The organism is Streptomyces sp. NPDC102514 (assembly GCF_055584525.1).
In genome coordinates this window covers 1-54,550 of the sequence record NZ_JBVJLW010000031.1, presented here as the reverse complement: position 1 = coordinate 54,550, position 54,550 = coordinate 1, and the positions used below count along the sequence as shown (strand labels likewise).

Here is a 54,550-nt window from a genome sequence, read left to right as displayed (position 1 = left end):
TTGAGCTGCTGGCCGGGCCTGATCGGCCGCCGGCCATCTTCTGTTCCACGGACGACCAGGCGATCGGGTTGTTGCGGGCGGCTCGTGAGCTGCGGATCGATGTGCCGGGGGAGTTGGCTGTCGCGGGGTTCGACGACATCAAGGAAGCGGCGTTGACTGATCCGCCGCTCACCACTATCGCGAGCGATCGGTCCGCGATGGCTCGCGCTGCCGTTGATCTTGTGCTTGATGACGGGCTTCGGGTTGCCGGGGCTCGGCGGGAGCGGTTGAAGTTGTTCCCGTCTTCTCTGGTCGTGCGGCGGTCGTGCGGCTGCGGGTAGCTCCGCTGGGTGGGTCGTTCTTCGGGTGCGGGTGCGTCGTGGCTGGTCGCGCAGTTCCCCGCGCCCCTAAAAGATTGCGCCGTTCCCCGTGCCCCCAAAGACAAAAGATTGCGCCGTTCCCCGCGCCCCTAGAAGCAGAGGACTGCGCCGTTCCCGCGCTCCTGAAAGCAGGCGGCCCCCGCCGGGTGGCGAGGGCCGGCCCGTGTGGGTGGTGGTCTAGAACAGCAGGTTGTACTGGTTGAAGCCTGTGCCCAGGCTTGTGCGGGTGGCGAAGAGGTCCGACGAGGCCTTGTTCGTGCCCTTGTAGAGCCAGAGCTTGCCCGTCGAGTCACGGGTGATGACGTCGGCGATGCCGTCGCCGCTCACGTCGCCGCTGGAGACGTACGACGTGAAGTTCCAGCCGGTACGGGCCTTGATGCGGGCCGACCAGGGGGTCTTCTCCTTGCCCGTGCCGCGGTAGAGCCACAGCGTGCCGTCCGTGGAGCGGACGAGCAGGTCGGGCTTGCCGTCGCCGGAGAGGTCGCCGTGGCCGAGGACCTTGACGTTCTTCCAGGCGCCGCTGACGACCTTGACCTTGCCGTAGAACTGGCCGTTGCCGCGCCCCGGGTAGAGGTAGACCGAGCCGTCGGCGTCCACCGCGACCAGGTCCGGGCGGGCGTCGCCCGTCATGTCACCGGGGATCGCGTACGACGTGTAGCCGCCCCAGACCGAACTGATCTGCATCCAGGCCCAGTCACCGACGGAGTGGTCCATGTAGCTGCGGTACAGCTTGCCGTCGGTCTTGTCGCGGATGATCAGGTCCTGGTAGAAGTCCCGGTCCAGGTCCGCCTGCAGGCCCCAGCCGGCGCTCTGCCAGTTGGCACCCTGGTAGGCGCGCTGCGCGAGCCCGGTGCCCGTGCTGTTCTGCTGGAAGAGACCGCCGGACGGCGTGCGCGCGAGCAGGTCGGCGCGGCCGTCGTACGACAGGTCCGCGTCGTCGATGCGCGGCTGGGCCGCCCAGATGTACGAGCTGACCTTGGTGAAGACCGGGTAGGCACCCTTGGCGGTGCAGCCCGCGACACCCCAGGAGACGATGCCGGCGATCTTGCCGCCGACGACCAGCGGGCCGCCGGAGTCACCGTTGCAGGGGCTGTTCGTGCCCTCATCGGCGCCGCTCGCGGGAGTGCCCGCGCAGGCCATCGAGCCGGCGATGAAGTAGTCCCCGTCGAGGACGGACGCCATCGCGCTCTTGCAGGTCGCGTCGGCGACGAGCGGCAGGTTCGCCTTCTTCAGCTTCGTCGAGAGGGTGGCGTCGTCGGCGCCGGAGGTCAGACCCCAGCCGTAGACGGTGCCGGTGGTGCCGCTCTTGTAGAGCGCGCTGTCGTCGGACGCGGCCAGCCGCAGGGTCGGCCGGTCCAGCAGCGGGGTGTCCAGGGTGAGGACCGCGATGTCGTTCTGGGTGGTGTCGGCGTTGTAGCGGGGGTGCGTCCACTGGCGGAAGACGCCGGTGGCGGTGCCGTTCGTGTAGTCGTCGAGGTCGGTCGTGCCGGCCAGGACCGCGCCGTTGCCCACCCAGTCCAGACCCGCGACGCAGTGGGCCGCGGTGAGGACCTTGTTCGGGGCGACGAGCGTGCCGCCGCAGAAGTAGCCGTCGCCGGTGGCCGGGTCGTAATAGCCGAGCTGGACCATCCACGGGGCACTGGCGATGGTGGTCTCGCCGCCGCCGATGATGAACGGGGACTTCGCGGGCGAGGCGTCGTCCGGGGTCTCGCCGGTCGCCTTCGCGGCGTCGACGATCCGGTCGCGCAGTTCCTTCGTGGAGGCGGCCGGCTTCGCGGGCTGCGCCAGGCTCGTGTCGGGCAGTCCCCCGGTGGGGCCGTCCGCGGCGGTGGCCGGCTGGGCCGCGAGAACGCCGGCGCAACTCAGCGCCAGCGCGAGGGCGGCCGCCGGGAACGCCGTGGCCTGGCGTCTCCAGCGGCTGCGCAGAGCAGGTATCACTCAGGGCTCCTGAGATGGTGGAGTGTGGACGCCCATGGCGGTGGTGTGTCCTGAACCCGCCAAGCCTGCGGCTCGCAAACCCCTCTGCACACGCACTTCACAGCAGGCCGACAAGTGTTCGTCCGCCGCTTCCTTCACATCACTGTGCGGCAACCCGCCGTTTCCCCGGTATCACTGGGCTCCGGCGTCTTTATATCGGGCATACGAGGTTCTGTCGGGCTTCTCAGGGAGCACTCAGGGAGCTCTCATGGTCGGGCGACAGAGTCTTACTCATGACCGAGAGCTTCCGCCGCAGCGGCGAGTACCCCCAGGGCGACCAGCAGCAGTCCGCGTACTCAGGACAGCCGTACGAGCAGTCGCACGAGCAGCCGTACGCCTCCTCCTCCCCCTCCTCCTCACACCCCGCCTCCTCCCCCGTGAACCCGGAGTGGCCGCCCCCGCCGGCGTACCAGCCGGCCGCGGCCGGAGGCGCACCCGGAGCGGGAGGTGCACCCGGAGCCGGAGGTGCGCAGGGCGACGCCCCCACCGCCCTCCTCACGGAGCCGGTGTCCGCGGCGCCCGCCGCGCCCCGCAAGCGCGCCAAGGGCCCGCTGGCCCTGCTCGCCGCCGTGGCGATAGCCGCCGCGGCCGTGGGCGGCGGTACCGCGTACGCCTTCCAGGAGCTGACCGGCAACGACACCGCGGCCGGCAGCGCGAGCAGCACCAGCGTCGTGGCCACGAGCAAGAAGGGCACGGTCGCCGGGGTCGCCGAGGCGGTCAGCCCGAGCATCGTCGAGATCAGCGCGACCTCGAACGCGGGCTCCTCCACCGGTTCCGGCGTGGTCATCACGACCGGCGGCGAGATCATCACCAACAACCACGTGATCTCGGGTGCCTCCCAGATCAAGGTGCAGTTGAGCAACGGCAAGTCGTACACCGCGAGCGTCGTCGGCACCGACAGCAAGAAGGACCTCGCGCTGATCAAGCTGGAGAACGCGCCGTCGGGTCTCACCCCCGCGACGCTCGGTGACTCCGACGCCGTCAAGGTCGGTGACGAGGTCGTGGCGATCGGCTCCCCCGAGGGCCTGACCGGCACCGTCACCAGCGGCATCGTCTCCGCGCTCGACCGGGACGTCACCGTCTCCACGGACGAGAGCCAGGGCCAGCAGCAGCAACAGCAGGGCGGCGGAAACGGCAGCGGCAGCGAGCAGTGGCCGTTCGAGTTCGGCGGCCAGGAGTTCAACGGCGACACCGGTTCGTCCACGACGACGTACAAGGCCCTGCAGACCGACGCGTCCCTCAACCCGGGCAACTCCGGCGGCGCGCTCATCGACATGAACGGCAACATCATCGGCATCAACTCCGCGATGTACTCGGCCGCCACGGACTCCTCGTCCTCCTCGACCGCCGGCAGCGTCGGCCTCGGCTTCGCCATCCCGGTCAACACCGTCAAGGCCGACCTGGCCTCACTGCGGTCCGGCGGCTCCGACAGCTGAGCCACGCCCCCTCCCGACCGACCCGCCCCAGACCCCGGAGGTCGTCATGCAGAGCAAGCAGGCCACGCGGATCAAGACCGTGCCCCACACCCTCACCGGCGGCGACCCGTCCGGACTCGCCCTGGCCCTCGCGGTGGCCCACGAACTGCACGCGCCGGCGCCCCGCGCACCCGAGATGGCCACCGCGCGGGCCCCGCGCGCCGCCGCCCGCCGCAGCGGCGCCGCGGCCCGCGCCCGCCGTACCGTACGAGGCTGATCCCGGCCGCTGGGGCATGTCGGGCTCAGCGCCCGGCGGCTCTACGAGAACAGCCCCGAAACGTGCGAGGCTGAAAGCGCCCCGACCACGTCCCACCGCACCCGAGGAACTGACCGCGATGAGCCCCGCCGAAGGCGACCGTGAACCCCAGCGCATCCTGATCGTCGACGACGAGCCGGCCGTGCGCGAAGCACTCCAGCGCAGTCTCGCCTTCGAGGGGTACGGCACGGAGGTGGCCGTCGACGGCGCGGACGCGCTGGAGAAGTCCATCGCCTACCAGCCGGACCTGGTCGTCCTCGACATCCAGATGCCGCGCATGGACGGCCTGACCGCCGCCCGCCGGATGCGCGGCGCGGGCACGACGACGCCGATCCTCATGCTCACCGCCCGCGACACGGTCGGCGACCGGGTCACCGGACTCGACGCGGGCGCCGACGACTACCTGGTGAAGCCGTTCGAACTGGACGAGCTGTTCGCGCGGGTACGGGCCTTGCTGCGGCGCAGTTCGTACGCCGCCGCCGCGGTCGGCGCCCCGGCGGACGACGCGCTCACCTTCGGTGACCTGCGCATGGATCTCGCGACCCGTGAGGTCACGCGGGCCGGGCGGCCCGTCGAGCTGACCCGCACGGAGTTCACCCTGCTGGAGATGTTCCTGGCCCATCCGCGCCAGGTCCTCACGCGGGAGCAGATCCTGAAGGCGGTCTGGGGCTTCGACTTCGAGCCGTCGTCCAACTCGCTGGACGTGTACGTGATGTACCTCCGCCGCAAGACGGAAGCGGGCGGCGAGCCGCGTCTTGTGCACACGGTGCGGGGTGTGGGGTATGTCCTGCGGTCGGGCGGGGCGGAGTGAGCAGGGTCCTCCGCCGGTTCACCGCGCTGCCGATCCGCTCGCGCCTGGCGCTGCTCGTCGCGGCCGCGGTGGCGTTCGCGGTGGCGGCGGTGTCGGTGACGGCGTGGTTCATCGTGCAGGGGAAGCTGTACGACGAGGTGGACAGCGACCTGCGCGGCGTCAACAGCCCGGTCGAGATCGGCACCATCAACTCGGTGCTGGGCGACTGCGACTCCTCCCCCTCCCGCCAGAACACCTTCGGCCCGCCGTCCGACTACTACCTCCAGCTGGTCAAGGCGGACGGCACGCCGTGCGCCCTGGACAGGTCGGCGGGCGTGGTGCGGGTCACCGACGACGACACGAAGGTGGCCGAGAACCCCACCTCCGACACCGCGGTGTACCGCAACGGCACCGACAGCGAGGGGAAGCCCGTCCGCGTGCTGACCGTGCCCGTGGTCGTCGCCGGTCCCGGACGGTCGCTGGTCGACAACACCGCGCTGGTCATCGCGTATCCGCTGGAGAGCACCAAGTCCACCCTCGACGAACTGGCTCTGCTGCTCCTCGTCGTCTCCGGCATCGGTGTGGTCGGTGCCGGCGTCGCCGGACTCGGCGTGGCCCGCGCCGGCCTGCGCCCCGTCGACAAGCTCACCGAGGCGGTCGAGCACGTGGCCCGTACGGAGGACCTCTCCGTCCGCATCCCCGTCGAGGACGAGAGCGAGGACGAGATCGCCCGCCTCTCCCGGTCCTTCAACTCGATGACCGCCTCCCTCGCCAACTCCCGTGAGTTGCAGCAGCAGCTCATCGCCGATGCCGGGCACGAGCTGCGCACCCCGCTCACCTCCCTCCGTACGAACATCGAGCTGCTCACCCGCAGCGAGGAGACGGGCCGGCCCATCCCCCCGGCGGACCGCAAGGCGCTGCTCGCCTCGGTGAAGGCGCAGATGACCGAACTGGCCGCGCTCATCGGCGACCTGCAGACGCTGTCGCGGTCGGACGCGGGTACGCCGGCCGACCGTGTGCAGGTGGTCGCGCTGCAGGACACCGTGGAGTCGGCCCTGCGCAGGGCCCGGCTGCGCGGCCCGGAGCTGACGATCACGGCGGACGTGCACCCGTGGTTCGTCCGGGCGGAGCCCACCGCGCTGGAGCGGGCCATCGTCAACATCCTCGACAACGCGGTGAAGTTCAGCCCCGAGGGCGGCGCGATCGACGTCACACTCAGGGGCGGCGAACTGACCGTACGGGACCACGGTCCGGGTGTGCCCGCCGACGAACTCCCGCACGTCTTCGACCGCTTCTGGCGTTCCCCGAGCGCCCGCGCGCTCCCCGGCTCGGGCCTCGGCCTGTCGATCGTGGCGCGTACGGTCCAGCAGTCGGGCGGGGACGTGGCGTTGAGCCCGGCCCCGGGCGGCGGCACGATCGCGACGATCCGCCTGCCCGGGGCGCCGACTCCGCCGCCCGCGCTGGACGGGGACTGACCGGGGACCGACCGGGACCGACCGGGCGGCCTCAGCCCTCCCGTGCCGGGGTCGACGGGGTCTGCTTCATACCGTCGACGACGGCGCGGTTCTTGATGGCCATGGTGAAGTTCACCGTGCCGGACTTGATCAGGATGCCCTCTTCCTTGACCGGCTTCACCTGGACATTGCGCGCGCCGAGGTAGACATGGCTCTTCTTGTCGAAGATCCATTCCTCGCGCTGGCCGCTGGTCTCGTCCAGCCGGGCCACCGCCACGCCGTGCCGGCCGACCGCGTCCACCGCGTCGTCGACGACGACCACGCCCGGGATCTTCGCGGCGGTCTCGAAGAGCGCCGCGTAGAGCTCCGGCGGCGGGTAGCTCTCGGAGAGCAGGTCGCCGATGGTGGAGAAGGCCTGCTGGTCGGGGGTGTTCCCCTGCCCCTCGGTCTCCTTGTAGATCTTGGCAAGCAGTGCGTCGGGGTCGGTGGTCAGCCTGGCCAGGTAGTCGTACGACGGGCTGCCCATGTGCGCCTTGGGGGTGTTGCCCTGCTCGTCGGGCAGGGTCAGGGTCTCGCCCTCGGAGCTGTCGTTGACGGCGGGGTCGATGAGCCAGCCCTCGACGCCGTCCGCGGACTCCCACATCTGCCGCTTGTGCAGTTCCTGGCTGACCAGGCTGCTCTTGTCGTCGACGGTCCTCACGTGGGTGTCGGCGAGCACGGACTCGATGTAGATGTACTGGCCGGCCTTCACGGTCGGGTGGTCGCCCTCGGCCGCCGCCAGGGAGATCTGGTCCAGCAGCTGGGGCACGCCCTTCGTGGTCGCGGTACCGAGGTCGGTGGTCAGGGCGGGTCCGGTGGCGACTCCGCTCTCCCGCACGCCGTCACCGCCGCCGAGGGTCACGACCCCGGCGACGATCACCGCGGACAGGCCGAACGCCATCGCGGGCAGCGTGATCGCGGGGCGCGGCAGCCGCAACCGCCGTGTCTTCGCCGGTGCGGCCGGGGCCGCCGTGCGCTCTTCGCGCTGGACCTGCTCGTGGATCTGGGCCATCAGACGCTCCTTGTGGAACTGGTGACGGCCCGACGGCAGGTCGCGCGCCGTACGGGACAGGAGCTGTGCGTCCTGCTCCCACTCGGACCCGGGACCGGACTCGGAAGAGTCCTGCCGGGGCGTGTTCGCGTTCATCGGTTTCCCTCCTGTGCGGGCCGGATCGCTTTTGCGTGATCGCCTCTTGTCTGTCGGGCGGGGCGGCGGCCTTCCCGATTTCCGCGAACTTTCTCGGCCGCGCCGCCGGCAGCGGTACGCGTCAACTCGCTTCCTTTCCGGCCGAGTTGGGCCTCGGCGACCGCCCGCAGCTTCTTACGGGCCCGGGAGAGGCGGGAGGCGACCGTGCCGACGGGGATGCCGAGCGCCTCCGCCGCGGCCTCGTAGTCCAGGCCCTCCCCCAGACAGAGCGTGATGACCTCGCGCTCGGGTCTGCGCAGGGCGACGAGGGCGGTCAGGACGGTGGCGAGCCGCTGCCGGTCGTCGATCCGGCCCGCGACCTCGTCGGCGTGATCGGGCACGGCCGTCTCGGCCGCGGCGGCGGCGCTCGCGGCGCGACGGTAACGCCGGTTGCTGCGGAACTGGTTGCGCGCGGTGTTCGTGGCGATGCCCAGCAGCCAGGGCCGCAGGGAGCCGCCCTCGGGATCGACCCTGTCCCTCAGCCGCCAGGCCTCCATGAAGGTCGACGCCATCACGTCCTCGGCGGTCGACCAGTCCGCGGTCAGCCGGTAGGCGTGGTTGTACACGGCACGGGCGTACGCGTCGAAGAGCTCACCGAAGGCACCCTGATCCCCGGCCCGCACCCGGGTTCGCATATGAGTGGTCACACCCATGAGCTGTACGGCACAGGGGGGCGCCTTCCCGTGAGGTGTGTCACACCGGCCCCCCCGGCCGAAAGTTCACTGCCAGAAGATCTCCAGCACCACGATCTGCGGATCCTCGACGCGTCGCTTGAAGACGTAGACCAGCCAGCCTTTGTGGTTGTCGAAGTACAGAATGCGGGATCCCTTGGGATCGGTGGACTCGACCGGCTCGACGCCGATCGTCTCCGGCAGGCCGGCATCGGCGTCGATCCCTCGGAAGTACGGGTCCTGCGCGGTGACCAGCTCCGCGCGGGCCTCGTCGACCATCTTTCGCACGTGCTCGGGCAATGCGTCACGGCTGGCGAGGGCATCGAGCCGCCAGTCCATCTGCCAGGGCGGCCCCATGAACCCGCCGGTCACTCGCCAGGCTCCAGTTCACGCGTCCTGTAGCGGATCTTCGCCACCTCTTCGAGGAGGTCCTGGGCCTTAGAGAAGTCGTCGGTTTCATCCGCACGGCGGTACAGATCCCGCACGTGGGCATTGAGCGCCGGGTCACGGACGATCGCGTACTCACACCACCAGCGGGCAACAAAAGCAGGCACAGGCCCCAGGTCGTACGTGTCCGCGATCGCCCGCTTCCAGTGCCTGTCGAAGTCGGGGAGAAGGTGGGGAGCGTCCTCGGCGAGCGCCCTGCGCAGCGCTTTCGGGGTCCGCTCGGGCATGGGGGGGATCACCGCATCGGATTCCGCAGCGTGAGCAGCCATGATCGATGTCCTCCTTCGACGCGCCGTGTCCACGACCATAGTCGCGCTCACCGCCCCAGCACGGATGGTGCGCGCACCGGCTCCGCCGAGGGGTCTGTGGTCATGATCTCTGCCATGGCATCACCATGGCCGGACCACACCCCGTCCCGTCCGGGTTTCCCGCCCGCTTCACCCGCCGGGATTCAGCCCCGCCCCTGCTTGACGCCCTGCGTGAACACGGCCCAGGGCTCCGCCCCGAAGACGACCACGGGCCCGTTCGCGACCTTGCTGTCGCGGACGGGGACGAGGCCGGGGTGACCGTCGGCGACCTCGACGCAATTCGTGCCTCCACCGTCGCTGTAGGACGACTTGCGCCATGTAGTGGTGCCGAGGTCGGGGATACGGGTCATGGCCTTCACTCCTCCAGAAGGCGCTTGATGAACGCCCTCGACTCCACCGGCGTCAGCGCCGCGTCTCTCACGCGATCGTAGGACAAGCGGTAGGACAGGACCTTGTCCGGATCGTCGAACGACTGGCCGAACCCGTTGCCTTCCACGTAGGCAACGGGCTCTCCAACGCGCTGCCAGAAGAGCCAGAGGTGACTGTCCATGAGGTCGTGCACCCCAGCCGCATAAGGCAGTACCTGGAGTGCCACCGACGGCAACTCCGCCGCTTCCAGCAGCCGCACCAACTGGTCCGTCCACACCTGCGCGTCAGGAACCCGCCGCCGTAGCGCTCCCTCATCCACGATCACGCGCACGCTCGGGGCCGGTCTGCGGTGCAGCAACTCCTGTCGGCCCATGCGTGCCGCCACCTGTTCCTCGACCTCGTCGCCGTTGCCTACCGTTGTCTGCGCTCCAGGCAACCCGGACAACACCGCGCGGGCGTACTCCTCTGTCTGCAACAACCCAGGCACACGCAGCTGGAACATCCACATGACGCTCGCCGTCGCCTCCAGCTCCATGAACGCCTTGTACTTGTCCTTGATGACGTCCTTGCGTGCGTCCCGCCACAAGCGAACCAGCAGGTCACCGGACCCGTAGTGAGCGTCCAGGTCCTCCATGACCGCCCGCTTCGAGAGCCGCTCCCCGGTCTCCAGGCGGTACAGATAGCTCTTGTCGTACGAGGTCTCCGAGGCCAGTTGCGCCAGCGTCTTACCTGCCTTCTCCCGCAGGAATCGCAGCGTCCGGCCAAGGCCGATGCGACCCGACTCCCCCTCAACGTCAACGCGTTCGTCCACGTCACCCCTCACCGTTGCCTGGGCGCCCAGACAACGGGCGCCCTCTTCCGCAGCGTACGACCACACAGTGACGATGGAGGCACGAACGGTAATCGCCGCTCGTCAAAGCCCCGTCCGTCACGAGGAGTTCCGTCATGAGCCGACTCGGTGCGAAAGCCTGCGAGTTGCTGTTGCGCGTACTGCTGCCCGCGCGGGGCCGCCATCGAGCGGTACCCGCCGTGCACGGCTGCCGGTGCCGACTCGGCACGGCGCAGGCATGACCGCCCCGCTCCGGCTGCTGCCGTGGACGACCCCCGAGGGCAAGCCCTGTTATCTGAGTACGGACAGTACGCAGAGCAGGCTGTCCCGGCTCGCCGACGACGTGGAGGCGGCCCAACTCGGCTCCGGCGAGCAGGTGCTGGCCGGCGCCAGAGCCGTACTCGCCGACCCGAAAGCGGGCGAACGCGCCCTGCGTTTCGCGCTCACCAGGTCGGTCGAGTCCCTGGCGGACGCACTCCGCGTCGCGGCCAGCCGGGGTGCGCGGGTGCCCTGACCACACGAGCCACGGCACCACCGAACCACGGCGACCACGGCGACCACGGCAACCTTTCCCCCGCAGGCGGCGACCAGCAACCGACCGGCTCCCTCCACCCCCACACGAACGGAAGCCGCCCGTGACCGCGAACCGCAGCAAGGCACGCCTCCACAGGCGCAGGACCGCCCTGGCCGTCGGCATCCCGCTGGTCCTGGTCGCCTCCACCGCCAACACGGCGAGTGGCACGACCGCCGTGGACGCCGCGGCCACCACCCTCACCGTCGCCAAGGACGGCAGCGGGATGTACACGACCGTCCAGGCCGCCGTGAACGCCGTGCCCGCGAACAACGCCTCGCGCGTCGTCATCTCCGTCAAGCCGGGCACGTATCGCGAGTTGGTGAAGGTCCCCTCGAACAAGCCGCACGTGACCGTCCAGGGCAGCGGCGGCAGCCGTAAGGACACCGTCATTGTCTACAACAACGCGGCCGGGACCGCGAAGCCCGGCGGCGGCACGTACGGGACCAGCGGCAGCGCCACCGTCGCCGTGGAGGCCGACGACTTCCAGGCCCGTAACCTCACGCTCTCCAACGACTTCGACGAGGGTGCCAACCAAAGCCTCAGCGGACACCAGGCCGTGGCCCTGCGCACCGCCGCCGACCAGGTCTTCCTCGACGGCGTGATCGTCGAGGGCGACCAGGACACCCTGCTGCTCGACACCGCCGCCAAGGAGAAGCTCGGCCGCGTCTACGTCCGCAACTCCTATGTCATCGGGAACGTCGACTTCATCTTCGGCCGCGCGACCGCCGTCATCGACCAGTCCGTGATCACCCTGAAGAAGCGCTGGGACGGCTCCTCGGCCGGGTACATCACCGCTCCCAGCACCGCCGCCGACCGCAAGGGCATCCTCGTCAACCGCTCGGCCGTGAACGGTGACGTGTCCGCCGGGACCTTCTACCTCGGCCGCAACTGGCACGCGGGCGGCGACGCGACCCTCGACCCGCAGACCACCGTCCGCGACTCCACGCTGAGCGCGGCGATCAGGTCGACGCCGTGGGTGGACATGGGCGGCTTCTCCTGGAAGGACGACCGTTTCGCGGAGTACAGGAACACCGGTCCCGGCTCGGGCGCCGCGAGCGGCGACCGCCCGCAGCTGACCGACGCCCAGGCCGGCGGCCAGGAGGTCGCGGACTGGCTGGGCGGCTGGACCCCGACCGCCTCCTGATCCGGGGAGCCCGCTCTACGGGCTCGGCTGGAGCAGCGGCATGGTCGTCTCCGTCGGGAACTCCGTCGGGAGCGGGCCCGCCAGTTGCGCGTACGTGCCCCCGTACGCGAGCAGTTCCTCGTGCGTGCCCTGCTCCACCAGCCGTCCGCCGTCCACGACGAGAATCCGGTCGGCGTCCGGGGCGAGCGTCAGATCGTGGGTGATCATCACGGTCGTCCGGCCGGACACCAGGCGCCGCAGCGGCTGGACGACCCGGCGCGCGGCGAGCGCGTCGAGTCCGGTGGTCGGTTCGTCGAGTACGAGGACGGGGGCGGCCCGGAGCATCGCGCGGGCGATGGCCACCCGCTGGAGCTGCCCGCCGGACAGCGCGGCCGTGCCGGGCGTGATCAGCGTCTCGTACCCGTCGGGCAGGGAGCGGACGAACTCGTGGGCGTCCGCGTCCCGTGCGGCCTGCTCCACGGCCTCGTCCGTCGCGCCCGGTCGGCCGCAGGCGATGTTCTCGCGGATCGTGCCGTGCAGGACCAGGGTCTCCTGGGGCAGCAGGGCCACGTTCTCGCGCAGGAACTCCAGGGTGACGTCCGTGAGCGGGACGCCGTCCAGGCAGATCACCCCCGCGGAGGGGTCGTAGAACCGGGTCAGGAGTTTGGTGAGGGTGGACTTGCCCGCCCCGCTCGGGCCGGTGACCAGCACGAACTCGCCGGGCTGCGCGGTGAACGACACCTCGTGCAGGCTGTCGCGCTCCGCGCCCGGGTAGCGGAAGGAGGTGTGGTGGAAGGAGAGCCGGCCCTGGACGGGCCACCGTCCGACCGGGGCGGCCGGGTCGGTGACGGCGGGCTCGGTGTCCAGGATCTCCTGGAGCCGCTGCGCTCCGGCGGTCGCGGCGGTCAGGGTCAGGCCGAGCTGGCCGAGGTCGCGGACCGGCGGGTAGAGGTAGCCGAGGAACGCGGCGAAGGCGAGCAGTTGGCCCAGGGACATGCGGCCCTGGGCGATCTCCCAGGCGCCGAGCCCGATCACCGTGAGCACGCAGAGCGTCTCGACGACCTCGACGAACTGCTCGTACATCTCGCTCGCGCGGGCCCCGCGCACGCTGGCCCGCAGCCAGGCGCGCGCCTCGCGGTCGAGCCGCTGCTCCTCCGCGCCGCGCCGGTTGTACGCCTGCGTGAGCACGATGGTGCCGAGGGACTCCTCGACGACCGAGGTGATCGCGCCGTCGGCGGTCCGCTCGTCCTTGGCGGCTTTCTGGATGCGGCCGGCGAAGCGGCGGGCCGCGAGGAGGAAGAGGGGCGCGAGGAGGAAGGTGACCAGGGCGAGGTCCCAGCGGAGCCAGAGCGCGGCGGCGGAGTAGAAGACCGCCGAGAAGGCGGCCGAGACCGCTCCGACCGCGCCCGAGACCACCATCTGCTCGATGGCCTCGACGTCACCCGTGAGCCGTTCCACGAGGTCGCCGCGGCGGTACCGCTGGAAGAAGTGCGGGGGCAGGTCCTGGACATGGCGGAAGACGCCCGCGCGCAGCCGCAGGACGAATCTCTCGGCCGTGCGGATCGCGAGGGAGTTGCCGAGATAGCCGACGACCGCGCCGAGCACGGCCACTGCCAGCCAGGCACCGGCCGGGCCCCAGAAGGCGCTGAGCGAACCGGCCTGCAGCGCGTGGTCGGTGAGTTCCGCGAAGAGCAGGATCGACGCCGTCTCCGCCAGCGCGGACACGATCACGCAGGCGATGATCAGCAGCAGCCATCGGCGGTCGCCGCGCGTCAGCGGCCAGAAACGCGCGAATGCCTCCCGTACTTCCCGCATGGCGTTCAATTCCCTTTCCGTGCCCGTGTCCTGCCGTTTTATATCCCATTCCCCGGGTGCGGGAAATGGCCGAGGCGGGGTCCCCGGATCGAATCCGGGGACCCCGCCTCGTGGCGTCGCCTACTTGTTGCCGACCGGGCGGCGGCGCTGCTGCTGCTTGGCGGCACGCTTCGGCGCGGGCTTCGCGGCCTGCTTCTTGGCGGCCGGGGCGGACTTGCGGGACTTGCGGACCGGGGTGACCTTGTGGAAGCTCATGGGATTTCCTCTTTCCTTGGATTCTCTTTGCCGTAAGCCCTGTTCGGCTTCGACATGGAAAACACTACGGGAGCGCCGAGAAGGAAATCGCCATATCCGCTGAGACCTCGATGAATTGCGGCTGAGACGGTTTTCAGACGGAGTCGGGAACCAGATCCCTGTTCACACAGAATTTATTACGCCGCTCACCCGGAATTTATTTACCGGCCGGGGCTCTGTCCGCCGAGGCGCCTACCGCGAGGTCCTGGCCCGTCACGCGCACGCTGATCCCGTCCTTGTGGACGCGTACGTCCCGCAGCCGCAGCTCGCCCTGGGGCGGCTTCGGGAGCCGGAAGCCGATGGAGAGGCGGTCGACGAGGGCCGGACGCGTGAGGCGGGAGAGGCCGTCCAGGAGCGCCGGGTCGAAGCCGAGCCGCTCGATGATCTCGGGGTGGTCCACGGCGAGATCGACGAGGTTGACCTTCATGAGCCCGCGCACGAACTTCGGGGACCCGGTGAACCGGGCGAAGTCGTTGTCGTCGCGCAGCGCCGCCCGCACCGCGCTGTCCGGCACACCGAACCGCCCGGCGATCGCCGGCACGGACAGCAGCTCCTTCGCCCTGCGCTTCTCCTTCGCGAGGCGGTCCGCGGACTTACGCGTCAGATGCAGGCCCTCGGACTCACGGGTGCCGGGGCGGAAGGTCGCCAGGTCGCCGATGTCCAGCCGCATACCGCCGACCTCGGTGGAGATGCCGCGCTCGCCGTCCCGCCGGATCCGCGCGTCGGCCCGCAGCCGCAGATCGTGCCCGGCGACGGGCAGCGTGCCGCGCGCCCGTACCTCGTCGCCGCCATGACCGGTGAACGTGACCTGTGACGCGCCCAGTTCACGGTTCAGGTCGTCGAACGAGAGCAGCACCTCGCCGTCGAGCGAGGGGATGCGCGCGCCGCGCAGCGAGGTCGGGCCGCCGTCGAGCCGGACGCCGGTGGCCTTCGCCGAGACCTTCGCCAGGGAGATCCGGTCCGCCGCCACGTCCGGGACGGTGACCGACACGGAGTCGAGCCGCCGGTCGAGGACCTGGGTGACGAAGGGGAAGCCGTCGATCTCCACCTCGGGTGTGGCCCGCAGGTCGAGCTGGTCCCGGACCTTCTCGGCCGCCGTGCGCTCCGCGTACAGCAGTGCCCAGCGGTCACCCAGGGCGAGGAAGGCGGCAAGGACGAGGACCGCGATGACGGCCTTCGCGGCGAAGGGCAACGCGGCGAGAGAAGTTCGGCCACGGCTACGGCGACGGCCCTTGCGGCGGTGGTTGGGGGGTGCCCACTCGGTTTCCTCGTCGTGGAGGAGGTGATCGAGGGGTCCGTCGTCGAGGGGTCCGTCGTCGAGGGCCCCGTCATCGGGAGGGCCGTCGTCGAGGGCGGCGAGCTCGTCGTACGGGTTGGGCGGGGGACGCGGAGGGGGATGCGCCGCTGCGGGGTGGGGGGTACGCATCGCCTGATTCGACCATGCGTACCAACCCCACCCGCAACTCGTACCGTCGGTATGCGATCTTCCTCACGAACCGACGGACCGCTGAACGGCTGAACGGCTCAACTACTTGACGACGGTGATCCGGTTCGCCGCGGGCGGCGCGATCGGGTTCGTCGCCGAGGAGTTGGCCAGCAGGTACTTCTCCAGGGCCGCGAGGTCGTCGTCGCCCACCAGGTCGTCGGTGCCGAGGCCCAGCGTGGTGAAGCCGTCGCCGCCGCCCGCGAGGAAGCTGTTCGTCGCGACGCGGTAGGTGGCGGCCGGGTCGATCGCGGCACCGTTCAGCAGAATCGAGTCGGTGACGACACGGTCGGCGCCGCTCTTCGTCAGGTCCAGCGTGTAGGTGAGGCCCGACGAGATCTGCAGCACCTTCGGCGAGGCCGCGTTCGTACCGCTGACCTGCTCCTTCAGCACCTGCACGAGCTGAGCGCCGGTGAAGCTCTGCAGGTTCACCGTGTTGGCGAACGGCTGGACGGTGAAGCCCTCGGCGTAGGTCACCACGCCGTCGCCCTCGGTGCCCTTGGCCGCGTAGGTGAGGGGCGCCCGGATACCGCCCGGGTTCATCAGCGCGAGGTCGGTCTCGGCGTCCAGCTCCTTGCCGTACGCGAGCTGCGCGTCGGCGATCAGGTCGCCGATCGGGGACTCGGTGCCGACGTTGGTGATGTCACCGGAGATGTAACCGATGGGCTTGTTGCCGATCGGTGCCGCCAGGGTGTTCCACCTGGTGATCAGGTCGGTCATGTCCGGGGCCTTGGCCACGTCGCGCGTCACCACGTGGTTCGCGGAGGCGACGGCGGTCCGGGCGATGTCACCGGTCCGGCGGTCGTACGTCAGCGTCGTGTCGGTGTAGAGCCGCCCGAAGGACGCCGCCGAGGTGACCGTGCGCGGCTTGCCCGACGGGTCGTCGATCGTGCACGCGTACGCGGCATGGGTGTGGCCGGTGACCAGCGCGTCGACCTTCGAGGTGACGTTCTTCGCGATGTCCACGATGGGGCCGGATATACCGTCGCCGCCACCGGGCGAGTCGCAGTCGTAGTTGTAGGACGCCGAGGCCGGGAGCCCGCCCTCGTGGATCAGCGCGACGACCGACTTGACGCCCTGCTTCTCCAGCTCCTTGGCGTACTTGTTGATCGTCTCGACCTCGTCCTTGAACTTGAGGCCCTTCACGCCCTCCGCGGAGACGACACCGGGGGTGTCCTCCAGGGTGACGCCGATGAAGCCGACCTTCACACCGTTCTTCTTCCACACCCAGTAGGGCTTGAGGATCGGCTTTTTGGTCTTCTCGTCGAGGACGTTCGCGGCGAGGTACGGGAAGTCGGCGCCCTTGAACTTCTTGCCCGCCACGTAACAACCGTCCGTGGGGTGGCAGCCGCCGTTCTGCAGGCGGCCCAGTTCCTTGGCGCCCTCGTCGAACTCGTGGTTGCCGACGCTCGTCACGTCGAGGTCGAGCTTGTTCAGCGCCTCGATGGTGGGCTCGTCGTGGAAGAGCCCGGAGATCAGCGGCGAGGCGCCGACCATGTCACCGCCCGCCGCGGTGACCGAGTACTTGTTGCCCTGGCGGGCCTGGCGCAGATGCGTCGCCAGGTACTCGACACCGCCCGAGTCGATCGTCTTGGTGGTGCCGTCCGGCTGGTTCTCGGTGACCCGGCCCGAGGAGCCCGACGGCGGCTCCAGGTTGCCGTGCAGGTCGTTGAAGGACAGCAGCTGCACGTCCTGGTAGCGGGACGGGCTCTGGTGGCTGTGCTTCTTCGCCGACTCGCCCGCAGACGCAGATGCGGACGCGGACGTGGGAAGCGCCGCGACCAGCGCGCCGACGGTGGCGACACCCGCGACGCCCGCGAGGAGGCGAGTGGTGCGGCGTCTGCGGCGGAACGGCTGAGGTGTGGCTGACATGTGCCCCCCTGTGGGTCGGCTGATATGTGGGCCTCGTCCCGGCGCAGCCTAGAGTCAACGCGCGTAGCGCGACAGGGGGTTCGGGGTTACGGACTGGTTGCCACGAGGGGTGTTTCACCACGAACCGGACAGGTCGCGCACCGGCCACGCACCTGCCGCGCGTCTGCCGCGTACTGGCCGCGCACTCCTCCGGATGCCCCTTGGCGGGCCACTTCGCCATGAACCGGACACGCCGTACCCTCGTACCCATGACCAGCGACGACACCGCACCGGCTGCCCGCAAGCTCTCGGCCTCGCTCGGCCAGGGCGGTACTCCCACGGCCCGCTCCATCGACGTCCTCACCGCGCTGAGCCCCGAGCGGACCGAGGCCGTGCTGGCACTCCTGGCGGAGGCGGCCCGGAACGACGGACAGCAGGCGGTCTCCGAGCAGGGCCGGCTGCACCTGCGCGGAGCCGCACGGGACGGAATCCGCCATCTGCTGCTGAGCTCCGAGGGCGTGCTCGTCGGGTACGCGCAACTGGAGGACACCGATCCCGTCGAGGCACCGGCCGCCGAGCTGGTCGTCCACCCGGCGCACCGCGGTCACGGGCACGGCCGGGCGCTGGGCAACGCGCTGCTCGCCGAGTCCGGCAAGCGGCTGCGGGTGTGGGCCCACGGCGGGCATTCGGCGGCCCGTCATCTCGCCCAGGTCCTCGGTCTCGCCCTCTTCCGCGAACTGCGTCAGATGCGGCGGCCCCTGACCGGCCTCGACCTACCCGAGCCGACGTTCCCCGACGGAGTGCGGGTGCGTGCGTTCGTGCCCGGCGAGGACGACGCGGCCTGGCTCGCCGCGAACTCCGCCGCCTTCGCGCACCATCCCGAGCAGGGCTCGCTCGGGCAGCGGGACCTCGACGCGCGCAAGGCCGAGCCGTGGTTCGATCCGGCCGGGTTCTTCCTCGCCTTCCGCGGCGACGAACTGGTCGGGTTCCACTGGACGAAGGTCCACGAGGCCGAGGGGCTCGGCGAGGTGTACGTGGTCGGGGTGCGGCCCGATGCGCAGGGGGGTGGGCTGGGGAAGGCCCTCACCGCGGTCGGCCTCCGGCATCTGGCGGATGTCGGGGTGCCGAGTGCCATGTTGTACGTCGATGCGGACAACTTGGCCGCGGTGGCTGTTTATGAGCGGCTCGGGTTCGTTGTGCACGAGACGGATCTCATGTATCGGACTGAGTCCTGACGGGGTCCTGGCCGGACGGGGGCGGGGCGGGGTCTCGGGGTTCGTTTTCGGCTGCGGGTCCGGTGGGGGCTTGTCGCGCCGTTCCCCGCGCCCCTATAGGGCGCCCTCCAGGGGCGCCCCTGGAGGGCGGCTCTGAAGGGCGGCCCCTTGTGGGTTCCGGCTAAAAGGGGCGCAGCCTCAGCCTTGCCCGTATTGGCTCCGCGGACGCCCTCGCTCCCGCCAGTGCCGCCACCGTCAGCAGCAGCGCCCAGCGGTCGTGGCTGGCCGACCAGTGGGGGTCGTCCGGGGTCACGAAGAGGGTCCAGTTGGTCGGCAGCAGGAGGAACGCGGTGGCCGCGGTGGCGAGGAGCCAGGTCGCTATCGTCGCTCCCGGCTCGGTGGCCTGGGTGCGGCGCAGGGACAGGGCCGCCGCGGCGAGGGCCAGTACCGCGGTGGCGGCCGCCTCCAGGGTGAGGGCGCCGACCGGCGGGCGGGCCTCCGCCGGGACGAGGAGCAGCGCCGCCGTCCAGCAGAGCGCGGCCCCCGGGGCGACGAGCGCCACCCGCAGAGCGACCCGCACCGGGCGCCGGGCCGGCACCGCCGAGGTGATGTGCCGGGCCGGGTCGTCCAGCAGGAACGCGAGGCCGAGGGCGAGGACGAGCGCGGCGGCCCGCAGCGCGTAGAGCCCGACATACGGGTCGGGCGTGCCCGACTGCATACGCGGGATGCCTGCCAGCAGCAGCCCCGTGGCCGCGGCGGCCACGAGCGCCCGCCGGGGCAGCGCTCGCCACACGGGCGGGAGAAGAGCGCGCGTCATGGCCGTCACTCCTCGCATGCGTCACCGTCCGTCGCCTTGCCCGCGGCCGACACGCCCAGCAGTTCCGCCACCCGCGCCATCGACGTCCTGGGCGAGGTGAGCTCCGTCCACTTCGCCTTCACCTTGCCGGCGACGTCGTAACGCGGCTTCTTGAGCAACTCCACGACGATGCGCGTCTGTTCGGCGCTCATGCTGAGGGATTCGGTGGGCGACAGGACGATGGCGGAGCCCGAGTCGCTGTCGTCGAGGCGGACGTTGCGCAGCGCGGACATCGGGTCGGACTCGCCGCCCAGCGCCAGCCACATGACCGTCACCACGCGGGCGTCGCAGACCTCGGTGCCCGCCTTCTCGTCGCCCGCCACCAGCACGGACGCGGTGGCGACGGCGAACTCGGGGACGCGGTTGCCGCCCCAGTCCGTGCCGACGGTCACGTGGCCGGGCTCGGTGGATGGGGAGAGCAGGGTGTCAGCCTCCAGTCCGTAGCGGGCGTCGATGCGCTGGTCCACGGTCAGGCGCTCACCGCCGGCCCTGCCGCCCGCGAGGTTCTGGACGCGGTCGACCACGGCGGCCCAGTCGGCGGTGCGGCCCGTCCACTCGGGGAAGGCGCAGTAGGAGGACTTCCCGTGCTCGATGCACGTACGGATCTTCTCCGGGGTGACCGACGCCCGTTCGCGGGCCGGTGTCGAACCGGTCGGGGTGCCGCCGGACTGGCCGACCGCGCCCACCAGCGTGAGGGCGAGCGATCCCGCGACGGCCGCCTTGACGACCGTCGTGCGCCCGCCGCTGACCAGCACCGCGGCGAGGGCCACGACCAGGACGAGCCCGACGAGGTACAGGGCGTGCCAGCCGGCGGGGCGGCTCAACAGGTCGGAGGGGAGCGGGTTGGAGCCGCTCTCGGTGACGACCACGCCCAGCCAGCTCGTCCAGTCGCTCCCGGCGGGGGGCGCCACGAAGACCTGTACGAAGAGCAGGAGGACGAGGAATATCGGCGCCGCGAACACGGAACGGAACAGGCGGGCGAAGAGCACGCCCAACACACCGAACAGCAGGACCGTCAGCGGGCCGACGGCGAGTTCGGCGGGCGAACCGTGCCCGGCCGCACCGGGCTTGAGCGCGGCCCAGGTGAACTGGACGGCGACGCACACCGCGGTGAACAGCGCCGCAGGGACGACGGACAGCACATGGGCGGCCGTGCGCCGCCAGGGCTCGACGACCAGTACGTCGAAGTGGCGGTCCGTGTCACGCCGGCGGGAACGCTGGACCGCACGGTTGACGTTGAGCATGACGACCAGCCCGATCAGCATCGGCATGGTCTGCGTGTCGCGGTCGACGTCCTGGAGTATCGGGAAGTCACCCTGGCGCTGCGTGGTCTGCCAGACGATCCAGGCCGCGTACAGGACCGCGAGGGCGAGGACGGCGAGGACCAGACGCAGCTCGCGCGCCTCGAAGCGGGCGAGGGCGAACACGGCTGCCCAGGGGCGTGGCCGGTCCGTCGGCACGGCGGCCCGTGCGGGTGTCTCCACTACGGTGCTCATGCCGCCGCCACCTCCGAGGACTCTCCGTCGAGGGTGAGCAAGTAGCCGTCCTCCAGGGTCGGTTCGACGAGTTCGGCGCCCTCCGGGGGCTCGCCGACGTTGCGGAAGGAGCCTGTGCCGGTGCGCCAGCCCGCCCATGCGCCCGGGTCCCGTTCGGTACTGCTCCACACCCGGCCCGCCGCCCGTGCGGTCAGCTCGGCCGGGCTGCCTACGAATCGGACCCGGCCACGGACCATGACGATCACCCGGTGGCAGAGCATCGCGACGTCCTCGGTCTGGTGGGTGGACAGCAGCACGGTCCGCCCCTCCCCCGCCCGGGCGATCAACTCCCTGAACCGCATGCGCTGTTCGGGGTCGAGACCGACGGTCGGCTCGTCGAGGACCAGGAAACCGGGATCACCCACGAGGGCGGCGGCCAGCGCGACCCGCTGGCGCATCCCGCCGGAGAGCTTCTTGATCCGCTTGCTCCGTACGTCGGACAGCGCGACGGCGTCCAGGACCCGCCGCACCTCGCGGTGCCGGGCGGTGCGGTCCGTCAGCTCCTTCAGGATCGCCACGTAGTCGACGAACTCGAAGGCCGTGAAGTCCGGGTGGAAACCGGGTGCCTGCGGCAGATAGCCCAGTGCGCGCCGCACCTCCTGCCGTCCGGCCGCCGTGGCCGGGTCGTTGCCGAGCACCGAGAACGTTCCCTTGTCCGGGGGCACGGCGGTGGCCAGGACCCGCAACAGGGTGGTCTTCCCCGCCCCGTTGGGCCCGAGCAGCCCGGTGACACCCTCGCCGAGCCGCACCGACACGTCGTCGAGGGCGGCCGTTCCCCCGTAGCGGAGGGTGAGCCCGGCGGCGGACACCGTCGGTACCGAAGCAAGGTCAGACATGCGTGACTCCAGTGGATCCGGTGGAAGAGCGAAGACAGCGGGCGGAGACGACGGCGGCCGGGACACGGCACCGGGCCGGAGCGGGGGCGAAGGCCCTCACCCGTCGCCCCCGTCGGAGGAAGAAGAGGAAGAAGAGGAGAACGAACCCCGCTTGCTGGAGGCGAAGGCCGCGAGGACCTCGGCGGCGAAACGGAGCACCCCGAGGAGGACCATGAGGAGGACCGAAGCCGTCCACAGCAGTGCGGCGCCGACCAGCTTGAACCGCCTGCGCCAGGCAACCGACATCACGCCGTACCCCCGCCCTGGAAGCCCGCGAACGGTGTGTGCGCGGAGGCCGAGTCGAAACGGTCGCGGCGGAGGTAGAAGAACCCGGCGGCGAGCACGGCGACCGCGGCCGCGATGCCCTGCCCGGCCACCGTGTAGAGCGCGAGGGTCCCCTCGGCGGTCGCCTGTCGTGCGATCAGCAGCACGGCGACCCACGCCCCGCCGACCAGGCTCGGCGCGAGGACCGGCCCCAGCCTGGGTGTCAGCGCGAGCCCGGTCGAGGTGAGCGCAAGTGCGGGCAGCAGCCAGGCCATGGCCCGCAGTCCGTACGAGGGAAGCGCGAGCGACGCGAGGCCGTTCAGGACGAGCGCGGCGGCCAGCACCGGAACGGTGCGGATCAGCAGCAGCCGGAACCCGTGCATCGGCGACACCACGGTCATCTCGTACGTCGGGTCGAGCACCGGCCCGTACGACAGCGCGACCCCGGCGAGGGGCAGCAGCGGGGCGAGGGCGAGAAACATCGCCGGGCCCTCCGACGTACGGCCGGAGTTGGTCGCGATCACCGTGATGGCCAGCACGGCGACGACCGCGACCAGCCACGACCGGCGCAGCACCGGCGTCGCGGCCAGCAGTCGCGCGGTGTGGTCGGCCACCCCGAACCGCACGAGCAGCGACTCCAGGAACCCCGGTCGCGGCACGTCCAGCTCGGCGTCGAGCCGCTCCCATCCCTCGTCCAGCGGGACCGGGTCGCTCACCTCGGCGAGCACCGTCCGGCAGCGTGCGCAGGCCATCAGGTGGGTGTCGGCCGACCAGAGCATCGGCGACGCCAGCTCGCCCCGTACATACGCCCGGAGGTCGTCCTCCGCGACGTGCCAGGTCATGCCGCTCGGATCGCGGACCTCGTTCGTGTCACTCATGCCAACTCCTCCCGCAGCTGCTTGCGGGCCCGAAGCGCCCGTGTCTTGACCGTCCCCGGCGGGATGCCGAGCAGGACGGCCGCCTCCCGGGTGGTCAGCCCGTCTATGACCGTGGCCTGCAGGACCGACCGCAGTTCCGGCGACAGCCGGACCAGGGCGCCCGCGAGGTCCCCGTGCTCCACCCCCGCGAGCACGCGCTCCTCCGCGGACGCCTCCTCGCGGTGCCGCAGCCGCGCGAGCGCCTGCCGCATCCGGCCCCGGGCGCCGTCGCCCCGCAGGGCGTCGATGAGCCGCCGCGAGCCGATGCGCCACAGCCAGCCGGCCACGTCGCCCTCCTCGCGGTAGCGGGCACTGCCGCGCCACACCGCGAGGAACGTCTCCTGCACGACGTCGTCGACCGTGCCCGCGTCGGAACAGCGGCCTCGCAGCCTCGCTCCGAGCCATGGCGCGTACCGCCGGTACAGCTCTTCGAAGGCGCGCCGGTCACCGTCCGCCGCGATGGCCCGCAGCAGCTCCCCGTCGCTTCTCGTTTCCCTCACGCCCCCTCATCGCACGAGCCCCTCCGATCGGTTCACGCAGGCGCGAAAAGTTTCCGGAGCAGCGGATTCAAGCGGATTCACCTTGACACGCACCCGGGCTTGCACCACCCTTTCACTACTCAATTAGTGAAAGGGTGGTTGTCGCGTGGTCGAGTACCGCATCGACCGGCGCAGTGGTGTCGCCACATACGTGCAGATCGTCCAGCAGACGAAACAGGCACTGCGCCTGGGCGTCCTCGAACCCGGCGACAAGCTCCCCACGGCCCGCGAGGTCGTGGAGGCCACCGCGATCAATCCGAACACCGTCCTCAAGGCCTACCGCGAGCTGGAACGCGAGGGCCTGGTCGAGGCCAGACGCGGCCTCGGCACCTTCGTGCGGCGCTCCCTGGGCTCCGCACCCGCCGACCACACCGCCCTGCGCTCGAAGCTCACGGCCTGGCTGGACGAGGCACGCAAGGAAGGTCTGGAGCGCGAGGACATCAGCGCGCTCTTCACCTCCGTACTGGACGAGAAGTGCCCTGAAGGGGAGCGATGAACAGGGACGACGAAGGAACCGCGCTGGAAGCGGTCGGGCTGGGCAAGCAGTACCGGCGCAGGCGGGGTCCTGTACTACGGGACTGTTCCTTCCGCCTGCCCGCGGGCCGGATCTGCGCCCTGGTCGGGCCCAACGGCACGGGCAAGTCGACCCTCCTCGCGCTCGCCGCGGGCCTGATACGTCCCACCGAGGGCACGGTGAAGATCTTCGGCACCAGTCCCGCCCGGGCCCGTGAGCGCCTCGCGTACGTCGCCCAGGCCAAGCCGCTGCCGCCCCAGCTCACGGTCGCCGCCACCCTGCGTCTGGGCGCCGAACTGAACCGCGCCCGCTGGGACCGGACGGCCGCGGAACGCATCGCGTACGGGCATGGGCATGGGCATGGGCACGGCAATGGCGCCAGCGCCAGCAACAGCAACGGGCAGGCCGCGCCCGGCCAGGGCCCGGATGTGGTCCGGGAAGGTGCCCTGCACCCCGGCGACAGGATCCGCTCGCTCTCCGGTGGTCAGCGCACCCGCGTCGCCCTCGCCCTGGCCTTCGGGAAACGGCCCGAACTGATGCTGCTGGACGAGCCGATGGCCGATCTCGATCCGCTGGCCCGGCGCGAACTGCTCGGGGCACTGCTGGGTGAGGCCGCCGAACACGGCACGACCATCGTGATGTCCTCGCACGTCGTCGCCGAACTGGAGGGCGTCTGCGACCACCTGCTGCTGATGGGCGGCGGCCGCATCAGGCTCGGCGGCGACCCCGAGCGGCTGCTCGCCGCGCACACCCTGCTCACCGGCCCGGCGCGCGACCTCTCGGGCCACACCGTCGTCGAGTCGCACGGCACGGGCCGCCAGCTCACCGCGCTGATCCGGCGGCCGGGCGGCCCTGCAAGCCCTGCCAGCCCTGCCAGCCCTGGCAGCCCGCCGACCGACGGCTGGGAGACCGCCGCGCCCTCCCTGGAGGAGCTGCTCCTGGCCCACCTGCGCAACCCCGAGGCCCCGGACCTGTTCACCGACGAGACCGATGAGCCCTACGCGCCGGACGAAGCACACGAGGCAGACGAGGCAGACGAGGCAGACGAGGCAGACGAGGAGAACGTGCGCCCGTGACGACTCTCCTCACCTCCACGCGTTCGGCCCCCGCCCCCCGGCCCGGCCTCGGGCTCGTCCGGTCCGTCCTGCGGCTGCACCGGGCGGCCCTGTGGTGCTGGCTGCCGCTGGTGCTGGGCCTCGCGGCAGCGATGCTGTGGGCGTACGGCCCGGGCTACGAGACGGCCGCCGCGGACGTCCGGGAACAGTGCCGAGCCGACATCGAGGCCTGCCACTTCCCCGACGGCCCCTGGCTGAGCCACTACAGCACGGTCGTCGCCCTCACCACCCTCGTCGTCTCCTGCCTCCCGCTCCTGATCGCCGCCTGGGCGGGCGCGGCCCTCATCGGCCGCGAGCTGGAGAACGGCACCGCACACCTCGCCTGGACCCAGTCCGTCTCCCCGGCCCGCTGGCTCGCCGCGAAACTCGCCGTCCCGGCACTGTTCGTCACCGCCGGCGCGGCCCTGCTCGTCCCGCTGCACCGCCTGATGTGGAACGGCGGCGACGAGCTGCTCTGGACGGAATGGTTCGACACGTACGGCTTCCGCTCCAACGGCACCGTCACCCTCGCGTACGCCCTCTGCGGCCTGGCCGTCGGCGTACTCGCGGGCCTGGTCCTCGGCCGTACGCTGCCCGCCCTGGGCGTCGCCTTCGCCGTCATGTTCGCCATCACCCATCTGGGCGACCAGTACCGGCCGAGCATGTGGCCCACGGTCACCGTCACCGGCCTCAAGGCGCTGAACCTGCCGGACGGGGCCCTGCAACTCGACCGGGGCGTGATCACCGACGAGGGCGTCCGCATCGGGAACAACATGGCCTGCACCGACACCGGCAGCGTGGCCGACCTGCGGAGCTGCCTGTCCCACAACGGCCTCGACGAGATCTGGGCCACCTTTCACCCGCGGTCCCACTTCTGGCCCCTGCAACTCGTCGAGACCGGGATCGTCCTCGGCGTCGCCACCCTCGCGGTCATCGCCGCGTTCGTCCTGCTCAACCGTCGTACCGCTGCCACCGGAGCCGCCGTATGAAGGCCGGACCGCCGTTGAATACCGGACTTGCCGGACTGCCGTGGGCCGTGCTGCGGCTGCACCGCGCCGCGCTGATCGTGTGGGGCGCCTTCCTGCTGGCCGCCCTCGGCGCGCTGGTCTGGGAGGTCGAGGTCACCGCGGACTCCGTACGGGAACGGATGTCCGCGTGCGCACGGACCGGCGGCCTCTGCCGGGTCCAGGCCGCCGTGGACTACGGCGGGTCCATCAGCTGGGCCTCCACGCTCGTCTCCTACAGCTTCTTCGCCGTGGCCGCGTTCGCCGGGGGCGCGCTGGTGGGGCGTGAGCTGGAGTCCGGCACCGCCCAGCTGGCCTGGACCCAGTCCGTCTCGCCGACGCGCTGGCTGGCCGCCAAGCTCGCGGTGCCGGCGCTGCTGCTGGTGGCCGGCGGAACCGTGTTCGTCCTCGTGTTCCGCTGGGCCTGGGCGGCCAACCGGGACCTGATGGGCGACGACTGGACCTTCAACGACGTGTTCGCCGCGCGGGGGCCGGCGCTGGTGGCGTACGGGTTGTGCGGGCTGGGGGTGGGTGCGCTCGTCGGGGTCGTGGTGCGGCGGTCGCTGCCCGCGGTGGCCGTCTCCTGTGGGGTGATGTACCTGGTCAACCACCACCTGGAGGCGCACAGGGAGGATCTTTGGCCGACGGTTGCCGCCGGCGGTCCGGCGGGGGCGGGGGTGCCCGGGGATGCGTGGCAGGTCTCCGGGGACGCCTTCCACCCCGAGGACCCACTACTGGCCGATGCATCTGGTCGAGACCTCGATCGTGCTGGGGGTCGCCGCGGTTGCCACGGGGGCTGCCTTCTGGGTTCTTCGGCGCCGTACAGCCTGAGGTACGGGTGTACGTGCCCGTCCGCTGTGGCTGATCGCGCAGTTCCCCGCGCCCCTGACGGGGCGCGGCCCCCTCTGGAAGGCGCGGGTCGACATGCGGGGCAGCCATGACGTGCGGGATACCGGGGAGCCTCCCCCCGATATCCCGCACGTCATGTCTCCGTAACCAGTGATTCAGACTGGCTTGCGACCCTCGGGCAATGAACCCCGGCCCGCCCGAGCCCCCGCCTCCGCCGGAGCGCGAGCCCTCCCAGAAGAGGAGGAACGGAAGCCCGCACCTCCTCGCGGCGCTTCCGCCCGTTCTCTCCGACGCGCCTGTTTCCGGCCCGGCGCGGAAGAATGGGTTCATGAACCAGCCCAATGCCCAGGCGCAGGTCCAGCACCCGCAGCCGTCCGTCGGTTCCATAGCCGCCCACCGCCCGCACACCGTGGCGGCGAACGTCTCCGACCTGGAGCCCGACCTCGACGCCGACCTCGACGAGTACGAGGACCTGGTGCAGGACGGCGTCCAGCTCCCGCAGGGCCGCTTCCTCGACCGGGAGCGCAGTTGGCTCGCGTTCAACGAAAGGGTCCTCGAACTCGCCGAGGACCCGAACACGCCCCTCCTCGAACGGGCGAAATTTCTGGCGATCTTCGCGAGCAACCTGGACGAGTTCTTCATGGTCCGGGTGGCCGGTCTGAAGCGGCGCATCGCCACCGGCGTGGCCACCCGCTCGGCCTCGGGCCTGCAGCCCCGCGAGGTGCTGGAGATGATCTGGGCCCGCTCGCGCGAGCTCATGGCCCGGCACGCCGCCTGCTACCAGGAGGACGTCGCGCCGCAGCTCGCGGAGGAGGGCATCCACCTCGTCCGCTGGAGCGAGCTGTCCGAGAAGGAGCAGGCGCGCCTCTTCACGCTCTTCCGCCACCAGATCTTCCCGGTCCTGACCCCCCTCGCGGTCGACCCGGCGCACCCCTTCCCGTACATCTCGGGTCTCTCCCTGAACCTCGCGGTCGTCGTGCGCAACCCGGTCTCCGGGCACCGCCACTTCGCGCGCGTGAAGGTGCCGCCGCTGCTCTCCCGCTTCCTGGAGGCCTCCCCGAACCGCTTCGTCCCCATCGAGGACGTCATCGCGGCCCATCTGGAGGAGCTGTTCCCGGGCATGGAGGTCCTGGAGCACCACACGTTCCGCCTCACCAGGAACGAGGACCTGGAGGTCGAGGAGGACGACGCCGAGAACCTCCTCCAAGCCCTGGAGAAGGAACTCATGCGGCGCCGCTTCGGCCCGCCGGTGCGCCTGGAGGTCGAGGAGTCCATCGACCGGTACGTACTGGACCTGCTGGTCAGGGAGCTGAAGATCTCCGAGGCGGAGGTCTATCCGCTCCCCGGCCCCCTGGACCTCACCGGCCTCTTCGGCATCGGCGCCCTGGACCGGCCCGAGCTGAAGTTCCCGAAGTTCATCGCGGGCACCCACCGCGACCTCGCCGAGGTCGAGTCGGCGTCCCCGCCCGACATCTTCGCGGCCCTGCGCGAACGCGACGTCCTGCTGCACCACCCGTACGACTCGTTCTCCACCTCCGTCCAGGCGTTCCTGGAGCAGGCGGCGACGGACCCGGACGTGCTGGCCATCAAGCAGACGCTGTACCGCACCTCGGGCGACTCCCCCATCGTGGACGCCCTCATCGACGCCGCCGAGTCCGGCAAGCAGGTCCTCGTCCTCGTCGAGATCAAGGCACGCTTCGACGAGCAGGCCAACATCAAGTGGGCCCGCAAACTGGAGGAGTCGGGCTGCCACGTGGTCTACGGCCTCGTCGGCCTCAAGACCCACTGCAAGCTGTCGCTCGTGGTGCGCCAGGAGGGCGACACCCTGCGCCGCTACAGCCACGTCGGCACGGGCAACTACCACCCCAAGACCGCCCGCCTGTACGAGGACCTGGGGCTCCTGACCGCCGACCCACAGGTCGGCGCGGACCTCTCCGACCTCTTCAACCGGCTCTCCGGCTACTCCCGCCGCGAGACCTACCGCCGTCTGCTCGTCGCGCCCAAATCCCTGCGCGACGGCCTGATAGCGCGCATCAACAAGGAGGTCCAGCACCACCGTGCCGGACGTCCCGCCCATGTCCGCATCAAGGTCAACTCGATGGTGGACGAGGCGCTCATCGACTCGCTCTACCGCGCCTCCCAGGCCGGCGTGCCGGTCGACGTCTGGGTCCGCGGAATCTGCGCGGTACGGCCCGGAGTCACGGGCCTGTCCGAGAACATCCGCGTACGGTCCGTCCTCGGCCGCTTCCTCGAACACTCCCGGGTGTTCGGCTTCGGCAACGGCGGCGAGCCCGAGGTGTGGATAGGCAGCGCCGACATGATGCACCGCAACCTCGACCGGCGTATCGAAGCCCTGGTGAGAATCACCGACCCGGCCCACCGGTCGGCCCTCAACCGGCTGTTCGAGACCGGCATGTCCGACACCACTTCCTCCTGGCACCTCGGCCCCGACGGCGAATGGACCCGGCACGCGACCGATGCCGAGGGCCAGCCCCTGCGCAACGTCCAGGAGATGCTCATAGACGCCCGGAGGCGCCGGCGTGGCACAGCAACACCTTGACCCGACGGCCGGACCCGTGGCCGGGGACGCCCTCGCGGCGTACCTCCGGGCCCAGGCCACGGAGTTCCTCCGCGCGCTGCGCCAGCACCGGGAGACCGGTGGCGCGGCGGCGGTCAACGGCTCGAAGGAGGCCGTGGACGCGGCGCGCGCCCTGCGCCGCTCGGCCCGCCGCATCAGCGGCACCCTGCACACCTTCCGGCCCCTGCTCGACGAGGGCTGGTCGGAGGCCATGCGACCCGAACTGGCCTGGCTCTCGGGGACCCTGGCCCGCGAACACGCGTACGGCGCCCGCCAGGAGCGGCTGCTCGCGGCCCTGCACCGGCTGTCCGGATCGGCGGCGTTCCCCTCGCAGGCCACCTCCGACGTACGGCAGGAGAAGGGCCAGCTGACCGTCGGCGCGGCCAAGGCGGGCGCCCTCCTGGAACGCCAGCTGACCCTCGCCCGGACCCGCGCCCACTCGGCCGCGCTCCAGGCCCTGGGCTCCAGCCGCTTCCACGCCGTCGCCGACAACGTCGCCGTACTGGCCAGCGAGGTCCCGCTCACCGCGGCCGCGACGACGGCCACGACGGCCGGCGCGGCCAACACGGCTTCCGCCGGACTCAAGCCGCTGGCCGCCGCCGCGGAGGACCGCCTCTGCGACGCCGTCACCGGACTGCCCCTGATCACCGCGGGCCACCCCTACAACTCGGAGGCCCTCGTCCACGGCCTCTCCGCCGACACGGCCCCGCAGCCCCAGGACGCCCCCTGGCACCAGGTACGCCTCCTGCTGCGCCTGCACCGCTATGCGCGCGAGGTCCTGTTCGGCGACGAAGTCCTCCTCGACGTACGCCTGTTGAGCGCGGGCAAGGCCCTGGACCGGCATCGCGACGCGGCGGAGGCCGCCGCGGCGGCGGCCTCGGCGGCCCGCACCCCGCGGATCGCACCGGCGACGGCGTACGCGCTCGGGGTGCTCCACGCCGACCAGCGGCACGAAGTGGAAGCGGCCAGGTTCACGTTCCAGCGGGCCTGGATGAGGGAGACCGTCGGCACTCCGTGACGGTGTGACCGACGGATGCCGCAACTCGCGATCGGAGGCCCAGTGCACTCGAACGGAAACCCCGTACTCGCGGCGGGCTGCGTCCTGTGGCGCCGCTCACCGGCCGACGGCGCACTGCAGATCTGCCTGGTCCACCGGCCGAAGTACGACGACTGGTCGCACCCGAAGGGCAAGCTGAAGTCCGGCGAGGACACGCTGGCCGCGGCGCTGCGCGAGGTCGAGGAGGAGACCGGGCACCGGTGTGCGCCCGGTCCGCGCCTGACGACCCTCCACTACGTCGCCAATGACCGGCCCAAGCAGGTCAGTTACTGGGCCGCCGAGGAGACGGGCGGTGCGTTCGTGCCCAACCGTGAGGTGGATCGCGTGCTGTGGCTTTCGCCGGCGGCGGCGCGGGGGCGGCTCACGCAGGCACGGGACCGGGAGCTGGTGGACGAGCTGCTGGCGGTCCTGCGGCGCGTGTAGCACTGCGTGTTGCAGCTGCGTGCGGCTGGTAGGGGTGAGGGTGCGCGGCTGTCGGTGCGTGTTCGGGTGCGGGTGCGTCGTGGCTGGCCGCGCCGTTCCCCGCGCCCCTAAAAAGCGGGCGGTTTCAGCTGGGGTCGGACGTGTGGTTCTCGGCGTCCGTGCGGGCCAGGCTCCGGGCTCTTCTTGCCGGGCCTCGCCAGCCGCAGGTGCATCGAGCCAGGCAGAAAGGGCCTTGCTCGACCGTCGTCGTCCGGTGTTCCAGGGGAGTGATCTCTTCCTGCTGCGCCACGCGCCCCACCGTACCGATGCTTGGTAAACGCTTCCCCATGCCCGGCGCCCGCGTGACAACACCCCTCACCGGTCGTTAAGCGGAACGACAACGAGGCCCGCCCAAGGACGTCCCGGCTGGGGGTAGCAGGCGATGGTGGAGCGGCAGCGAAAACGAGCGGACGGGGCGGTCGCCCTGGCCGCCGCGGCGACGGGGCTACTGCTCTGCGCCACCGGATGCGCGGGCGGCGGGACCGCCTCCGACGACGCCCGGACCGCCGAGGACCCCGTCGAGGTGCTCCACGGAGCCGCCGCGCACCTGGTCAGCGCCGGTACGTCCAAGGCGCGTACGTCCATGGAGATGGCGACCGGCGGCACCCGCGTGACCATCCGCGGCGAGGGTGTCTACGACTTCGCGGGCCAGGTGGGCCGGCTGAAGGTACTCCTCCCGCAGGACCCGGCCGGGGCCGACGGCCACCGCCCCATCACCGAGCTGCTCGCACCGGGCGCGCTCTACATGAAGAACCGCGGCGCGGGCGTGCCCGCCGACAAGTGGGTACGCGTCGACACGGCCACGCTCTCCGACGGGAACCTGGTCACGGGCGGTGCGACCGATCCGTTCGCCGCCGCGGAACTGCTGCGGGGGGCGCGCACGGCGACGTACCTGGGCAGGACGTCGGTGGCGGGCACGGCCGTACGGCACTACCGGGGTACCGCCGACCTCACGGTGGCCGCGCGCGACGCCTCGGCGGGCAACCGGGAGGCACTGCGGGCGGCGGCGAAAGGCTTCGCCACGGCGACGGTCCCCTTCGACGTGTACCTCGACGACCAGGGGCGTATCCGCAAGGTCCGCCACCGGTTCAGCTTCGTGAACGGGCAGCAGAAGGACACGGTGGCGGTGTCCTCCACGACGCTCCTGTACGACTTCGGGGCCGCGGTCGACGTACGGCTGCCGAAGACGAAGGACATCTTCGCCGGACGGATCGCCGAGTGAGGGGACGGTCGTGGGCGGGGCCGGAAATGGTCCGTTGGTGCCATGCGCTGTCCGTGGACCGCTCCCTACTCTAGGAAGTCGGTAACGGCAGGAAGAGGTGATGCACGTGGCTCCGGCGCGCGGTACGGCAGTTCAGGACCACGTGGCCCTGGCCGAGATCGAGCTGTGCGGCGACCTGATCATCGCGGCCTCTGCGGCCCGTGAGGACCGCCTCAGCCCCGACCAGATCGACGAGGTCCTCAAGGTGACCGAAGAACGCTTCCCCCACCAACACCAGGACCCCCCACCCAACTAACAATCCCCGCACCCCCACCAGGGGCGCGGGGAACAGCGCAGGCCTTCGCCCTCGGGGGCGCGGGGAACTGCGCAATCTTTTCGCCTTGACCGCCGCGAGGACCACCGCAGCCCATCGTCGCTCAGAGGCGCGGGGACAGCGCAGGCCTTCGCCCCCAAGGGGCGCGGGGAACGGCGCAATCTTTTCGTCTTGACCGCCGCGAGGACCACCGCAGGCCGCCTTCACCCAGGGGCGCGGGGAACTGCGCAATCTTTTCGCCTTGACCGCCGCGAGGACCACCGCAGCCCATCGTCGCTCAGAGGCGCGGGGACAGCGCAGGCCTTCGCCCCCAAGGGGCGCGGGGAACGGCGCAATCTTTTCGTCTTGACCGCCGCGAGGACCACCGCAGGCCGCCTTCACTCAGGGGCGCGGGGAACTGCGCAATCTTTTCGTCTTGACGGCCGGCGGGACCACAGCAATCGTTTCCGGCCCCCCGCCCGGCCAGGGCTCACGTGCGCAACAGCCGGGCAATCGCCTTGGTCGCCTCCTCCACCTTCGCATCGATCTCGGCACCCCCCTTGACCGCCGCGTCAGCGACACAGTGCCGAAGATGCTCCTCCAGAAGCTGCAGCGCGAACGACTGCAACGCCTTCGTGGAGGCGGAGACCTGCGTGAGTATGTCGATGCAGTAGACGTCCTCGTCGACCATCCGCTGCAGCCCCCGCACCTGCCCCTCGATCCGCCGCAGCCGCTTGAGGTGCTCGTCCTTCTGCTTGTGGTAGCCGTGGATCCCGCGATCGTGGTCGGTCACGATCTCCGCGCCGCCGGCTCCCGCCGCACCGGTCTCCCCGGAGGGCGCCGTGGCGCCGGCCTCGGTGGTCGTCATCGCGTCCTCCTGCTGACTGATACCCCTACCGGGTATATCGTAACGAACTTTGCCGGGTATAGGGCCCTTGGCAGATGCCCTCGCGGGACCCCGTGCTGATCACTGTGCCCGATGGGCGACACTGGGGGGCGGCCGGTTAGCCGTGGCCGGATGATGCGCCTAGCATCAGCCTGACCGACACCGAAGCAATCCGAGGACCCCACGTGCGATTTCGTCTGACCCCCAGGGAGACGAGCTTCTACGACATGTTTGCCGCTTCCGCGGACAACATCGTCACGGGCTCCAAGCTCCTGATGGAACTGCTCGGGGCGGACTCGTCCGGCCGAGCCGAGATCGCAGAGCGTATGCGGGCCGCGGAACACGCCGGTGACGACGCAACGCACGCGATCTTCCACCAGCTGAACTCCTCGTTCATCACGCCGTTCGACCGCGAGGACATCTACAACCTCGCCTCGTCCCTCGACGACATCATGGACTTCATGGAGGAGGCCGTCGACCTGGTCGTCCTCTACAACGTGGAGGAACTGCCCAAGGGCGTCGAGCAGCAGATCGAGGTACTGGCCCGGGCGGCGGAGCTGACCGCCGAGGCGATGCCGAACCTGCGCACGATGGACAACCTCACCGAGTACTGGATCGAGGTCAACCGTCTGGAGAACCAGGCCGACCAGATCCACCGCAAGCTGCTGGCGATGCTCTTCAACGGCAAGTACGAGGCCATCGAAGTGCTGAAGCTCAAGCAGATCGTGGACGTCCTCGAAGAGGCCGCCGACGCGTTCGAGCACGTGGCCAACACGGTGGAGACCATCGCGGTCAAGGAGTCCTGACCCCTTCATGGACACCTTCGCCTTGATCGTGACCATCGGTGTCGCGCTCGGATTCACCTACACCAACGGCTTCCACGACTCCGCGAACGCCATCGCCACCTCCGTGTCCACGCGCGCGCTGACGCCGCGTGCGGCACTCGCGATGGCCGCCGTGATGAACCTCGCCGGCGCCTTCATGGGCAGCGGGGTCGCCAAGACCGTCAGCGAAGGCCTGATCGAGACACCGCACGGCAACAGGGGCATGTGGATCCTGTTCGCCGCGCTGGTGGGCGCGATCGTGTGGAACCTCGTCACCTGGTACTTCGGCCTGCCGTCCTCCTCCTCCCACGCGCTGTTCGGCGGCATGGTGGGCGCGGCGCTCGCCGGCGGCATCGATGTCATCTGGTCCGGCGTCCTGGAGAAGGTCGTCATCCCGATGTTCATCTCCCCGGTCGTCGGTCTGATCGCCGGTTATCTGGTGATGTGCGCGATCATGTGGCTCTTCCGCCGCTCCAACCCGCACAAGGCGAAGCGCGGTTTCCGTATCGCGCAGACCGTGTCGGCGGCCGGTATGGCGCTGGGCCACGGCCTCCAGGACGCCCAGAAGACGATGGGCATCGTGGTGATGGCCCTGGTCATCTCGGACGTCGAGGAAGCGGGCGACCCGATTCCCGTCTGGGTCAAGATCGCGTGCGCGGTGATGCTGTCGCTGGGTACGTACGCCGGTGGGTGGCGCATCATGCGTACGCTCGGGCGGAAGATCATCGAGCTCGATCCTCCGCAGGGGTTCGCGGCGGAGACCACGGGTGCGTCGCTGATGTTCACGACGGCGTTCATCTTCCACGCGCCGATCTCGACGACGCATGTCATCACGTCGGCGATCATGGGTGTGGGGGCGACGAAGCGGGTGAACGCGGTGCGGTGGGGTGTCGCCAAGAACATCATCCTCGGCTGGTTCATCACCATGCCGGCGGCGGCGCTGGTAGCGGCCACCAGCTTCTGGCTCGTGGACGTGGCGTTCCTGTAAGCCCCCTTTTTTTTCTCGCCCCCGCCGCCCCTGCCCTCCCGTCCACGCATGGGGCTGCGCCCCTCGCCCCCAGGTCGCGCTCCGCGCTCGTCCTCAAACGCCGGACGGGCTGAAAGCGTTTCAGCCCGTCCGGCGGTTGAGGACCGGGGGTTCGGGGGCGGAGCACCCCGAGTCAGTGACGGGAACTGGTAGGGGCGGCGGGGCGAGAAAAAGCCAACGGGCCCGCCCCCCGGCGCAAGCGCCGGGAAGCGGGCCCTATCGGTCCCCGCGGTGGCACCGCCATGCAGCACCGCGAGGGGTCCGGGAGACGTACGCGAGGCGCCGGCTCGAAGACGAAGATGTCGGCTCAGCCGAAGCGCCCCGAGATGTAGTCCTCGGTCGCCTGCACGGACGGGTTCGAGAAGATCCGCTCGGTGTCGTCGATCTCGATGAGCTTCCCGGGCTGCCCGACCGCGGACAGGTTGAAGAACGCCGTCCGGTCGGAGACACGCGCGGCCTGCTGCATGTTGTGCGTCACGATGACGATCGTGAAGCGCTCCTTCAGCTCACCGATCAGGTCCTCGATGGCCAGCGTCGAGATCGGGTCCAGGGCCGAGCACGGCTCGTCCATGAGCAGGACCTTCGGCTCCACCGCGATCGCCCGCGCGATGCACAGCCGCTGCTGCTGACCGCCGGAAAGCCCGGACCCCGGCTTGTTCAGCCGGTCCTTGACCTCGTTCCAGAGGTTCGCGCCCTTGAGCGACTTCTCCACGATGTCGCCCAGCTCGGACTTCTTGTAGCTGCCGTTGAGCCGCAGGCCCGCCGCCACGTTGTCGAAGACCGACATCGTGGGGAAGGGGTTCGGACGCTGGAAGACCATGCCGACCTCGCGCCGCACCGACACCGGGTCGATCCCGGCGCCGTACAGGTTCTCGTCGTCGAGCATGACCTTGCCCTCGACGCGTCCGCCCGGCGTGACCTCGTGCATCCGGTTGAGGGTGCGCAGGAAGGTGGACTTGCCGCAGCCGGAGGGGCCGATGAAGGCCGTCACCGATCGGGGTTCGATGGCCATCGAGATGTCCTCGATGGCTCGGAACGAGCTGTAGTAGGCGCTGAGGCCGCTGACGTCGATTCGCTTGGCCATGGGGATCACTGCTTCTTTCGAGGGGGAAAACTGGTCGCTGTGTGGCCGCGTCAGCGACCGGTCTTGGGGGCCTTCCAGCGGGCGATGCCGCGAGCCGCCAAGTTGAGGATCATCACGAACGCGATCAGCGTGAGCGCCGCCGCCCAGGCCCGGTCGTACGCCGCACCGGAGCCGCCGCTGTTCGCGTACTGCTGGTAGATGTACATGGGGAGCGAGGCCTGCGGACCGTCGAAGGGGTCCGTGTTGATGAAGGTCGAACCCCACACCAGCAGGAGCACCGGCGCGGTCTCACCCGTGATGCGGGCGACCGCGAGCATCACACCGGTGGTGATGCCGCCGATGGACGTCGGCAGGACCACCTTCATGATGGTGCGCCACTTCGGCACACCCAGCGCCAGCGAGGCCTCGCGCAGCTCGTTCGGGACGAGCTTGAGCATCTCCTCGGTGGAGCGGACGATCACCGGCAGCATCAGGATGGTCAGGGCCATCGCGCCGGCGAACCCGGAGTAGCCCATGTCCAGGATGATGATCCAGAAGCTGAGGACGAACAGGCCGGCGACGATCGACGGGATGCCGGTCATGACGTCGACGAAGAACGTGACGGCCTTGGCGAGCCTGCCGCGCCCGTACTCCACGAGGTAGACGGCGGTCAGGATGCCGATCGGCACGGAGATCGCCGTGGCGATGCCGACCTGCTCGAGGGTGCCGAGGATCGCGTGGTAGATGCCTCCGCCGGGCTCGGTGTCGGTCACCAGACCCATCGAGTGGGTGAGGAAGAAGACGTCGAGGACCTTCACACCGCGCTTGACGGTCTCCCAGATGAGCGAGACCAGCGGGATGACGGCGAGCAGGAACGCGACCCAGACGAGGCTGGTCGCCACCCGGTCCTTGGCCTGTCGGCGGCCCTCGACCTTCGCGGCGATGCCGTACGACGCGGCCACGAAGAAGACCGCGGCCATCAGGCCCCACTGGATCTTGCTGTCCAGTCCGGCCGCGGCGCTGATGCCGAGACCCAGCGCGATCGAGCCGCCGGCGATCGCGTACGGGCTCCACTTGGGCAGCGTCGCGCCCTGCAGGGTGCTGGGACGCCGGTCGTTGACGGTCTGGCTCATGCGTTGGCCCCCGAGTACTCCGCGCGGCGGGCGATGATCATGCGGGCTCCACCGTTGACCAGCAGGGTGATGATGAACAGCACCAGACCGGAGGCGATGAGCGCGTCACGGCCCATCTCGCTGGCCTCGCTGAACTTGCTGGCGATGTTCTGGGCGAAGGTGCCGCCGCCCGGGTCGAGCAGGCTGGCGTTGATCTCGAAGCTCGGGGACAGGACCGTGGCCACCGCCATCGTCTCGCCGAGCGCGCGCCCGAGGCCGAGCATCGAGGCGGAGATGACACCGGAGCGGCCGAAGGGCAGCACCGACATGCGGATGACCTCCCAGCGCGTGGCGCCGAGGGCCAGTGCGGCTTCCTGGTGCATCAGCGGAGCCTGCCGGAAGACCTCGCGGCTCACGCTGGTGATGATCGGCAGGATCATGATCGCGAGCAGGATGCCCACGGTGAACAGCGAGCGCGGTGCGCCGCCCTGCCAGTCGAGGATGCCGGTCCAGCCGAAGTAGTCGTCCAGCCAGCCGAAGAGGCCGATCATGTGCGGTGCGAGGACCAGGGCGCCCCACAGGCCGTACACGATGGACGGCACGGCGGCGAGCAGGTCGATCACGTAGGAGAGGGGGCCGCCGAGCTTGCGCGGGGCGTAGTGCGTGATGAACAGGGCGATGCCGACCGCGATCGGGACCGCGATGATCATCGCGATGATCGACGAGACGACCGTGCCGTAGACCAGGACCGCGATGCCGAAGCTCGGCGGTACGGCGGTCGGGTTCCACTCCATGGTGGTGAGGAAGTTGCTCTCGTCCTTGCTGATGGCAAGCACGGAGCGGTACGTGAGGAAGGCCGCGATGGCGGCCATGATCACGAGCAGGAAGATGCCCGACCCGCGGGACAGGCCGAGGAAGATGCGGTCGCCGGGCCGGGTGGCCCCGCGGGCGGCGCGCTTCTGCTCGGCCTCGGAGGGTGGGGAGACGGGGGGAGGCGCTGCGTCGTTCTTGATGGATATATCCATGAGGTTCTCCGGTCTGCGGGGCCCCACAGCGTGTGCGGCCCCAGGCGGCGGTGCACCGGACGGCGCGCGGTCCGGCCCCTGGTCGGGGGCCAAACCGCGCGCTCAGGTCAGCTCAGGCTCGCGACGGTCGTACGGACCTTCGCGATGATCTCTTCGGGGATCGGGGCGTAGTCGTTCTCGGCCAGGATCTTCTGGCCGTCCTCGCTGGCGATGTAGGTGAGGAACGCCTTGGTGGCGGCGAGGGTGTCGGCCTTGTTGCCCTTGTCGCAGACGATCTCGTACGTGACCAGGGTGATCGGGTAGGCGCCGTCGGCCTTGGTCGCGCGGTTCAGTTCGAGCGCGAGGTCCTTGCCGGTGCCGACGACCTTGGCGTCCGCGATGGCCGTCGTGGCGTTCTCGACGGTGGCCTCGACGGGTTCGCTGGCGCCGGTGTTCAGCTTGGCCGCGGCGATGCCGTCCTTGGCGTACGACAGCTCCATGTAGCTGATGGCGCCGGAGGTCTGCTTGACCTGCTGGGCGACACCGGAGGAGCCGGACGCGGACTGGCCACCCTTGGCCTGCCAGGCCTTGCCGCCCTCGTACTTCCACTGGTCGGGCGCGGCCGCGATCAGGTACTTGGTGAAGTTGTCCGTGGTGCCGGACTCGTCCGAGCGGTGGAACGCCTGGATCTTGAGGTCGGGCAGCTTCGCGTCGGGGTTCAGCTTCTTGATCGCCGCGTCGTTCCAGTTGGTGATCTTGCTGTCGAAGATCTTCGCAAGGGTCTCCGCGTCGAGGACGAGGCCCTCGGCGCCCGGGACGTTGTAGCCGACGGCGATCGGGCCGCCGACCATCGGCAGGTCGATGCCCTGGCCGTCCTTGCAGACCTCTTTGGAGGCGGTGACCTCTTCGGGCTTCAGCGCGGAGTCCGAGCCGGCGAAGGCGACCTGGCCCTGGGTGAACGCCGTGACACCGGCGCCCGAACCCTCGGACTTGTAGTTGATCTGGACGTCCTTGCAGGCGGTCACGAACTGCTTGACCCACGCGTCGATCGCGTTCTTCTGCGCGGAGGAGCCGTTGGCCAGCAGCTGGCCCTTGGCGTCGTCACACTTGATGGAGCTGTTGGCCGCCGCCGAGCTGCTGTCGCTGCTGCCGGTGCCCGTGTCGTCCGAGCCGCACGCCGTCAGCGCAAGGGCGCCGGAGACGGCGACAGCACCGAGGGAAAGGGCGCGAAGCCGGTTCTTGCGCTGAAGCTTCACTTTCGTGAGTTCCTTCCAGAAGCCGCCGTTGCGGCGGCGTGCGATGTCATGGGGCCTGCTGGTTCATCGACCGGCACAGGTGCTCGCTTCCGTCCGCACCACGCACCGGGTAAGGCCGAAATTAGGCAGAACAGGTGAAGCCGCCGATGGCCGTGAGTGAACGGAGGGTGAACCCCTGCCGTCAGTGCGGTGAGGTCACGGAACGCTTACGGGGAGAACACGCAAGGGTTCCGACGACCGGAAGCCCAGACTTCGCTCACGCGCCCGCCCCGCCCCGGCTCCCCGGCCTGGCCGGATCCCGCCGCCGCCCCTTTGCACACCCATGGGATTGCCGGTTGCCGCCTGTGGAACCCGCCGGGCGGCTGACCCGTCTCGTTGAACGGGAGCACCGGGAGGCGCACATGCAACGGCGTACGTTCATAGGCGGCACGGCGGCGGTCGCGGTGACAGCGGCGTCGACGGCATGCAGCGGCAAGGGATCGGGGTCACGGGCGGCCGGCTCGGCGCGCACGTCCGGCACACCGGCCAAGGGCACCGGAGCCACTCCGACGGCCAAGGGCACCCCGACGGCCACTCCGGCCGCCGACCTGCGGGCACTGGCGTCGGACCTCGACGGCCCCCTGGTCCGCCCCGGCGACGCGGACTGGGCGGCGGCCCGCCAGCTCTACAACACCCGCTTCGACTCCCTGAAGCCGACGGCGGTCGCGTATGTGGCCGGCCCCGACGACATCCGTACGGCCCTCGCGTACGCCCGCGCCCACGACGTCCGCGTCTCGATCCGCAACGGCGGCCATTCGTACGCCGGTTGGTCCTCCGGGAACGGCCGGCTGATCGTCGACGTGTCGAAGCTGTCCCGGATACGCGCGTCCGGCGACGAGGCGGTGATCGGCGCGGGCGCCAAACTGATCGACGTCTACCGCGGGCTCGCCGCGAAGGGCGTGACCGTCCCGGCGGGCTCGTGCCCCACCGTGGGCGTCTCGGGTCTGGCGCTGGGCGGCGGCCACGGGGTGGTGTCGAGGGCGTACGGCCTGACGTGCGACAGCCTCACGGGGGCGACCCTGATCACGGCGGACGGCAAGCAGCTCACCGCGAGCGCGACCGAGAACAAGGACCTGTTCTGGGCACTGCGCGGCGCGGGCAACGGCAACTTCGGAGTCGTCACGGAACTCCGCTTCAAGACGCACCCGGCCCCGCAGGGCGTCGCGGCGAACATGTCCTGGCCGTGGTCCAGGGCGGCGGCGGTCCTGGCAGCCTGGCAGGAGTGGGGCCCCGACCAGCCGGACGAGATCTGGTCGTCGCTCCACGTCGAGAACGCGGCGGGCGGCACCCCCACCGTCTCCGTCTCCGCGTTCTCCCTCGGCACGTACGGCGACCTGCAGAACGCCGTGGACCGCCTGGCCGACCGGATCGGCGCCTCCGCGCGGAACGTCTCCCTCAGGCGCCGTTCCTACGAGGAGGCGATGGAGGTGTACGCGGGCTGCTCGTCCTTCTCGTCCGACGCCCAGTGCCACCTCCCGGGCCCGACACCGGGCCGCTCGCCCCAGGGAGCACTGAACCGTGAGACGTACGCGGGCCGCTCGGACTTCTTCGACCGCTCCATCTCGGCGGCGGGCATCCGGACGCTGCTCTCCCGAATATCCGGGGTCCGAGGCGGCACGGGCAGTATCGCGCTCACCGCACTCGGCGGCGCGATCAACCGCGTCGACCCGACGGCCACGGCGTTCGTCCACCGCCGCTCGCGCATGCTGGCCCAGTACATCGCGGCGTGGCGCCCCGGCACCTCGGGCAGCACATCGGAGTCCTGGCTGACGGCCACGCACACGGCCATGCGCCCGTACGCCTCGGGCGCGGCCTACCAGAACTACACGGACCCCACCCTGCCCAACTGGCGAAAGGCCTACTACGGCCAAGCGGCCCCACACCTGAAATCCCTGAAATCCCGGTACGACCCAAAGAACTTCTTCAACTTCCCCCAGTCCCTGTAGCCCGAAAGCCACCCCGAATCCGCTCAGGGGCGCGGGGGGCGGCGCAGTCTTTCGTCTTTGGGGCGCGGGGAACGGCGCAGCTTTTCGCTTTTAGGGGCGCGGGGAACGGCGCAATCCTTCGCTTTCAGGGGCGCGGGGAACGGCGCAATCCTTCGCTTTCAGGGGCGCGGGGAACGGCGCAATCCTTCGCCTTTGGGGCGCGAGGAACGGCGCGACCAGCCCCCACCGGGCCCGCAGGAACCCACGACCGATCCACCCCAGGGGCGCGGGGAACGGCGCAATCTTTCGCCTTTGGGGCGCGAGGAACGGCGCGACCAGCCACGAAGCCCCCGCAGGGACCCACGGCCGACGGCCCATTCAGGGGCGCGGGGAACGGCGCAATCTTTTGCCTCAAGGGGGCAAGGGGAACGGCACGACAAGCCACAACGCCCCCGCACCGAACAACGCACCCAACAGCCCCCACAGGGGCACTACCTACGCCGCAAGATCCTTCTCCGCAGGATCAACGTCACTACGAGACCCGGGAATCACTTTCTCCCGAGCCCCGGCGGAGCGATCCGCCCGAACCAACCACCCCACCCGCCCAGACCGCTCGACAGCCTTGACGACAGGCGTCAACAAAGCGGTGGCGAGCGGCGAAAGCAGCAGCACGACCGCGGTCCCGAGCGCGAACCCCCCGACCACGTCGGTCGGATAGTGCACGCCCATATAGATCCGGCAGAACCCACCGAGCAGCGCAAGCCCTATCCCGACGAGCCCGAACTTCCGATTCGCGACGAACAGCCCGACCCCCATGGCCATCATGAGAGTCGAGTGATCGCTCACAAACGAATAATCGCTCTTGCCGCCGATGAGAACTTCAAGCCCCTCGTGGTCCACAAAGGGCCGGGGCCGTTCGACGAATCCCCGTATCGGCACATTCACGAGTACGGCGACCCCGGCGGCCAGCGGCGCCCAGATCAGTGAGGCCACGGAGGCCGCGGCCTCGTCCCCGCCCCGCCGCCGCACGTTCCACCAGCACCACAGCACCAGCAGAACCATGACGAGCAGGAGCCCCCACTCGCCCACGAACTCCATGACGCGGTCGAACCAGTGCGGCGCGTCTTTGGCGAGACCATTGATGTCGTAGAGCAAGTCGACGTCGGGGTTCGATCCGGAGTCGGCGAGTCCAGCCATGGTGCAACGGCTCCTTCGTCGTCATCTTTCCGACGCACCCATCGGATGCGTCGCGCCACAACCCCCGTCGTCGGCTACAAGAACAGGAACGCACACTCCCCTTCAATACGTTCCACCCTCCACCGAATGATCACGCAGACGTTATCGAAGAGAGATACATCGCCGCAGCTCAGGGATGGGTTTCACACAGAGGTGGGCAATGCTTTCGCGCCATCTTCGGTCACCCGCGTCGCCCCGAAGTAGTCAGGGGTGTCGATGGAGTCGAAACGGATCACGGCCCCGGTCCGGGGGGCATTGATCATGTACCCGCCACCCACATAGATCCCCACGTGCCGGATGGCCCGGGAGTTGGTGAGGTCGTCCGAGAAGAAGACCAGGTCGCCGGGGAGCAACTCGTCCCGCCCGGGGTGCGGACCGGCGTTGTACTGGTCGTTGGCGACCCGCGGCAGAGCGATCCCCACCGTCTCGTACGCGGCCTTGGTGAGCCCCGAGCAGTCGAAGCGTCCTCCCTGGTCAGCGGTGCCGTTGCCGCCCCAGAGATAGAGCGTGCCGAGCTTCTTCTGCGCGAAGTAGATGGCGCCGGCGGCCTGCTGGGAGGGCTGCACACGACCGACGGGAGCGGCGAAGCTCTCCTGCAGCGTCGTGATCGTCTTCACGTAGTTCTGGGTCTCCTTGTACGGCGGAACGCCCCCGTATTTGATGACGGCGTACGCCCCCGCGTTGTACGCGGCGAGCATGTTCTCCGTCGGGTTCCCGGGCGCGTCCTTGACGTACTTCGCGAGCGTGCAGTCGTACTTCGCGGCCGATGGAATCGCGTCATTCGGATCCCATACGTCGCGGTCGCCGTCACCGTCGCCGTCGATTCCGTGCGTGGCCCAGGTCCCGGGGATGAATTGCGCAATCCCCTGCGCGGCGGCCGGACTCTTGGCGTCGGGATTGAACCCGCTCTCCTGATACAGCTGCGCGGCGAGAAGGGCCGGATTAATGGCGGTGCACAGATTGCCCCACTTCTGCACGAGCGTCCGGTACGCCGCCGGTACGGACCCCTTGGCGAGGCCGACAGCCCCTTGCCCGACACCGTTGGCGAGGTTCCCGGCGACCATGTAGACGCCGACCACCAGCACCATGACGAAGCTGAGCCCCGCCCCCACAGCGGCGGTCGCCACGATCCAGCCCTTACGCACCGTCAACCGCCCCTCGCCGCACGGTAATCCGAACGTCAGTGTAGATGCGCGGAGCCCATCACGGAATGATCACTCACCGACGACCCGGGGCGGGGATACGGTTGTCCCACTCGGGACCACCCCCCACGCCTTCGGCGCCCTCGTCTCCGTACTCAAGGAGAACCGGATCCATGTCCGACATCCCCACGAACCTCACCTGGGAACGCGCCGCCCCGCCGGACGCGACGGGTCCGGGTCCCTGGATCGAACTCGCCTTCGGTGACGACGAACTCGTCTACATCCGCGAGACCAGCGACCCCGAGACCGTCGTCACGACCACGCAGAAGAAGTGGGACGCCTTCGTACTCGGCGTACAGGCAGGCGAGTTCGACCACTTCGTGGAGGGAGTGGAAGGGTTCGAGGGATCCGCCGGATCTGAGGGATCCGAGGGCGGCCGACCCTAGACGGTCGACCCTAGGCGGCCGGCCCCGCCGAACCGCCCCTCTCCACACTCCGCGCCACACCCCGCGCCCACAGCACCAGCGGCACCTGGAGCGGCAGCCGGGCCAGCGCCGCGGCCTTCTGGGGCGCGGGCCGGTGACGCCAGTCGACGGCCATCTGGACGTTCGCGGGGAACACCCCGACGAAGAACGCGGTGGTGGCCAGCGCGGCCACCCGCCGCGTACGCGGCACCGCCACCCCGGCCGCCAGCGCCAGCTCGACGACCCCGCTCGCGTACGTCCAGGTCCGCGGCGAACCCGGCAGCACGCGCGGGATCGTCGCGTCGAACTGCCGGGGCACCGCGAAGTGGGCGACGGCGGCGGAGGCCAACAGGCCTGCGAGCAACAGGGGCGAGCGTTCCGGCCTTGGCACGGTTCCTCCTCCGAGAGCCCATGAAGGGCTGGGGCAGCGGCTACCGCGCGAGGTTACTCGAAAGTAAGTAGCCGGGTGTCAGGAGGGCTCCGCCCCCGTGTACGCCGCCGTCGTCCGGTCCGCCCTCCCCCGGGCGACCTCCTCGGCCTCACCGGCGGCGACAGCGGCCGCGTACCACCCCTCGCTGCTCAGCCCGGCGAACCGCAGCCCCTCCTCGGTCCCGAACCAGGCCATGGCCTCCTGGGGATCGACGGCCGCGCCGGAGGACAGGTGGAGGGTGAGCCCGATGAGGGCCATGTCCCAGCCGACCCCGACGGCCCCGGGCCCGAACTGCTGCCACTTCTCGTCGTCGTCGGGAGCGATGTGGTCCAGCTCGAAGCGCGTACCGCCGTCCGCCGTCGGGGTCAGCCGCAGCTCGATCCAGCTGACGTTCCCGCCGAACTCCCAGGTCGCGGTGAAGCCCTTCGGCGGGTCGCAGCGCTCGACGGTGCCGCCGGCGTTGCCCTCCAGCTGGTACGTGCCGCCGGGACGCAGCTCGCCGGTGACGGGCAGGAACCAGCGCGGGATGCGCTCGGGATCCGTACAGGCCTCCCAGAGGTCCTCGACGGTCGTGTCGTACGTCTGACTCACGGTCACCACGTGGGCCTCACCGGCCTCCATGACCCGGCTGCCGACCTGGCGCCGCACGGCGTTGATCTGATGACTGACGTCGATCATGCGCTGCTCCTCCACTGGGATGTCACTGAGTCCGTCACTGAGTCCGTCACCGCGTCCGTCAACAAGCCGGTCACTGCGAAGGGTTGCCGTCGCCGGGGCCGCCGTCGCCGGGCCGCTCGCGCAGCCGGCGTTCGCGCTTGCCCCGGGCCACCTCGGTGGACAGGGCATCGAGGCGGGGCGTCCAGAAGCGCCGGAAGCGGTCCAGCCAGGCGTCGACGTCACGCAGGGGGTCGGAGTTCACGGCGTACAGCCGCCGGGCCCCCTCCGGCCGGACCGTGGCGAAACCGTTCTCCCGCAGGACCTTGAGGTGCTGCGAGACGCCGGGCTGGGATATCCCGAACTCTTCCCGCACGACCTCGCTCACCGCCCCGGAGCTCATCTCGCCGTCCGCGAGCAGCTCCAGGATCCGTCGGCGAACGGGGTCACCGAGTACGTCGAATGCGTGCACAGGACCAACGTATCACCGCACGCTTATATAAGCACCCAGTGATGAGAAGTGTCGGTCACCGCTCCCACCCCGGCGCACCCCGCCACCCCGTCCGGGATAGCCTGCCCCACAACGAAACGGGCGGCGTCTACACACCAGGAGACGCACGACCCGGAGGACATCGGCACGACGGACCGGCGCACTCGGGACGGAGTCGGGCTCGATGGACGGGCGGAATCGGCCACTATCAGTTGGCATTCACGTAAGAGTGGCTAACGACGGAACCACACCACAGGTTCCGCATCCACTTCATTGCCCGACGTGACCTGCCGTGATACACAGAGTGACGATACGCCTCCCCCGTATGCCGTCCTGCGCCCCCTTGAAGGGTCCCGCGAGCTCCGGTGACAAGGGATTCGTACGAAACCCGCCAATCAATGACGCCAAGTCGACATGCGACAGCATCATTGTCAGCGACAATAGCCGTGACCTCTGCGCAGAGTGGCAGAGGAGGCAGAACAACCCACTTGGGGCGGTGACTTACATGCTTTTCGCAGCCGAAAAGGGCGACATCAACACGATCATCGGCGGAATCGCTCCGGACTGGGGCCCGTTCGGCACCCTGGGCAACGAAGCCCGCGTGATGATCGAGGTCGTGATGGCGGTCGCCATCCTCCTGTGCCTCGGCATCGCGATCTGGGGAGCGGCGAAACAACGGATCGGCGCGACCGCCCTCCGCGACACCTTCAGCGCGGAACAGGGCAAGGGTCTGATCATCGCGGGTCTCACCGGCGTCTTCATCATCGGTTCACTGGGCACGCTCTTCACGATCGTGTACGGCATGGCCGTCTAGGCGGCCGCCGGCCCGGTGCCCCCGCACCCGGCCCGGCCCATTCGCGTCCCTCCTCTACCCCACCCGTCCGTCGTGCCCACCGGCTGAGGTTGCGTTTCCTGATGTCCAGTCACCACACCGCGCCCACGCGGGAACCAGCGGGGCTACCGTCATATGACGCGGTTCAGCATGAGGTCGAGGGGGCGTACGCGGCATGAGTGTCGGCGACGAGCACGGAGCGCGCGGCGAGGACGGCGGGTACGGAGGCACCGGCCAGACCCGCACGCGGCTCCCCGACGGTGCCGGTGACGCCTACGGAGGGGCGCGACGCGGCGGCCGTTCGTCGTCACGCAGCCTCGTCACGGTGGTGGGAGTCGTGGTCCTCCTGATCGCAGCCATCGCCTTCGCGAACCGCGGCGGCGGAGGTTCCGGCTCGGCGGACGACGACGGAGGCGGGGGGAAGGCGGGTTCGGCCCCCACGGCCCCCTCCGGAGACCAACCGGTGAAGTCGAAGGCGGGCGGAATCCCTTCGGGGTTCGCGCAGAGCGAGCAGGGAGCCGAGTCAGCCGCGGCGAACTACGCGGTGGTCCTCGTCTCCGCCGACATCTTCAAGCCCGCCCGGCGGAGCGAGATCGTCCAGCAGGTGTTCGTCGCCGACAAGGTGGCCGCGCTCAAGGACAAGCTGGACAAGGCGTACTCCAAGACGTTCCTGGGAAGCGTCGGCCTGGACGAGAACGGCAACGCAGCGGCCGGACAGACCTACGTCTCACGCACCATGCCGGTCGGCACCAAGGTCACGGACCACTCGGACAGCACGGCGACCGTCGAAGTCTGGTGCACGGGCGTCTTCGGCACGGCGGGGAACGACTCGAAGAATCCGGTCAGCAACGACTGGTTCACGATGACGCTTCAACTGCGGTGGGCCGACGGTGACTGGAAGGTCGACAGTTTCTCCCAGAAGGACGGACCGGCGCCGGTGAACGGCGACAACACGATCTCGCCTTCCGACGAGATCTCGAAGGCCGTCGAAGAGTACGGAGGCTTCACGTATGCCCGGTAGCCCGCGCCGCGTACTAAAGGTCACCGCCGCCGCAGCAGCCGTGCAGACGACGCTCGTCCTGCTCGCCTCGCGCGCCGCCGCCGCACCGACGCCGACCCCTACGCCGTCAGACGACAACTGCGACCTCATCGTCGGCCCCGCCAAGGACTACTGCGAACGCGGCAGCAACAGCCGCACCGGCCCCTCCCTCGACGACCCCACCACCGCCCTCGACCCCCTCGCCTCCCTCGCCAAGGGCTGCGCGAAGGCCGCCTCCTGGACCATCGACAAGCTCAGCGACGCCGTCCAGAACACGGCGACGGTCGACTTCACGAACCCCACGTTCCTCCAGCAGTACGCGGTCGTCTTCGCCGCGTCGACCATCCTCACCCTCCTCCTGTGGCTGCTCGCGGTCGCCAAGCGCGCCGTGCGGGGCGTCCCCCTCAGCACGGCCATCGGCGAAGCGATCGGCTTCCTCTGGCTGACGGTGCTGGCCTCGGCCTTCACCCCGCTCGTCCTCTACACCGTCGTCTCGGCGACCGACGGCATCGCCGAGGTCCTCGCCAAGACGACCGGCAACCAGACGGACACGTTCTTCGGCAACTTCTCCGGCGCCCTGAACAAGGGCACCGACATCGGCGGCGGCCCGATCATGCTGATCGTGGTCTCCCTCGTGTCGATCCTCGCCGCGGGCGTCCTCTGGCTCGAACTGGTGATCCGCGCCGCCCTCCTCTACGTGGGCGCGCTCCTCGGCACGGTCGTCTACGCCGGCCTCGTCGACAAGAACCTCTGGGGTCACGTCCGCCGCTGGGCCGGCATCATGATCGCCGTCATCCTCGTGAAACCGGTCATCGTGATCGTGCTGGGCCTCGCCGGAGCCCTCTCCGCGGAGGACGGCCCGGACTCCTTCTCCGCCGTCGTCTCCGGCCTCGCGATCATCCTGCTCGCCATCTTCGCCAGCGCGATGATCTACCGCTTCGTCCCCGGCTTCGGCGACGAGATCGCGGGCGGCCGCAACAACCGCATCATGCAGGGCGCCGAGGGCAAGGCCGCGGCCGCCATCAGCTCGCCCGCCCACCTCGTCGCCCAGGGCATCAAGACCCACAGCACCCGGGCCGACAACAACGGCGGAGGCGGCGGCAACAGCGGCGCCCGCCCCTCGAACCCCGTCTCCGGCGGCGTCGCGGCCCACAGTTCACGCGGCTCCTCGGGCGGTGGCGGCGGATCGTCCCCCTCCGCACCCCCGCCCCGCTCCAGCCCGATCAACACCCCCCACGCCGGGAACAACCGGAACAACAGCAACGGCAACAGCAGCAACAACCGCACGGGAGGTGAAGGGCGTTGACGACCGAGTCCCACGTGTCCCATCCGGTCACGCCCCGCCGTACATATCTGATCGGCCGCGCCCGGCCGAGCGCGATCGTCGGCCGCAACCGCGAGTCCGGCGAGATCGGGCTCATCATCGCGGGCGCGTTCCTCGGCATGATGTGCGGTCTGATCGTCCCCGTGCTCTCCCTGCGCATCGTGCTGCTCATGGGCTTCCCGATGCTCGCGCTGGCCGCGGTCTACGTCCCGTACAAGCGGCGGACCTTCTACAAGTGGTTCGAGATCAACCGCAGTTACAAGCGCGGCCTGCGCCGCGGCACCGCCTACCGCAGCAACGTCATGGAGTCGGGCACCTACACCGACGGCCGTGAGGTCGAGATCGGCCCGCCCCCGGGCATCGGCCGCATCTCCTGGCTCGCGGCGCCCTTCGGCCCGGACGAGATCGCCGTGCTCCTGCACGCCGACCGCAAGACCGTCACCGCCGCCATCGAGATCGAGGGCCCCGGCGTCGGCCTGCGCGACAGCGAGGACCAGGAAGCCCTCGTCGACCGCTTCGGCACGCTCCTCAAGCACGTCGCCAACGGGGACGGCTTCGTCACCCGCATCCAGATGCTCGCCCGCACCCTCCCCGCCGACCCGGACGCCCACGCCAAGGACGTCTCCGTACGCGGCGACGAGCGCGCCCCCGGCTGGCTCCAGGAGTCGTACGAGCAGCTCAGTTCCATGGTGTCGACGAGCAGCGAACAGCACCGCGCCTACCTCGTCGCCTGCATGCACTACTCGCGCGAACTGGCCGCCGAGGCCCAGGCGATGGCCCGCGCCGCCCGTCCCAAGGGTGGCAAGAAGCTCGACAAGGACGCCGGACTCGCCGTCGTCATGGCCCGCGAGCTCACCGACATCTGCTCCCGCCTCCAGGAGGCCGACATCCGGGTGCGCCAGCCGCTCGGACAAGGGCGGCTCTCCTCCCTCGTGCATTCGATGTACGACCCGGACCACCCCATCGACCACATCCAGGCCATGACCAAGCGCAACGCCTGGCCGGCCGAGCTGGACGCCATGGAGCCGACCTACCTCCAGGCCAAGACCCGCGAGTCCTCCACCCGCGCCCCCTGGTGCCACTCCACGGCCTGGGTGAAGGAGTGGCCGATGACCCCGGTGGGCGTCAACTTCCTCGCCCCGCTCCTCGTGCACACCCCGGACGTCATCCGCACGGTCGCCGTCACGATGGACCTCGAACCCACCGAGGTCGCCATCGAGCGGATGCTGACCGAGAAGACCAACGACGACGCCGAGGCCAGCCGCCAGGCCAAGATGAACCGCACCGTCGACCCGCGCGACGTCGCCTCGCACAACCGCGTCGACCAGCGCGGCCAGGACCTCGCGAGCGGCGCAGCCGGCGTCAACCTCGTCGGGTACATCACCGTTTCGTCCCGCAACCCCGAGGCACTCGCCCGCGACAAGCGGACGATCAGGGCCTCGGCCGGCAAGTCGTACCTCAAGCTCGAATGGTGCGACCGCGAGCACCACCGCGCCTTCGTCAACACACTCCCGTTCGCGACCGGCATCCGGAGGTAGGACTTCATGCGGGACCCGCTGTCCGTCCTCACGGAAAGCTTCACGTCCTTCCTCTTCGGCAAGGTCGAGACGACCCGCCCGCCGGTGCGCACCTCCACCGGCCAGGCCCAGGCCGTCTACCTGCCGACCGCGGCCCCCGGCCTCGGCGACTCCGGCGTCATCATCGGCCGCGAGGTGTACTCCGGGAAGGGCTACATCTACGACCCCTTCCAGCTGTACGGACAGCAGCTCCCGGCGCCGCACTGGCTGGTCCTCGGCGAGTCCGGCAACGGCAAGTCCGCGCTGGAGAAGACGTACGTCATGCGGCAGCTGCGGTTCAAGGACCGCCAGGTCGTCGTCCTCGACGCACAGGGCGAGGACGGGGTGGGCGAGTGGAACCTCATCGCCCAGGAGCTGGGCCTGACACCCATCCGCCTGGACCCGACCGCCGCCCTGGACATGGGGATCCGGCTCAACCCGCTCGACCCGGCGATCACGACGACCGGCCAGCTCGCGCTGCTCCGGACCATCATCGAGGTCGCGATGGGCCACGGCCTGGACGAGCGCTCCGGCTTCGCGCTGAAGGTCGCGCACGCCTACGTCAACGAGACCATCATCGACCGCCAGCCCGTTCTGACGGACATCGTCGAGCAGCTGCGCCACCCCGAACCGGAGTCGGCGGAGGCGATGAACGTCGCCATAGACGACGTACGCGCCTGGGGCCTCGACGTCGCCCTGGTCATCGACCGCCTGGTCGACGGTGACCTGCGGGGCATGTTCGACGGCCCGACGACCGTCGGCATCGACCTGGACGCCCCGCTGATCGTCTTCGACCTGTCCCACATCGACCGCAACTCCATCGCCATGCCGATCCTCATGGCGATCGTCGGCGTGTGGCTGGAGCACACCTGGATCCGCCCCGACCGGAAGAAGCGCATCTTCCTCGTCGAGGAGGCCTGGCACATCATCAACAGCCCGTTCGTGGCCCAGCTGTTCCAGCGCCTGCTGAAGTTCGGCCGCCGCCTCGGTCTGTCCTTCGTGGCCGTCGTCCACCACCTGTCCGACGTCGTGGACGGAGCCGCCGCCAAGGAGGCCGCGGCGATCCTGAAGATGGCCTCGACACGGACGATCTACGCCCAGAAGGCCGACGAGGCCAGAATGACGGGCCGCGTCCTCGGCCTGCCCCGCTGGGCCGTCGAGATCATCCCCTCCCTCACGCCGGGCATCGCCGTGTGGGACGTCAACGGCAACGTCCAGGTCGTCAAACACCTGATCTCCGAGACCGAGCGCCCCCTCGTCTTCACCGACCGCGCCATGACGGAGTCGTCGGCCGACCACCTCGCGGACGACGCCCTGCGCGCCGCCGAGCTGGAGGCCGAGGAGCGGGCCGCGGCGTTCATGGAGCACCACCTGAGCGATCTCGACGACTCGTCCGAGTCCACAGTCGCGTAGAGGAGCGACCCGAGATGAGACCGGACGATCGCGACCGCTCCACCGGCGGCGGTCAAGGAGGCGTCCCCGACGGCCTGCTGCTCGGCATCCTGGCCTTCGTCCTCGGCATGACCGTCATGGTCTGGACGGCGACCGGCCTCGCCGGCCTCTTCTCGCACGGCTCCTGGCCGTCCGGGGTCACCTTCCGCCGTACGCCCCTGGCCATACGCCAACTCGTCGAGGCCCCCCACGACGTGCCGACCGCGTGGCCCGACACCCCACCCGACCAGCTCTCCGGGTACGGGCTCTTCTGGGGCCTGTTCATCGGCCAGCTGATGGTCCTGGTCGTCCTCACGGTGTTCGTGCTGGGCACGGTGGCGAGGTGGCGGGCGGGCAGGGCAAGACGCAGGGCACTCGCCGCGGCACCGGAACCGGACCTGCTGACCAAGGACGAGCCACGCGAGATCCCCCGGAGCCGGGCGGCGGAACGGCCGGAAGCGGAACATGAGGTACCGGCGGAGCGGCCGGCGGTTTCGGCCCCGATGGAAACCGCCGAAGGGGCGGGTGGGTGGGAAAGCCCCGTCACAGCCCCGCAGGGCATCGTGCTGGGCCCGCCCGAAACCCGTCACCCTCTCGCCGTCCAGGCGATCCGGGACGCGGACGGCCCCGCCCTCGTCATCACCTCCGACCCCGCCCTCTGGTCGAGCACGAAGGACGCCCGCGCGAAACTGGGCCCCGTCCTCCTCTACGACCCCTCCCACCTCTGCGACACCCCGGCCCGCCTCCACTGGTCCCCCTCCGCGGGCTGCGAGACCAAGGACACCGCGAAGGCCCGAGCGGCAGCGCTCCTCGTCCCGGTCCGCCCCACCGCCAGGATCGACCAGGCGGTGGCCGACACCGCGGAAACCCTCCTGCGCAGCTACCTCCACGCCGCGGCGGTGGACGGCCGCACCATCCGTCACGTCCACCGCTGGGCCCAGGGCGCCCAGGTCCAGGAAGCCGTACGCATCCTCCGTACGAACCCGAAGTCGGCCGCGGGCTCCGCGGGCGAACTCGAAGCGGCCCTCACCTCGCACCCGGAACGCCGTGACATCGCGCAGGAGTTGACGGCCCGAGCGCTCTCCGCGCTCTTCACCGTCAACGTCCGGGAAGCGTGCACTCCAAACCGAACCGACACACTCACCTTGGATTCCTTCGTCAACGAAGGGGGCACGCTTTATGTGGTCGGTGAACCCATCGAGGACCCGAGGTCGAACCCCGGCGCCATGCCGCTCCTGACGGCCCTCGCCTCAAGCGTGGTCGAGCGCGGCCGGCGCATGGCCGAACGGTCATCCTCCGGTCGCCTCGACCCACCACTGACCCTGGTCCTGGACGACGTGGCGGCGGTGGCCCCGCTCCCCCAACTCCCGGACCTGCTCGCCGCGGCCGACGGCACGGCCCCGGACCGAGGTCTCCCCACCCTGGCCCTCCTGCGCTCCCAGGAACAGGCCCGCTCCCGCTGGCCCCACCAGGACCTCCCGGTATGACCCACGGCGCGTCCGACCGCTACGACCGCTCGAACAAGAACTCCAGCTCCCGCGCACCCGAATCCCCGGGCACGGGAACGCTCTCCCCTGTGGGCACGAACCCGAACTTCCGGTAGAAGGCCTGCGCCCGCCCGTTCTCCTCGTGCACGAACAACCGCGCCCGCTCCAGGCCGGCGTCCTCCCAGGCCCACCGCAGCGCATGCGCGAACAGCCGCTCGGTGAGCCCGCTCCCCCGCACCTCGGGCCGCACATACACCCCCACAAGATGCCCCTGCCGTACGTGGCTCACGGCCCCCAGCGCCCCGACGGCCCCGGCCTCCTCGACCAGCACGACCACACACCCGACCCACCGCCCACCGGGCCCCTCGGCGACGAGCTGCTGCCGTTCACGCACCCCCGCCGCGGCACCGGCGGCCCGCTCCTGCCAGAAGCTGTCGGGCCGCCCCACCGCGACCTCGTACGTGTCCAGAAAGGCCAGATGCGCCACCGGGTCCTGAAGAGCGGACAGCGCAAGCTCCTTCACCGCGGGCCACTCGTCACTGCCTATGGAACGGATCACGTACTCAGGATTCATGAGGGTCACCGTAACGAAACCCCATGCGCCGGCAGGTGCCGGAACGCAAAAAAGCCCCCGCACCGAAGTGCGGGGGCTTTTCCGTAATATTAGTTCGGCGGCGTCCTACTCTCCCACAGGGTCCCCCCTGCAGTACCATCGGCGCTGTAAGGCTTAGCTTCCGGGTTCGGAATGTAACCGGGC

The 54,550-nt window shown here is 70.2% G+C and carries 56 protein-coding genes, 1 rRNA gene and 1 pseudogene (1 of these 58 cut by a window edge); 28 read left to right on the top strand and 30 right to left on the bottom strand.

Annotation, left to right across the window (positions count from 1 at the left end; translation table 11 throughout):
* A protein-coding gene (locus tag ACZ60E_RS43210; RefSeq protein WP_469447806.1) for a LacI family DNA-binding transcriptional regulator crosses the window boundary here: on the top strand, positions 1 to 320 show its 3' portion. Its footprint begins 703 nt before the window's first position; only the last 320 of its 1,023 coding nucleotides appear in the window; its start codon lies beyond the left edge, outside the window; the stop codon is at positions 318 to 320.
* Between the two features lie 216 nt (positions 321 to 536).
* On the opposite strand, the gene ACZ60E_RS43205 is transcribed toward ACZ60E_RS43210, so the two are convergent.
* The gene (locus ACZ60E_RS43205; protein WP_469447804.1) at positions 537 to 2,297 is read right to left on the bottom strand and encodes a trypsin-like serine protease; all 1,761 of its coding nucleotides are present in this window, start codon (positions 2,295 to 2,297) and stop codon (positions 537 to 539) included.
* A 272-nt stretch (positions 2,298 to 2,569) separates the two neighbouring features.
* Between ACZ60E_RS43205 and ACZ60E_RS43200 the strand changes: the two genes are divergently transcribed.
* From ACZ60E_RS43200 to ACZ60E_RS43185, 4 genes are all read left to right on the top strand, one after another.
* Entirely contained in the window at positions 2,570 to 3,772 is a 1,203-nt protein-coding gene (locus ACZ60E_RS43200; RefSeq protein WP_384813567.1) for a S1C family serine protease, read from the top strand.
* Between the two features lie 46 nt (positions 3,773 to 3,818).
* Positions 3,819 to 4,028 (top strand): hypothetical protein, encoded by a 210-nt coding sequence (locus ACZ60E_RS43195; RefSeq protein ID WP_469447802.1) that lies wholly within the window; start codon positions 3,819 to 3,821, stop codon positions 4,026 to 4,028.
* A gap of 118 nt (positions 4,029 to 4,146) precedes the next feature.
* Positions 4,147 to 4,878, top strand: coding sequence for a response regulator transcription factor (locus ACZ60E_RS43190; protein ID WP_384813573.1), 732 nt, complete (start codon positions 4,147 to 4,149; stop codon positions 4,876 to 4,878).
* A complete protein-coding gene (locus ACZ60E_RS43185; RefSeq protein ID WP_469447800.1) occupies positions 4,875 to 6,332 on the top strand; it encodes a sensor histidine kinase in 1,458 nt (485 codons plus the stop codon). Before ACZ60E_RS43190 ends, ACZ60E_RS43185 begins: the two co-directional genes overlap by 4 nt.
* Positions 6,333 to 6,363: 31 nt before the next feature.
* Here the strand turns inward: ACZ60E_RS43185 and ACZ60E_RS43180 are convergent, their stop codons facing one another.
* The 6 genes from ACZ60E_RS43180 to ACZ60E_RS43155 all read right to left on the bottom strand — a co-directional run bounded on the left by ACZ60E_RS43180 (position 6,364) and on the right by ACZ60E_RS43155 (position 10,142).
* Positions 6,364 to 7,497 carry a CU044_5270 family protein gene (locus ACZ60E_RS43180; RefSeq protein ID WP_469447799.1) on the bottom strand — a complete coding sequence of 378 codons (1,134 nt, stop codon included), beginning with the start codon at positions 7,495 to 7,497 and terminating at the stop codon, positions 6,364 to 6,366.
* The gene (locus ACZ60E_RS43175; protein ID WP_469447816.1) at positions 7,494 to 8,171 is read right to left on the bottom strand and encodes an RNA polymerase sigma factor; all 678 of its coding nucleotides are present in this window, start codon (positions 8,169 to 8,171) and stop codon (positions 7,494 to 7,496) included. The genes ACZ60E_RS43180 and ACZ60E_RS43175 overlap by 4 nt, the downstream gene beginning before the upstream one ends.
* A gap of 84 nt (positions 8,172 to 8,255) precedes the next feature.
* Positions 8,256 to 8,579, bottom strand: coding sequence for a hypothetical protein (locus ACZ60E_RS43170; RefSeq protein ID WP_469447797.1), 324 nt, complete (start codon positions 8,577 to 8,579; stop codon positions 8,256 to 8,258).
* A complete protein-coding gene (locus tag ACZ60E_RS43165; RefSeq protein ID WP_469447796.1) occupies positions 8,576 to 8,923 on the bottom strand; it encodes a DUF6247 family protein in 348 nt (115 codons plus the stop codon). Before ACZ60E_RS43165 ends, ACZ60E_RS43170 begins: the two co-directional genes overlap by 4 nt.
* A 182-nt stretch (positions 8,924 to 9,105) precedes the next feature.
* Positions 9,106 to 9,312 (bottom strand): DUF397 domain-containing protein, encoded by a 207-nt coding sequence (locus tag ACZ60E_RS43160; protein ID WP_469447794.1) that lies wholly within the window; start codon positions 9,310 to 9,312, stop codon positions 9,106 to 9,108.
* Between the two features lie 5 nt (positions 9,313 to 9,317).
* Entirely contained in the window at positions 9,318 to 10,142 is an 825-nt protein-coding gene (locus ACZ60E_RS43155; RefSeq protein WP_469447791.1) for a helix-turn-helix domain-containing protein, read from the bottom strand.
* Between the two features lie 134 nt (positions 10,143 to 10,276).
* Here ACZ60E_RS43155 and ACZ60E_RS43150 point away from each other — a divergent pair, with 134 nt between their 5' ends.
* The 3 genes and pseudogenes from ACZ60E_RS43150 to ACZ60E_RS43140 all read left to right on the top strand — a co-directional run.
* Positions 10,277 to 10,402, top strand: a complete 126-nt coding sequence (locus tag ACZ60E_RS43150; RefSeq protein ID WP_469447789.1) for a hypothetical protein — start codon at positions 10,277 to 10,279, stop codon at positions 10,400 to 10,402.
* Positions 10,399 to 10,674, top strand: coding sequence for a hypothetical protein (locus ACZ60E_RS43145; protein WP_385837080.1), 276 nt, complete (start codon positions 10,399 to 10,401; stop codon positions 10,672 to 10,674). Before ACZ60E_RS43150 ends, ACZ60E_RS43145 begins: the two co-directional genes overlap by 4 nt.
* A gap of 220 nt (positions 10,675 to 10,894) precedes the next feature.
* Positions 10,895 to 11,878, top strand: a pseudogene (locus tag ACZ60E_RS43140) (pectinesterase family protein); the annotation flags it as partial.
* A gap of 15 nt (positions 11,879 to 11,893) precedes the next feature.
* Here ACZ60E_RS43140 and ACZ60E_RS43135 read toward each other — a convergent pair.
* The 4 genes from ACZ60E_RS43135 to ACZ60E_RS43120 all read right to left on the bottom strand — a co-directional run bounded on the left by ACZ60E_RS43135 (position 11,894) and on the right by ACZ60E_RS43120 (position 17,321).
* Complete coding sequence (locus ACZ60E_RS43135; protein ID WP_469447786.1) at positions 11,894 to 13,672, bottom strand: ABC transporter ATP-binding protein; 1,779 nt, start codon at positions 13,670 to 13,672, stop codon at positions 11,894 to 11,896.
* Between the two features lie 120 nt (positions 13,673 to 13,792).
* Positions 13,793 to 13,927, bottom strand: a complete 135-nt coding sequence (locus ACZ60E_RS43130) for a hypothetical protein (protein WP_282108143.1) — start codon at positions 13,925 to 13,927, stop codon at positions 13,793 to 13,795.
* Positions 13,928 to 14,123: 196 nt separating this feature from the next.
* The gene (locus tag ACZ60E_RS43125; RefSeq protein WP_469447783.1) at positions 14,124 to 15,392 is read right to left on the bottom strand and encodes an LmeA family phospholipid-binding protein; all 1,269 of its coding nucleotides are present in this window, start codon (positions 15,390 to 15,392) and stop codon (positions 14,124 to 14,126) included.
* A 102-nt stretch (positions 15,393 to 15,494) separates the two neighbouring features.
* Positions 15,495 to 17,321 (bottom strand): bifunctional metallophosphatase/5'-nucleotidase, encoded by a 1,827-nt coding sequence (locus ACZ60E_RS43120; RefSeq protein WP_469447781.1) that lies wholly within the window; start codon positions 17,319 to 17,321, stop codon positions 15,495 to 15,497.
* A 248-nt stretch (positions 17,322 to 17,569) separates the two neighbouring features.
* Between ACZ60E_RS43120 and mshD the strand changes: the two genes are divergently transcribed.
* Complete coding sequence (gene mshD, locus ACZ60E_RS43115; RefSeq protein ID WP_469447779.1) at positions 17,570 to 18,535, top strand: mycothiol synthase; 966 nt, start codon at positions 17,570 to 17,572, stop codon at positions 18,533 to 18,535.
* Positions 18,536 to 18,695: 160 nt separating this feature from the next.
* Here the strand turns inward: mshD and ACZ60E_RS43110 are convergent, their stop codons facing one another.
* From ACZ60E_RS43110 to ACZ60E_RS43085, 6 genes are all read right to left on the bottom strand, one after another.
* A complete protein-coding gene (locus ACZ60E_RS43110; RefSeq protein WP_469447777.1) occupies positions 18,696 to 19,331 on the bottom strand; it encodes an ABC transporter in 636 nt (211 codons plus the stop codon).
* A gap of 5 nt (positions 19,332 to 19,336) precedes the next feature.
* A complete protein-coding gene (locus ACZ60E_RS43105) occupies positions 19,337 to 20,866 on the bottom strand; it encodes an ABC transporter permease (RefSeq protein WP_469447776.1) in 1,530 nt (509 codons plus the stop codon).
* Positions 20,863 to 21,741 (bottom strand): ABC transporter ATP-binding protein, encoded by an 879-nt coding sequence (locus tag ACZ60E_RS43100; RefSeq protein WP_469447774.1) that lies wholly within the window; start codon positions 21,739 to 21,741, stop codon positions 20,863 to 20,865. Before ACZ60E_RS43100 ends, ACZ60E_RS43105 begins: the two co-directional genes overlap by 4 nt.
* Positions 21,742 to 21,837: 96 nt before the next feature.
* Complete coding sequence (locus ACZ60E_RS43095; RefSeq protein WP_469447773.1) at positions 21,838 to 22,026, bottom strand: hypothetical protein; 189 nt, start codon at positions 22,024 to 22,026, stop codon at positions 21,838 to 21,840.
* Positions 22,026 to 22,886 (bottom strand): zf-HC2 domain-containing protein, encoded by an 861-nt coding sequence (locus ACZ60E_RS43090; RefSeq protein ID WP_469447815.1) that lies wholly within the window; start codon positions 22,884 to 22,886, stop codon positions 22,026 to 22,028. Before ACZ60E_RS43090 ends, ACZ60E_RS43095 begins: the two co-directional genes overlap by 1 nt.
* Positions 22,887 to 22,918: 32 nt before the next feature.
* Positions 22,919 to 23,461, bottom strand: a complete 543-nt coding sequence (locus tag ACZ60E_RS43085) for an RNA polymerase sigma factor (RefSeq protein ID WP_469447772.1) — start codon at positions 23,459 to 23,461, stop codon at positions 22,919 to 22,921.
* A 145-nt stretch (positions 23,462 to 23,606) separates the two neighbouring features.
* On the opposite strand from ACZ60E_RS43085, the gene ACZ60E_RS43080 reads away from it, so the two are divergent.
* From ACZ60E_RS43080 to ACZ60E_RS43050, 7 genes are all read left to right on the top strand, one after another.
* Positions 23,607 to 23,996 carry a GntR family transcriptional regulator gene (locus ACZ60E_RS43080; protein WP_189771613.1) on the top strand — a complete coding sequence of 130 codons (390 nt, stop codon included), beginning with the start codon at positions 23,607 to 23,609 and terminating at the stop codon, positions 23,994 to 23,996.
* Positions 23,993 to 25,090, top strand: coding sequence for an ABC transporter ATP-binding protein (locus ACZ60E_RS43075; RefSeq protein ID WP_469447770.1), 1,098 nt, complete (start codon positions 23,993 to 23,995; stop codon positions 25,088 to 25,090). The genes ACZ60E_RS43080 and ACZ60E_RS43075 overlap by 4 nt, the downstream gene beginning before the upstream one ends.
* Complete coding sequence (locus tag ACZ60E_RS43070; protein ID WP_469447769.1) at positions 25,087 to 26,097, top strand: hypothetical protein; 1,011 nt, start codon at positions 25,087 to 25,089, stop codon at positions 26,095 to 26,097. Before ACZ60E_RS43075 ends, ACZ60E_RS43070 begins: the two co-directional genes overlap by 4 nt.
* Entirely contained in the window at positions 26,094 to 27,053 is a 960-nt protein-coding gene (locus ACZ60E_RS43065) for a hypothetical protein (protein WP_469447767.1), read from the top strand. Before ACZ60E_RS43070 ends, ACZ60E_RS43065 begins: the two co-directional genes overlap by 4 nt.
* A 236-nt stretch (positions 27,054 to 27,289) precedes the next feature.
* On the top strand, positions 27,290 to 29,521 hold the full coding sequence (locus ACZ60E_RS43060; RefSeq protein WP_469447765.1) for an RNA degradosome polyphosphate kinase: 2,232 nt from the start codon (positions 27,290 to 27,292) through the stop codon (positions 29,519 to 29,521).
* A complete protein-coding gene (locus ACZ60E_RS43055) occupies positions 29,502 to 30,557 on the top strand; it encodes a CHAD domain-containing protein (protein WP_469447763.1) in 1,056 nt (351 codons plus the stop codon). The genes ACZ60E_RS43060 and ACZ60E_RS43055 overlap by 20 nt, the downstream gene beginning before the upstream one ends.
* Positions 30,558 to 30,572: 15 nt before the next feature.
* On the top strand, positions 30,573 to 31,019 hold the full coding sequence (locus ACZ60E_RS43050) for an NUDIX hydrolase (protein WP_384813623.1): 447 nt from the start codon (positions 30,573 to 30,575) through the stop codon (positions 31,017 to 31,019).
* A gap of 124 nt (positions 31,020 to 31,143) precedes the next feature.
* Here the strand turns inward: ACZ60E_RS43050 and ACZ60E_RS43045 are convergent, their stop codons facing one another.
* On the bottom strand, positions 31,144 to 31,347 hold the full coding sequence (locus ACZ60E_RS43045; RefSeq protein WP_469447761.1) for a hypothetical protein: 204 nt from the start codon (positions 31,345 to 31,347) through the stop codon (positions 31,144 to 31,146).
* 96 nt (positions 31,348 to 31,443) lie between these two features.
* Between ACZ60E_RS43045 and ACZ60E_RS43040 the strand changes: the two genes are divergently transcribed.
* Positions 31,444 to 32,280: an SCO4651 family lipoprotein gene (locus ACZ60E_RS43040; RefSeq protein WP_469447813.1), complete on the top strand. Its 837-nt coding sequence runs from the start codon at positions 31,444 to 31,446 to the stop codon at positions 32,278 to 32,280.
* A 100-nt stretch (positions 32,281 to 32,380) separates the two neighbouring features.
* Positions 32,381 to 32,575, top strand: coding sequence for a hypothetical protein (locus ACZ60E_RS43035; protein ID WP_384813632.1), 195 nt, complete (start codon positions 32,381 to 32,383; stop codon positions 32,573 to 32,575).
* A gap of 487 nt (positions 32,576 to 33,062) precedes the next feature.
* Here the strand turns inward: ACZ60E_RS43035 and ACZ60E_RS43030 are convergent, their stop codons facing one another.
* Complete coding sequence (locus ACZ60E_RS43030) at positions 33,063 to 33,440, bottom strand: metal-sensitive transcriptional regulator (protein ID WP_384813635.1); 378 nt, start codon at positions 33,438 to 33,440, stop codon at positions 33,063 to 33,065.
* A 203-nt stretch (positions 33,441 to 33,643) separates the two neighbouring features.
* Here ACZ60E_RS43030 and ACZ60E_RS43025 point away from each other — a divergent pair, with 203 nt between their 5' ends.
* Both ACZ60E_RS43025 and ACZ60E_RS43020 read left to right on the top strand, forming a co-directional pair.
* Positions 33,644 to 34,264 (top strand): DUF47 domain-containing protein, encoded by a 621-nt coding sequence (locus ACZ60E_RS43025; RefSeq protein WP_107015224.1) that lies wholly within the window; start codon positions 33,644 to 33,646, stop codon positions 34,262 to 34,264.
* A gap of 7 nt (positions 34,265 to 34,271) precedes the next feature.
* Positions 34,272 to 35,270, top strand: a complete 999-nt coding sequence (locus ACZ60E_RS43020) for an inorganic phosphate transporter (protein WP_107015223.1) — start codon at positions 34,272 to 34,274, stop codon at positions 35,268 to 35,270.
* Between the two features lie 346 nt (positions 35,271 to 35,616).
* Here the strand turns inward: ACZ60E_RS43020 and pstB are convergent, their stop codons facing one another.
* From pstB to pstS, 4 genes are all read right to left on the bottom strand, one after another.
* On the bottom strand, positions 35,617 to 36,393 hold the full coding sequence (gene pstB, locus ACZ60E_RS43015; protein WP_107015222.1) for a phosphate ABC transporter ATP-binding protein PstB: 777 nt from the start codon (positions 36,391 to 36,393) through the stop codon (positions 35,617 to 35,619).
* Between the two features lie 50 nt (positions 36,394 to 36,443).
* Positions 36,444 to 37,505 carry a phosphate ABC transporter permease PstA gene (gene pstA, locus ACZ60E_RS43010; protein WP_384815725.1) on the bottom strand — a complete coding sequence of 354 codons (1,062 nt, stop codon included), beginning with the start codon at positions 37,503 to 37,505 and terminating at the stop codon, positions 36,444 to 36,446.
* Positions 37,502 to 38,509 carry a phosphate ABC transporter permease subunit PstC gene (gene pstC / locus ACZ60E_RS43005; RefSeq protein ID WP_469447756.1) on the bottom strand — a complete coding sequence of 336 codons (1,008 nt, stop codon included), beginning with the start codon at positions 38,507 to 38,509 and terminating at the stop codon, positions 37,502 to 37,504. The genes pstA and pstC overlap by 4 nt, the downstream gene beginning before the upstream one ends.
* 107 nt (positions 38,510 to 38,616) lie before the next feature.
* Complete coding sequence (gene pstS / locus ACZ60E_RS43000; RefSeq protein WP_384815720.1) at positions 38,617 to 39,744, bottom strand: phosphate ABC transporter substrate-binding protein PstS; 1,128 nt, start codon at positions 39,742 to 39,744, stop codon at positions 38,617 to 38,619.
* Between the two features lie 401 nt (positions 39,745 to 40,145).
* Between pstS and ACZ60E_RS42995 the strand changes: the two genes are divergently transcribed.
* Positions 40,146 to 41,729: an FAD-binding oxidoreductase gene (locus ACZ60E_RS42995; protein ID WP_469447754.1), complete on the top strand. Its 1,584-nt coding sequence runs from the start codon at positions 40,146 to 40,148 to the stop codon at positions 41,727 to 41,729.
* Positions 41,730 to 42,203: 474 nt separating this feature from the next.
* Here ACZ60E_RS42995 and ACZ60E_RS42990 read toward each other — a convergent pair whose 3' ends face one another.
* Both ACZ60E_RS42990 and ACZ60E_RS42985 read right to left on the bottom strand, forming a co-directional pair.
* A complete protein-coding gene (locus ACZ60E_RS42990; protein ID WP_384815715.1) occupies positions 42,204 to 42,905 on the bottom strand; it encodes a phosphatase PAP2 family protein in 702 nt (233 codons plus the stop codon).
* A 182-nt stretch (positions 42,906 to 43,087) separates the two neighbouring features.
* A complete protein-coding gene (locus tag ACZ60E_RS42985; RefSeq protein ID WP_384815728.1) occupies positions 43,088 to 44,089 on the bottom strand; it encodes a C40 family peptidase in 1,002 nt (333 codons plus the stop codon).
* Between the two features lie 170 nt (positions 44,090 to 44,259).
* Here ACZ60E_RS42985 and ACZ60E_RS42980 point away from each other — a divergent pair, with 170 nt between their 5' ends.
* Positions 44,260 to 44,532, top strand: a complete 273-nt coding sequence (locus ACZ60E_RS42980) for a DUF397 domain-containing protein (protein WP_469447753.1) — start codon at positions 44,260 to 44,262, stop codon at positions 44,530 to 44,532.
* Between the two features lie 10 nt (positions 44,533 to 44,542).
* Here ACZ60E_RS42980 and ACZ60E_RS42975 read toward each other — a convergent pair whose 3' ends face one another.
* From ACZ60E_RS42975 to ACZ60E_RS42965, 3 genes are all read right to left on the bottom strand, one after another.
* Complete coding sequence (locus tag ACZ60E_RS42975; RefSeq protein ID WP_453795868.1) at positions 44,543 to 44,941, bottom strand: DoxX family protein; 399 nt, start codon at positions 44,939 to 44,941, stop codon at positions 44,543 to 44,545.
* A 78-nt stretch (positions 44,942 to 45,019) separates the two neighbouring features.
* Positions 45,020 to 45,658 carry an SRPBCC family protein gene (locus ACZ60E_RS42970; RefSeq protein ID WP_384815706.1) on the bottom strand — a complete coding sequence of 213 codons (639 nt, stop codon included), beginning with the start codon at positions 45,656 to 45,658 and terminating at the stop codon, positions 45,020 to 45,022.
* Positions 45,659 to 45,728: 70 nt separating this feature from the next.
* Positions 45,729 to 46,106, bottom strand: a complete 378-nt coding sequence (locus tag ACZ60E_RS42965; protein ID WP_385838636.1) for an ArsR/SmtB family transcription factor — start codon at positions 46,104 to 46,106, stop codon at positions 45,729 to 45,731.
* 523 nt (positions 46,107 to 46,629) lie between these two features.
* Here ACZ60E_RS42965 and ACZ60E_RS42960 point away from each other — a divergent pair.
* The 6 genes from ACZ60E_RS42960 (at position 46,630) to ACZ60E_RS42935 (ending at position 53,793) form a co-directional block, all read left to right on the top strand.
* On the top strand, positions 46,630 to 46,938 hold the full coding sequence (locus ACZ60E_RS42960) for a hypothetical protein (protein WP_107015212.1): 309 nt from the start codon (positions 46,630 to 46,632) through the stop codon (positions 46,936 to 46,938).
* Positions 46,939 to 47,131: 193 nt separating this feature from the next.
* On the top strand, positions 47,132 to 47,977 hold the full coding sequence (locus ACZ60E_RS42955) for a DUF8175 domain-containg protein (protein WP_469447750.1): 846 nt from the start codon (positions 47,132 to 47,134) through the stop codon (positions 47,975 to 47,977).
* Positions 47,967 to 49,301: a hypothetical protein gene (locus tag ACZ60E_RS42950; protein WP_469447749.1), complete on the top strand. Its 1,335-nt coding sequence runs from the start codon at positions 47,967 to 47,969 to the stop codon at positions 49,299 to 49,301. The genes ACZ60E_RS42955 and ACZ60E_RS42950 overlap by 11 nt, the downstream gene beginning before the upstream one ends.
* The gene (locus tag ACZ60E_RS42945; RefSeq protein ID WP_384815696.1) at positions 49,298 to 50,857 is read left to right on the top strand and encodes an SCO6880 family protein; all 1,560 of its coding nucleotides are present in this window, start codon (positions 49,298 to 49,300) and stop codon (positions 50,855 to 50,857) included. The genes ACZ60E_RS42950 and ACZ60E_RS42945 overlap by 4 nt, the downstream gene beginning before the upstream one ends.
* 6 nt (positions 50,858 to 50,863) lie before the next feature.
* The gene (locus tag ACZ60E_RS42940) at positions 50,864 to 52,288 is read left to right on the top strand and encodes an ATP-binding protein (RefSeq protein ID WP_210881261.1); all 1,425 of its coding nucleotides are present in this window, start codon (positions 50,864 to 50,866) and stop codon (positions 52,286 to 52,288) included.
* Positions 52,289 to 52,302: 14 nt separating this feature from the next.
* On the top strand, positions 52,303 to 53,793 hold the full coding sequence (locus ACZ60E_RS42935; protein WP_469447746.1) for a P-loop NTPase family protein: 1,491 nt from the start codon (positions 52,303 to 52,305) through the stop codon (positions 53,791 to 53,793).
* Between the two features lie 19 nt (positions 53,794 to 53,812).
* On the opposite strand, the gene ACZ60E_RS42930 is transcribed toward ACZ60E_RS42935, so the two are convergent.
* Both ACZ60E_RS42930 and rrf read right to left on the bottom strand, forming a co-directional pair.
* Positions 53,813 to 54,367, bottom strand: coding sequence for a GNAT family N-acetyltransferase (locus ACZ60E_RS42930; RefSeq protein ID WP_469447745.1), 555 nt, complete (start codon positions 54,365 to 54,367; stop codon positions 53,813 to 53,815).
* Between the two features lie 92 nt (positions 54,368 to 54,459).
* Positions 54,460 to 54,550: ribosomal RNA gene (gene rrf, locus ACZ60E_RS42925) — 5S ribosomal RNA — on the bottom strand; the annotation flags it as partial.

What these genes read in the sequence shown, in the direction of transcription:
- ACZ60E_RS43050 (WP_384813623.1), top strand. Translation starts at nt 30,573, where the DNA reads ATGCCGCAACTCGCGATCGGAGGCCCAGTGCACTCGAACGGAAACCCC.
- ACZ60E_RS43065 (WP_469447767.1), top strand. Translation starts at nt 26,094, where the DNA reads ATGAAGGCCGGACCGCCGTTGAATACCGGACTTGCCGGACTGCCGTGG.
- ACZ60E_RS43190 (WP_384813573.1), top strand. Translation starts at nt 4,147, where the DNA reads ATGAGCCCCGCCGAAGGCGACCGTGAACCCCAGCGCATCCTGATCGTC.
- ACZ60E_RS43045 (WP_469447761.1), bottom strand. Translation starts at nt 31,347, where the DNA reads ATGGGGAAGCGTTTACCAAGCATCGGTACGGTGGGGCGCGTGGCGCAG.
- ACZ60E_RS42930 (WP_469447745.1), bottom strand. Translation starts at nt 54,367, where the DNA reads ATGAATCCTGAGTACGTGATCCGTTCCATAGGCAGTGACGAGTGGCCC.
- ACZ60E_RS43200 (WP_384813567.1), top strand. Translation starts at nt 2,570, where the DNA reads ATGACCGAGAGCTTCCGCCGCAGCGGCGAGTACCCCCAGGGCGACCAG.
- ACZ60E_RS42940 (WP_210881261.1), top strand. Translation starts at nt 50,864, where the DNA reads ATGCGGGACCCGCTGTCCGTCCTCACGGAAAGCTTCACGTCCTTCCTC.
- ACZ60E_RS43165 (WP_469447796.1), bottom strand. Translation starts at nt 8,923, where the DNA reads ATGGCTGCTCACGCTGCGGAATCCGATGCGGTGATCCCCCCCATGCCC.
- ACZ60E_RS43035 (WP_384813632.1), top strand. Translation starts at nt 32,381, where the DNA reads ATGCACGTGGCTCCGGCGCGCGGTACGGCAGTTCAGGACCACGTGGCC.
- ACZ60E_RS42995 (WP_469447754.1), top strand. Translation starts at nt 40,146, where the DNA reads ATGCAACGGCGTACGTTCATAGGCGGCACGGCGGCGGTCGCGGTGACA.
- ACZ60E_RS43075 (WP_469447770.1), top strand. Translation starts at nt 23,993, where the DNA reads ATGAACAGGGACGACGAAGGAACCGCGCTGGAAGCGGTCGGGCTGGGC.
- pstB (WP_107015222.1), bottom strand. Translation starts at nt 36,393, where the DNA reads ATGGCCAAGCGAATCGACGTCAGCGGCCTCAGCGCCTACTACAGCTCG.
- ACZ60E_RS43105 (WP_469447776.1), bottom strand. Translation starts at nt 20,866, where the DNA reads ATGAGCACCGTAGTGGAGACACCCGCACGGGCCGCCGTGCCGACGGAC.
- mshD (WP_469447779.1), top strand. Translation starts at nt 17,570, where the DNA reads ATGACCAGCGACGACACCGCACCGGCTGCCCGCAAGCTCTCGGCCTCG.
- ACZ60E_RS43110 (WP_469447777.1), bottom strand. Translation starts at nt 19,331, where the DNA reads ATGACGCGCGCTCTTCTCCCGCCCGTGTGGCGAGCGCTGCCCCGGCGG.
- ACZ60E_RS43125 (WP_469447783.1), bottom strand. Translation starts at nt 15,392, where the DNA reads ATGCGTACCCCCCACCCCGCAGCGGCGCATCCCCCTCCGCGTCCCCCG.
- ACZ60E_RS43150 (WP_469447789.1), top strand. Translation starts at nt 10,277, where the DNA reads ATGAGCCGACTCGGTGCGAAAGCCTGCGAGTTGCTGTTGCGCGTACTG.
- ACZ60E_RS43135 (WP_469447786.1), bottom strand. Translation starts at nt 13,672, where the DNA reads ATGCGGGAAGTACGGGAGGCATTCGCGCGTTTCTGGCCGCTGACGCGC.
- pstC (WP_469447756.1), bottom strand. Translation starts at nt 38,509, where the DNA reads ATGGATATATCCATCAAGAACGACGCAGCGCCTCCCCCCGTCTCCCCA.
- ACZ60E_RS42955 (WP_469447750.1), top strand. Translation starts at nt 47,132, where the DNA reads ATGAGTGTCGGCGACGAGCACGGAGCGCGCGGCGAGGACGGCGGGTAC.
- ACZ60E_RS42990 (WP_384815715.1), bottom strand. Translation starts at nt 42,905, where the DNA reads ATGGCTGGACTCGCCGACTCCGGATCGAACCCCGACGTCGACTTGCTC.
- ACZ60E_RS43090 (WP_469447815.1), bottom strand. Translation starts at nt 22,886, where the DNA reads ATGACCTGGCACGTCGCGGAGGACGACCTCCGGGCGTATGTACGGGGC.
- ACZ60E_RS43060 (WP_469447765.1), top strand. Translation starts at nt 27,290, where the DNA reads ATGAACCAGCCCAATGCCCAGGCGCAGGTCCAGCACCCGCAGCCGTCC.
- ACZ60E_RS42960 (WP_107015212.1), top strand. Translation starts at nt 46,630, where the DNA reads ATGCTTTTCGCAGCCGAAAAGGGCGACATCAACACGATCATCGGCGGA.
- ACZ60E_RS42950 (WP_469447749.1), top strand. Translation starts at nt 47,967, where the DNA reads ATGCCCGGTAGCCCGCGCCGCGTACTAAAGGTCACCGCCGCCGCAGCA.
- ACZ60E_RS42970 (WP_384815706.1), bottom strand. Translation starts at nt 45,658, where the DNA reads ATGATCGACGTCAGTCATCAGATCAACGCCGTGCGGCGCCAGGTCGGC.
- ACZ60E_RS43160 (WP_469447794.1), bottom strand. Translation starts at nt 9,312, where the DNA reads ATGACCCGTATCCCCGACCTCGGCACCACTACATGGCGCAAGTCGTCC.
- ACZ60E_RS43020 (WP_107015223.1), top strand. Translation starts at nt 34,272, where the DNA reads ATGGACACCTTCGCCTTGATCGTGACCATCGGTGTCGCGCTCGGATTC.
- ACZ60E_RS43030 (WP_384813635.1), bottom strand. Translation starts at nt 33,440, where the DNA reads ATGACGACCACCGAGGCCGGCGCCACGGCGCCCTCCGGGGAGACCGGT.
- ACZ60E_RS43180 (WP_469447799.1), bottom strand. Translation starts at nt 7,497, where the DNA reads ATGAACGCGAACACGCCCCGGCAGGACTCTTCCGAGTCCGGTCCCGGG.
- ACZ60E_RS43130 (WP_282108143.1), bottom strand. Translation starts at nt 13,927, where the DNA reads ATGAGCTTCCACAAGGTCACCCCGGTCCGCAAGTCCCGCAAGTCCGCC.
- ACZ60E_RS43195 (WP_469447802.1), top strand. Translation starts at nt 3,819, where the DNA reads ATGCAGAGCAAGCAGGCCACGCGGATCAAGACCGTGCCCCACACCCTC.
- ACZ60E_RS43175 (WP_469447816.1), bottom strand. Translation starts at nt 8,171, where the DNA reads ATGCGAACCCGGGTGCGGGCCGGGGATCAGGGTGCCTTCGGTGAGCTC.
- ACZ60E_RS43120 (WP_469447781.1), bottom strand. Translation starts at nt 17,321, where the DNA reads ATGTCAGCCACACCTCAGCCGTTCCGCCGCAGACGCCGCACCACTCGC.
- ACZ60E_RS42980 (WP_469447753.1), top strand. Translation starts at nt 44,260, where the DNA reads ATGTCCGACATCCCCACGAACCTCACCTGGGAACGCGCCGCCCCGCCG.
- pstA (WP_384815725.1), bottom strand. Translation starts at nt 37,505, where the DNA reads ATGAGCCAGACCGTCAACGACCGGCGTCCCAGCACCCTGCAGGGCGCG.
- ACZ60E_RS42935 (WP_469447746.1), top strand. Translation starts at nt 52,303, where the DNA reads ATGAGACCGGACGATCGCGACCGCTCCACCGGCGGCGGTCAAGGAGGC.
- ACZ60E_RS43100 (WP_469447774.1), bottom strand. Translation starts at nt 21,741, where the DNA reads ATGTCTGACCTTGCTTCGGTACCGACGGTGTCCGCCGCCGGGCTCACC.
- ACZ60E_RS43095 (WP_469447773.1), bottom strand. Translation starts at nt 22,026, where the DNA reads ATGTCGGTTGCCTGGCGCAGGCGGTTCAAGCTGGTCGGCGCCGCACTG.
- ACZ60E_RS43145 (WP_385837080.1), top strand. Translation starts at nt 10,399, where the DNA reads ATGACCGCCCCGCTCCGGCTGCTGCCGTGGACGACCCCCGAGGGCAAG.